The following is a 49,582-nucleotide window of genomic DNA, read 5'->3' on the forward strand; positions in this document are numbered from 1 at the left end:
CGGCGACGAAGCTTTTTCAGCCTTGAAATCATTTTCCTTGGAGCCCACGACCTTGATTTCGTTCAGGGTTTGCTGCGATGCCGGGGCGCTTTGGCCGGCCGGATCGGCCGCCTGGGCGGCGACGGGCAGCAGCATCACGGCCAGGGCGGCGCCGATGTGCTGGTTGAAACGGGTGGGGGCGTGTTTGCGGCTCTTGATTGCCATCTTGCTCTTTCGAAAAGGTCAGGGTAGTGGTTCCTGGCTGGCTCTGCGCCGCTGTGCTTGGGCACGCGGGCAAGTGGCTGGCGATGGAGACGGAATAGGCCGTATTGTAATAACTGGGCGCTATTTCGTAAATGAGAATCGTTATCAGTATCATTTACGCAACGGATTGCGCGTGTCACAAAAAAAACACTGTCATGGCTCATGAATGCTTGCTTTGCGGCCCGGCCGCTGCTATGCGCGCAAGCGTCCGGCAGCGGGAGTATGATGAGCAACCTTTACAAATTTCCGCCAAGCATGCTGCAGACTCCCGATGCCTTTGTCCCCCTGATCGATGCGCCCGAACCGGCCCCGGCCGCCGAGCAGACGCTCACCTTCGTCTTTCACCGCGGGCGTCTGTTGTTGCGCATGCCCGAGCTGGCCTTGCCCACTGCCGCCGAAGTGGCCGCGCTCGATATCGACTTGAGCCGCGCACAACCCGTGGGTTTGTGGCAAGACCGCTATTGCCAGACGGTCTGGGTCGACGAGGAGCTGCCCGTCGGCGCCGGCCTGGCCTGGCACGGCATGCGCTCGCTGTTCAATGCTGTCGACGACGCTTTCCTGGGCTTGGCCAGCCGCGCCGTGCAGCTGGCCGAGTGGGCGCGCACGCACCGCCATTGCGGCGTGTGCGCCACGCCCATGCAGCGCACCCGTGGCGAGCGCTGCTTCACCTGCGCCGCTTGCGGCATGCTCGCGTATCCGCGCATTTCGCCGGCCATGATGGTGCTTATCCGCAAGGGCGAGCAGGTGCTGCTGGCCATGCACAAGCACTCGCCGTCGCAGCGCTTCAGCCCGCTCGCCGGTTTCCTGGAAGCGGGCGAATCGATCGAGGAAGCCGTGCACCGCGAGGTGATGGAAGAGGTGGGCTTGCGCGTGCATAACCTGCAGTACTTCATGAGCCAGTCCTGGCCGTTTCCCCATTCGCTGATGATCGCGTTTACGGCCGATTACCTCGATGGCGAGATCCGCCTGGACGAGAACGAGATCGCCGAGGCGCGCTGGTTCGGCCCCGGCGATGCGTGGCCGGAAGCGAGTTCGAGCGTGTCGATTTCCGCGCTGCTGGTGGGCGCGCACCGTCCGCCAACGGTATAGGCAAAGAGGAGGCTGCTCGGGCAGCCTGCCGCATTTTCTATATACTGGCGGCAATTGAAAATTTTAGGGTGGTGTAGCATGTCTCAAGAAGAATTCTCCGAAAACGACTGGCGCCGGCTGATCAGCAGCTTTGGTGAAGATCCGCAGCGTCCTGGCTTGCTGGAAACGCCGGCGCGCGTGGCCAAGGCGTGGAAGCACTGGACGTCCGGCTATGGTCAGGACCCGGTGGACTTGCTGAAAGCGTTTGAAGATGGCGCGGAACAGTACAACGAGCTGATCGTCGTGCGCGGCATCCCCGTCTACAGCCATTGCGAACACCATCTGGCGCCATTCTTCGGCAAGGCCACCATCGGGTACGTGCCCAACGGCAAGATCGTCGGCCTGTCGAAATTGACGCGCCTTGTCGATTGCTTCTCCAAGCGCCTGCAAGTGCAGGAACGCATGACGATGCAGATCGCCAATGCCTTGATGGAAGTGTTGGAACCGAAATCGGTGGGCGTGGTCGTACGCTGCCGCCACCTGTGCATGGAAAGCCGCGGCATCCGCACGCCGGGCGAAGAAACCATCACCTCGGCCATGCTGGGCGAGATGCAGCCGAACCTGGCGCTGCGCACGGAATTTCTGGCCCTGGCGCGCGAAGTCTGATTTTTGGCGACGATGCAGGACGAAGGCGGCGCAATGCCGCCTTTTTTTATATTCTTCCCGATTCCCGTTCCGCCAGGTAGCGCGCCGGCGGCTTGCCCACGGCCTTGCGGAACATGGTGACGAAACCGCTGGTGTTTTCATAGCCGAGTTCCAGCGCCACCGCTTTCACGCTGTGCCCTTGCGCCAGCCGTTGCAAGGCCAGGATGACGTGCAATTGCCGGCGCCAGCGTCCCACGCTCATGCCCAGTTCCTCCAGTGACTGGCGGGTCATGCTGCGCTCGCTCATGCCGATGCGGCTGGCCCACTCGGCCAGGGTGCTTTTATCGGCGGGCTGCGCCAGCAGCAGCGCGGCCAGGCGGCGCAAACGCGCATCGCGCGGCATCGGCAAATGCAAGTCTTCCACGGGCGCGGCCGCCAATTCATCGAGCAGGGTAAGCACCAGGCGTTCCTGCGCGCCCTGCAGCGCGGCCAGGGTGGGAAAACCGGCCGCCTTGGCGATCAGTTCGCGCAGCAACGGCGACACGGCCACGGTGCAGCAAACGGAGGGCAAGGCGGGCGCCATGGCTGGCTCGACAAACAGGCAATAGCACTCCGCCTCGCCCACGCCCTGCGCCGAATGCATCAGGCCGCCAGGTATCCACACGGCGCACTGGGGCGGCACGATCCACACGCCGCTTTCCACCTCGCAATGCATCACGCCCCGCGTGGCATACAGCAACTGCCCCTTGCGATGCTGGTGCGGCGCCTGCTCCGCGTCCTCGGGCACGCTGGCCAGGCCCACGGCCAACAGCGGGCGCAACACGCCATCGACGTCGAAATCCATGAGGGAGGCGCTGGCGTCAAGGCCCAGCTCGGTGGTGAGCATGCTGGGCTGCAATGGATGGGGCATGGATGCGCTTTGGCTGGATTGAATAATATTGTGGCTATTTTATGCAATGACGTCCGGCGGCGCCATCGGTATCGTGTACTGATCCGCAGCCCCGCTTCAACGGCAACCGCCGCCGCCAGTGTTCTGATGAAGGTAAGGAGGAACGGCAACCCCCTAAGGAGTCATCACCATGCAGCTTGATCTATCCACTTTTCCCCTCGTCTGGATGCGCCGCGAGGCAGCGCCTGTCCAGCCCGATATTCTGTTTGCCCAGTTTGACGCGCTGCTGGCGCGCCGCCAGGCGTTTGTCATTCTCAGCGAGGAAGGCTTTGACGAGGAGGGGCATGAACACCCGCAGGAAGAGCGCAAGCGGGCTGCGCTCTGGATGAAGCGGAACAAGGCGGCCATCCGCGCGTATATCCAGGGCATGGTGCTGGTCGAACCGAGCGCCGCCAAGCGTCTGGCCGGCAAGGCCTTTGCCGTGATGTTCGGCAAGTTCTGGGGCTATCCGCTGCATTTCGGCACCAGCCGCGACGACGCGCTCGACATCGCCCAGCATTTGCTCAAGGCGTGGCTGCCGCCCCAAAAATGATCTGACAAGGCTACACAACGCCTGACAAAACCGTCGCGAGCGGAAGGGAGAGGTAGCCGAGAAGCGGAACTGTACTTTAGTACAGTGAGCATCGCAGGCTGCCTATACCGACGCGCAGCAGGTTTGGTCAGGTGTTCCTAATAGCGATAGTCGTTGATAAAGTGTTTTGTAAAGTTGTACTTGCTGCCGCCGTCGAGCAAGTCGACCAGGCGTTTCGGCGCCGAGGCCGACATGAAGGCGTCGGCCGCGCCGCCCGTGCTGCGGAACTTCATGCCGGGGCTGAGGATCTGGTTGGCGCCGATTTTCAGGTGCTGGAAGCTTTTCGTTTTCTCATTATTGAGAATGAAATGCAATTCCTGCTTGAAGGTCAGGAAGGGGATCTTCAGCCACCAGCCTTCGTCCGTGCCATAGCTGGCGACGCTGGCAAAATGCGTGTTCTTGTCCGTCAAGGTGGGTTTGCCCAGGCGGTCGTTGATGCGTTTCATGGCTTCATTCTTGGTCATGCTGTGCTTTCGTGATTCATCTTGTATCCGGCGTGCATTTTGACACAGGCACGCCACCCCCGCTGCCTTGCCGCCCCTATCTGCATGCTTTTTTACTGCAATGCAGCATCAATTCTCATTAATTGTCGCAACGCATTAACAACACCAAGCAAAAATCATTGCCTCCCGGCATTGTAAATATCGGTCGTTCGAGCGTATGCTGGAGTCGTCTGAACGGTGCCGCCAGAGCACCGTCGCCGCCGCATTCCTGGCCTGCCGGGCTGGAAGCGGGCCACGCCCCATCGCCGCACAATAGAGAGTTGGAGACACAGCATGAAGAAATTGACGTTCCAGCAGAAGTTATGGATTCCCCTGATTTGCAGCCTGTTGTGCATCACCGTTATTTTTGTCTATAACGCCCTGGAAGTGCGCAAGATCCGCATCGAAGAACGTAGCGCCGACCTGAGCAATGCCGCCGACCTGGGCCTGGGCGCCGTCAAGATGTTCGGCGACCTGGCCGCCAGCGGCGCCTTGACGAAGGAAGAGGCGCAGAAGCAGGCCACGGCCGTCATCAAGAGCATGCGTTTCGGCGAGACCGGTTATTTGTCCATCATCAACCTCGACGCCGTCGTTGTGATGAATCCCGCCGCGCCGCAAACGGATGGCAAGAACATGTCGGATTTCAAGGATGCCAACGGCACTTATCTGTACCGCGACATCGTTACCGTCGGCAAGAGCGATGCGGGCAAGGGCTTCGTCCACTATTATTTCCCACGTCCCGGCCAGAAGACCCCCGAACCGAAAATGAGCCGCGTGGTGGCCTACAAGCCATGGGCCTGGACCCTGGTGGTGGGCGTGTACATGGACGATATCGACGCGGCCTTCCGCCAGTCGCTGCTGACCTCGCTGGGCGTGCTGGTGCTCGTGTGCGCGCTGCTGGCCGCCGTCGTCGTCGTGATCAACCGCAGCTTGCGCCATGCGCTGGGCGGCGATCCCGAGTATGCGGCCGACGTGGCTGAAAAGATCGCGAATAACGATTTGAGCGGCGTCGTGCGTACGCATGCCAACGACCGCCACAGCGTGCTGTACGCGATGAAAACCATGCAGGCCAACCTGGTCGATGCGATCAGCGAAATCCGCCACAGCGCCGAAACGATCGCCACGGCATCGAGCGAGATTGCCAGCGGCAATATGGACTTGTCGGCGCGCACGGAAATGCAAGCCAGCTCGCTGGAAGAAACGGCCGCCTCGATGGAGGAATTGACCTCGACCGTGACGCAAAACGCGGGCAATGCCGTGCAGGCAAATGAACTGGCGCAGTCCGCTTCCGCCGTGGCCCGCCAGGGCGGCGCCGTGGTGGCGCAAGTGATCGGCACCATGGATACGATCAATGCTTCGTCGCGCAAGATCGTCGACATCATCGGCGTCATCGATGGCATCGCGTTCCAGACGAATATCCTGGCCTTGAACGCGGCCGTGGAAGCGGCGCGCGCTGGCGAACAGGGACGCGGATTCGCCGTCGTGGCCAGCGAAGTGCGTAACCTGGCCCAACGATCCGCGGGCGCAGCGAAGGAAATCAAGGAACTGATCGGCGCTTCCGTCGACAGCATCGCGGCCGGCAGCACGCTCGTCGCACAGGCGGGCACGACCATGGATCAGGTGGTGGCCAGCGTTTCGCGCGTGACCGACATCATGGCCGACATCACGGCCGCGTCGCACGAGCAAAGCACGGGTATCGGCCATGTCAACCAGGCGATCACGGAAATGGATAGCGTGACGCAGCAAAATGCGGCACTGGTGGAAGAGGCTGCTGCGGCGGCGTCGAGCATGCAGGACCAGGCGGCCGTGCTGGCGCAACTGGTGGCGCGCTTCAAATTGTCGGCGCAGGAATCGGGCACGTCGCCGCGCCTGGCGGCCACTTCGGCTGGCGCACCGCGCGCCGCGGCGAAAAAGCCGCTGCGCAGCCTGGCGGCGCGTTAGGGTTCTACTGGGCTGGCGCCGCCGCTTGCGGCGCCGGTTCGAATTCCAGCTTGTCATCGACGACCACGAATTGCCCGATCGGCTGGCCCAGGTCGGCTTTCGGGTCGTTTTCCATTTCCGTCAGGTCATTGCAGGTATTCGTTTCAGCTTGCCACAACTGCTTGCCCATGCGGATATTCCACAGGCCATCGCCGGCTGCAAACAGCTCGACGGTGATGTCGGCCGGCGCATCCGTCGACAGGGTATGCAGGCGCTGGCATTGCGGCAGATTGGTCGCCATCAGCTGCACTTCCACGGTATCCTGCCAAAAATAACGTTGCTGGCGGCGCACGGTCAGGGAATGGTCTTGCCCATCGAACATGTAGATGGCGAAGTCCTGGACACAGCCTGACAGCAGGACGGACAGCATGACGATCAGGAGTTTGCGCATGGTCGGCTTTCTTGGTTTGTGCTCTGGATTGTGCTTGGAAATGTCGGAATGCCTGCGTGACAGCGCTAGCGGGTGCTTACCCTGCCTGCGCGCCATCTTGTTTTTCGCTGACGTGGCATTATATCCATGCACACCAGTTGCGGCGCGACAATATCCACGCGCGCGCCGCCCGCCCTCCCTATTCAGCTGGAAAGACCACGATGATCGACCTGTATTACTGGACCACGCCCAACGGGCACAAAGTGACGATGTTCCTGGAAGAAGCGGGCATCCCCTACAACATCATTCCCGTGCATATCGGCAAGGGCGACCAGTTCAAGCCCGAGTTTCTCGCCATCGCGCCGAACAACCGTATCCCCGCCATCGTCGACCAGGCGCCGGCTGATGGCGGTGCACCCTTGCCCCTGTTCGAGTCGGGAGCGATTCTGCAGTACCTGGCCGAGAAAAGCAGGCAATTCCTGCCGGCCGATGTGCGCGGGCGCGCCGAAGTCATGCAGTGGCTGTTCTGGCAAATGGGCGGCCTGGGCCCGATGGCCGGGCAAAACCACCATTTCGTGCAATACGCGCCCGAACCGATCGATTACGCCATCACGCGCTACGTCAACGAAACGAACCGCCTGTATGGCGTGCTGAACAAGCGCCTGGCCGACCGTCAATTCGTTGCCGGCGACACGTATTCCATCGCCGACATGGCGATCTATCCGTGGATCGTGCCGCACCAGCGCCAGCGCCAGAAGCTGGAAGATTTTCCGCATCTGGCGCGCTGGTTCGCGGCCATCGCCGCGCGCCCCGCCACCGTGCGTGCGTATGCACGCGCAGCCGAAATCAATGTGCAGCCGACCGTCAGCGGCGACGCGAAAAGCGTGCTGTTCGGGCAGACGGCGAAGACGGTAGCCTAATCAACGGTCAGTTGCCGCGATATGTTGAAAAGCCGAAAGGGCTGAGCAGCAGCGGAATGTGGTAATGCTGGTCAGTCTTTTCCACGTGAAACTGCACGGGGATTTCCGGGAAAAATGTTTCCTGTTTCAGCCGTGCATAGTGTTCGCCCGTTTTAAACACGATGCGGTAGTCGCCCGCCTGCATGGGCGTATTCGCCGGATACATTTCCGTGATGCGTCCCTGCGCATTCGTCACGCCGCTGGCCAGTTGTTTCCAGTCATTGTCATGCCCCTTGCCTTGCTTTTGCTCCAGGGTTACCGTCACGCCCGCCGTTGGCTGGCCGCTTTGCAGGTCGAGGATGTGCACGCTCAAGGGATTGGCGGCCAGGGCCAGGCTGGAGAGGCTGGCGAAGGCCAGGGCGGCGGTGATTTGTTTCAGTGTGGTCATTGTCGTGTCTTTCTTTACAGGGTAGGGGAATCGAGTTCAGGAATGGCGGCCAGGGCGGCCAGGGCGCAGGCGCGGTCTTGCTGTGCGCCGCCGCCGCCGGCCACGCCGATGGCGCCGACGATGTCTCCCTTGGCGCGCAAGGGCAGGCCGCCGCCCAGCAGCAGCAGTTCCGGCACGGTGGTCAAATTGGCCATGTCGGGATTGTCACGCGCGGCCACGGCCAGCGCCTGGGTATCGTTCTTCGTCGACAGGGCCGTGTAGGCCTTGCGCCGGCTCGCATCCGTGTTGTGCGGACCCACGCCATCGGCGCGCTGCACGGCCACGATATTGCCGCCTCGGTCGAGCACGGTGACGACGATATGCCGGCCTTGCGCCTGGCAGGCGGCCATGGCCGTATCAGCCAGTTTGCTGGCCGCCGCCAGCGAAATGTCATTGACCTTGCGCAACTGGGCTTGGGCCGGGCTGGCCAGCAGGCACAGCAGGGTAGTACCGAAAAGTAGGGCTTTCATGTGGCATCCAGAGAATCAAGTGACGCCAGTATGGCCAGTCTTGCCCTACGAGAAGATGATGGCCGCATGACATTTTTATCATCCGCGGCACCGTGCCTGCGGCGTAGAATGGTTTAACTTCCCACAAGAAAGCCCCCACCCATGCGCATCCTGGTAATCGAAGACGAACCGAAGACGGGTGACTATCTGTTGCGCGGCCTGGCCGAGTCTGGCTTCACGGTGAGCCTGGCGCGCAATGGCCGCGACGGCCTGCACATGGCCGGCACGGACACGCCGGACTTGATCGTGCTTGACGTCATGCTGCCCATCATGGATGGCTGGCAAGTGCTGCGTGCCCTGCGCCTGTTGCCCGGCGGCGCCGACGTGCCCGTGATCTTTCTCACGGCGCGCGACGAGGTGCAGGACCGCGTCAAGGGCCTGGAGCTGGGCGCCGACGATTACCTGGTGAAACCTTTCGCCTTTGCCGAACTGGTGGCGCGCATCCGCACGCTGTTGCGGCGCGGGCCGCCGCGCGAGGACGACGTGATTCGCATCGGCGACATGGAAATCGACGTAATGAAGCGCAAGGTCAGCCGCCAAGGCCAGCGCATCACCTTGACGGCGAAGGAGTTCGGCTTGCTGCATTTATTGGCGCGGCGCCAGGGCGAAGTCTTGTCGCGTTCCATCATCGCCTCGCAAGTGTGGGACATCAATTTCGAGAGCGACACCAACGTCATCGACGCCGCCATCCGCCGCCTGCGCAGCAAGCTCGACGACCCTTTCGAGCCCAAGCTGATCCACACCTTGCGCGGCATGGGCTATGTTTGCGAATTGCGCGCGCCGGCCGCGCCCGTTGTGCCTGACACGGGGGCACCTGCATGAAGCTGGCGCAGCTTCGCCGTTCGCTGACCCTGCGCGTCACGCTCGTGTTCGTGCTGATCGTGGCCCTTGTCTCGGCCGGGCTGGGCATGCATTTGTACCGCTCGTTCGTGGCGGAAATCGAGCGCCGCGATGACATTTTGTTGCTGGGTAAGTTGCGGCAGATCCAGCAGCTGCTGGGCAATGCCGGCACCCTCGATATCATCCGCGAGCGGCCCCAGTATTTCCGCGACACCATGAGCGGCCAGGAGAATTCACTCGTGCGCATCGTGCGTGCCGATGGCACGCGCTTGATCGATGTCAATCCGAACGGCGAGATGGTGGCGCATCCTGTGCCCGTGGCCGTCGATGCGCCCGTGACAAACAGCGACATTATCAGCTGGATCAGCCGCGACGGTTATCCGGCCAGGGTCGTGGCGGCCAGCGCGCGCATCGGCGACCCGGCGCAGATGGCCGATATTTCCGTGGCCCGCGTGTATGGCGACCGCACGGCCATGTTTGCCGCCTACCGCTGGCAGATCGTCGTGTCCGTTGCTGTCAGTGCGCTGGTGGCCGCCCTGCTGGCGAGCTTGATGCTGCTGCGCGGCCTGCGGCCGCTGCGCAATATCGCCGCCCACGCGGCCCTGGTGCGGCCCGGCAAGCTGGGACAGCAGCTCGAGGCGCGCGATGCGCCGACGGAATTGCTGCCGCTGATACACGCCCTGAACGCCATGCTGGCGCGGCTGCAGGAAGGCTATGCGCGGCTGTCGCAATTTTCCGCCGACCTGGCGCATGAATTCCGCACGCCCGTCACCAATCTGCTGGGACAAAGCCAGGTCATGCTGGCTCGCCCGCGCAGCGCGCACGAGTATGAACAGCTGGTGTCGTCGAATGTGGAAGAGCTGGAACGGCTGTCGCGCATGATCGACAGCATGCTGTTTCTGGCGCGCGCCCAGCAGGATGAAATGGTGCTCGTCAAGCAGGTCTTGCCGGTGCAGGACGAGTTTTTGCGGCTGGCCGATTTCTTTGAAGGCTTGGCCGAAGAGCGCGAGCTGGCGCTGGCTTGCCACGGCAGCGGCACGGTCACTGCCGAGCCGCAACTGCTGCGCCGCGCCTTGGGCAATTTGTTGTCGAACGCCATCCGCCACGCGGCGCCGGGCAGCACGATTTTGTTGCGTTCGCATGCGACGAATGAGGGCGTGGAATTGAGCGTGAGCAACCTCGGCCCCGCCATCCCCGCGCGCCATTTGCCGCACCTGTTCGAGCGCTTCTACCGCGCCGATCCGGCCCGCAGCGATTCGGCCGCCTCCACCGGCTTAGGCTTGGCCATCGTCACGGCCATCATGCAATTGCACGGCGGCAGCGCGACGGTCGCGTCGGATGCGGCCGCCACGACATTCACCTTAATGTTTCCGCTCGAGGACCGTAGGTCGGATTAGCGCGCAAGCGCGTAATCCGACATCATGCGCCAACCATATTGTCTGATTACGGTCCTGCGGACCTAATCCGACCTACGCCGTAAAGCATGGTCATGGGGCCGTCAACCCATCTCCACCAAAAACTCATGCATCCCCGTATGCGGCAATTGCGCGCACGCCGGTGCAAAGTGCGGCAACTGTCCCCACAGCAGCGGGTTGCCGACGACGTACACATAGTGCTGCGCGCGCGTCAGGGCCACGTTGAGCAGGTTCGGCGTGGCGGCAGCCCACTGGGCGGCGCCTACCGTGCTGTCGTCGGCGCCGAGGACCAGCATCACCACGCTTTGTTCCTTGCCCTGGAAGGTGTGCACTGTGCCCACCATCTGTCTGCTCCACTGGCGCAATTCACGGGCTGTCGGCGCCTTGCCATAGCCGAGGCGGCGGTCCCAGTCCATGTCGACGATGCGCGAGCGCAATTCGTTGCGCACGGCCTTGAACGGCGTGATCACATACATGTCTGGCAGCTTGCCGTCGCGGCGATACAGCTTCAGCAGCACTTCCAGCACGAAGTCGAGTTGCACGGGCACGACCTGCTTGTAGCTGACAGGACCGGCGGCGTCGATCCAGCGGCTCGGGCCTTTCGTGAGACCCCGCGCGCCGACCGGCGGCGTGCGTTCATCCAGCCCGTAGACCATCTTGTCTTCGTAGGCGATGCTGTTGGCCAGCGAAAACATCGGCTCCACGCAGCGGCGGTGCACGCGCAAGGGGCTGCCTATCCACAGCGGTTGCGTGCTATTGGCGCCGACAGTTGCGCCATAGCGGTTGGCCTTGTCGGCCAGTGTTTGCACGGAAACGGAGGTTGGCGCATAACTGCCATCCTGCGTGTGCGGCGACAGGGCCGACAAGGTTTGCACGAGGCGGCCCGGCACCGTGAACACGGGCTCGATCTGCAGCGGGTCGCCCACGACGACAGCACGTTTCGCGCGCCACAGGCTGCCCAGCGCCGCTTGCGGCACGGCCTGGCCCGCCTCGTCGATGAACAGCCAGCCCAGCGATTCGGGACCCATGCCCTGGAACTGGCGCGCGAACGAGGCAAACGTGGTCGACACGACGGGCACGACCATGAACAGGCTGTGCCAGACCATGGCGATGTGCGACTGGTCATAGGCGCGCTTGTTTTTCAGCAATTTGGAGACGGCCAGCAAGTTGCCGCCAAAGCCGGGACCGCCTTTCTTTGCCACTTCCGCCAGCCACGCTTCATGCAGGGCCAGGGCCTTGGCGAACAGGCGCGAGCGCAGGCGGGCCAAGGCCGGTTCATGCCACAGGCCGCCAATTTGCAGGGCGTCGCCGTCCAGCTCGTCCAGGGTCGCTGGCGCGATGATGGTGGGAAAGCGCATGCGCGCGCGGCGCAGCAGTTCCGTGCTGTCATCCCATTCGCGCTGGCGCGATTGCGCCGTGCGCAGGGCGATGTGCAGGCTGTTGCGAGCGCGTTCGCAGCGTGGCTCCAGTTCGCCTTTCAGCAGCAGCTTGATGGCGGAGACATCGCGCGCGGCCTGGCGTTGCGCTTCGGCATTGGCGACGACGGCATCCTTGTAGGTGCGCGCCGGTGCCGTGCGGAACAGGCGGGCAAAAAAGCCGGGCTGCGTCAGCGCCACCAAGCGTTCCTCTTCCAGCAATTCCTTCTTGCTGGCGAGCAGGGTGTTCTGCTGCGCCAGCGCGCCGGACAGGGCGCCATTCGCCGCATCCATTTCCTGCTCGGCAGCAATCAGCGCCTGCTGGCTGGCCTGCATGAAGTCTGCTTCCGTGCAAGTGCCCACGGCTTGCCACAGGGCCGCGTACTGGGCGTGCTCGGCCAGGGCTTTTTCCACCACGTGTTCCGTCTCGCGAAATTCGCGCGCCGCTTGGGCGAAGCTGACGCCCTGGTAGCTGGCCAGCCATTGGCGGATATTTTGCGCGTTTGGCGTCTTGCGCGGCGTATTTTTATCCCAGTCGTCGTCATAGAAATTGCTGACGAAGCGGCGGCGGTTCGCGCTGTTTCCCAGCGCGCAGGACATCAAGCCCCATGGCGCTTCCGCCTCACCCAGGGCGCGATTGGCGCCATTGCCATCGGCCACGACCCGGCGCGCCACGCTTTCAAAGTAGCGCGTGCGCGCCCATTCCTTGCCTAGCTGCTTCGGTTTTGGCAGGTCGCCGGAAATGTTTTCCACCGCTGCATTGTTCGACGAGGCGACGACCATTTCAAAGCCCGTCAGTTCCGGACGCAAGCGCGCGATGGTGATCGGGTCGCGCACGCCTTCAAAGGCCACGGCCACCTTGCCGATGAAGGCGTCGCCAGCGCGGTCCAGGCAAGACAGCACGCTGGCGCGGCGCACGATGTTGTCGGCGAATAATTCGCGCAACAAGGTGGTCTTGCCCGTGCCCGGCGGACCGTTGACGGAAAAGATGCCGCGTTCGCTCAAGCCCGTGCGCGCGCCGTGGATGGCGAACTGCTGCATCAAGCTCATGGCGTAGCTGGCGTCTTCCAGCCAGTGTCCCCGGTTCATATTGCCCGGATTGAGCATGGCGGCCAGCGCCTGGCGTCCGGCCGGACTGTACAGGTCGATGCGCTCATCCTGCGCCAGCGGCGTCAGGTAGGCTGCGACCGTCGCGGGCAGCTTGCCGCCACGCAAGGCGCGGATGATCTGTTCCAGGTCATCGAGGTAAAAACTGTTGAGGATATCGATCGACGGTTCCGCGACGTCGCCAAAGTCCAGCGTGCGGTTCTGGCTGTTCTCAAGCGCATCGGCCGGGTCGGCAGCGGCGCGTTTCTTGCGTGTGCGCAATTCCAGCACGGCGAGCGGCTGGCCAGCCAACGGGTGGAAGCCGGCCCAGTCGCGCAGCAAGTCGGCCAGGGCCGCGATTTCCATGCCGGACAGGGGAGACGAGACATTGCCGGCCTCGTCCGTCACTTGCTGTGGCGTGCGGCCGGCCGCGAAGTTGCGCAGGCTGTCCTGCAGCGCCAGCTGGCTGTCGCTGAAGGCGTCCAGGCTCAGGCCGGACCAGTCCGGCGTGCGGGCACGGCCCAGCGCCCACGGCAACGTTGACACGGAAACGGGATCGAACTGCGGCTCGCCCAGCGCATTGAGATTGATGCGGGCAAAGCACGAGCGTCCCAGCAGTTCCGTCTTTTCTGTTTCGGCAATGTTTTCCGGGCCGTTGGCCGGCGGGCAAGCCTTGTTGATTTCAGCCTTGTCGAAGACGCCCAGGAACAATGAGAAGCCATCGATCTCGCGGTCAGACGGTACTTGCCATTGCGTGGCGAACTGCAGCGGCAATTGCGCCAGCTGTTCGCGGTGCAGGAGACGCACGGTGGACTGGTCTTCAACGTCCGTGATTTGATTCAGGTCAAACGGGATAAAGAATTCGATCTTGTGCCAATACTCCAGGATAGCCAGGAGGCGCTGCTGTTCTGCCTGATTCATGATGACCAATATTTTGTAAAGCGAGCGAGGATTGTAAAGCGTATGCGCGCTGCACGTTTTGCACTTTTGTCTATTGCGCGGCCTTTGCCGCAAAAAAAGTGGTATTGGCAGACGAAAAAAAGCCAGGCAGCAACTTCCTGCCTGGCTTTCCCTCGGGGAGGGTGCTGTTGGGTGTTAAAGCTCGTGCATTAAAACTCTTCCCATTCGCTCTCGGCAGCCGCATTGCTGCGGCGTGCCGGCGCGGCCGCGACGGCCTTGCGCGCTGGCGCTGGCTTGGCTGCGGGGCGTGCGATGGCGGGCGCTGCCGGTGCTGTGCGCACAGGCGCCAGCTTGGGTGCGCTGGCGACATGGTTGCCGGTTTTAAAGAAGCCCACCACGTGGGCTAGTTCACCTGCCTGGTCCTGCATGCTTTGCGAGGCGGCTGCCGCTTCTTCCACCAACGCCGCGTTTTGCTGCGTCACTTCATCCATTTGGGCAATGGCCATGTTGATCTGTTCGATGCCGATGGTTTGCTCGTGCGTGGCGGAGGTAATCTCGCCCATGATATCGGTCACGCGCACGATACTGTCGACGATGTCGCCCATGGTCTGACCCGCTTCATTGACGAGGCGCGAACCCGTGTCCACGTTGGCGACGGACGCGGCGATCAGCTCCTTGATTTCCTTTGCTGCGCCAGCCGACCGTTGGGCCAGATTGCGCACTTCCGACGCCACGACGGCAAAACCGCGGCCCTGTTCGCCCGCGCGCGCCGCTTCCACGGCCGCGTTCAAGGCCAGGATATTCGTCTGGAAGGCGATGCCGTCGATGACGCCGATGATGTCGACGATTTTCTTCGACGAGGCGTTGATGGTGCCCATGGTGTCGACCACTTGCGAGACGATGCTGCCGCCGCGCACGGCCACTTCGGACGCGCTTTTTGCCAGCTGGTTCGCCTGGCGCGCATTGTCCGCGTTCTGCTTCACGGTCGAGGTCAGCTCTTCCATGGCCGACGCCGTTTCTTCCAGCGAGCTGGCTTGCTCTTCCGTGCGGGACGACAGGTCGAGGTTGCCGGCGGCAATTTCGCTCGATGCCGTGGAGATCGCATCCGTACCGTTGCGCACTTGCGCCACCACGCCCAGCAGGCTGGTGTTCATGGCTTTCAGGGCGCCCAGCAGGCGGCCCGTTTCATCGCTGGAATTGACGACGATGTGCGACGACAAGTCGCCCGAGGCCACGGTTTCGGCCACGCTGACGGCTGCATTGATGGGCTGGGTGATCGAGCGCGTGATGATCCAGGCAACAAAAGCGCCCAGCAGCACGGCTACGCTGCCCAGGGCAAGCATGGACGCGCGCGCGCTGCCGCTCAGCGTTTCGGCGTCCGTTGCCGCCTGCGCCGCCTGTTCACCTTCATACGCGACCAGGCTGTCGAGCGCGCCCAGCACGCGTTTCAGGCTCGGCGCCGCCTGCTGCGTCAGGAATGCAATGGCTTCTTCCGTCTGGCCCGCATTACGCAGTTCGATGACCTTGTTGTTCAGCGGCGCGCCCGCTTTCAAGGCAGCGTCCAGCTCGGCCATCAACGCCGTTTCCTTGTCCGTCGAGATTTTCTTTTGCAAGGTTTCCTTGGCGGCGCCGTATTTCTTGCGCGCTTCGCCAATTTTCGCCAGTTCCGCCTGCACCAGCGCTTCCGTCGGCGCCACCACAATGCTCGTGATCGCCAAGGTAATGTTGCGTACGTTGTCGCTCATGGTATTGGCGGCCGCCATTTTGACGTTCTTGTCGGCCACGATATCGTGCGTGCGTGCGCTCAGTTGCCCCATGGAATACAAGCCGACGAGCAAGACGGCGACCAGCAGGCCGAGAACGACAGCAAACCCGATCCCGAGCCGGGTGCCGATTTTGAATTGTGAGAGTGACATGATTGCTTTCGTGTTGCGGAAGTGAGGGAAAACATCGGACATACCGGGGCTACGGGTTTATACGTAGCGGCGGCCAGCCTGTAATTGTTCCTCAAAATTCCGCACTGCAATACAAAAACTTGTATCAAGTCCGTGAAAAGCTGAAAAACTGGTAGCAACTTAACTAAGTTGTCGTGTGGAAACAACGAGCGCGGCGCCGGATGCGGGCTCAGCTTTCCGGAAATACGTGGGTGGCGAGGAAATCGATGAAGGCGCGCAGTTTTGGCGTCAGGTGGCGGCTGCTGGGCCACAGGATGCGGAAGGCACCGTCGTGCTGGCGGTGGCCCTCTAGCAAGCTCTGCAAGCGGCCCTCGGCCAGCGCGGCGCGCACGGCAAAGTTGGGCAGAGCGGCGATGCCCAGGCCGCTTTCGGCAAAGTGCAGCAAGGTGTCGACATTGTTGCAGTGGAGCAGGGACGGCAAGCCGGTCGCGTGCAGGGCAGGCCATTCGGGCAGGGGCCAGGCCTCGACCTTGCCGCTGCTGGGAAATTTGTACAGCAGGCAAGTGTGCTGCGCCAGATCGGCGGGAAGCACTGGCGTGCCGTGCTGCACCAGGTAGGCGGGCGCGGCCACCAGCTGCAGCTGGAACTGGCCCAGCTGGCGGCTCATCAAACGGCTGTCGGCGCTCTCTCCCGCGCGCACGACGGCGTCATAGCCTTCCTCGATCACGTCGACCCGGCGGTCGCTGAAGTCGAGGTCGAGTTCCACCAGCGGATAGGCGCGCGCGAACGCGGCCAGCACGGGGTTGAGCAGGCTGCCCACCTGCGGCAAGCTGACGCGCAGCCGGCCTTGCGGCGCGCTCTTGCTGTTCGATAACTCCAGCTCGGCCGCTTCGATCTCGCCCAGGATGCGCCGGCAGCGTTCCAGGAACACGGTGCCTTCGCTGGTGAGCGCGATGCTGCGAGTGCTGCGGTGAAACAGGCGCACGCCGAGGCGCTCTTCCAGCCGCGCGATGCTCTTGCCCACAGCCGAGGCGGAAATGCCGAGCACGCGGCCCGCCGCCACAAAACTGCGCGTTTCGGCCGCCTGCACGAAGGCCGTGAATCCCGCCAGGTTATCCATTTTTTACCTTTGATTGCGGATGCCAACGTCCGCACAGACAGAAACTATAGCCTGTTTTTCTTTTGTCGCACCTGCCTTACCTTGGCAGCCTGATCATTTGAAAGGCTACGCCATGATGTACAACTTCTCTCCCGCAGCCCTGTCCGCCCGCATCGATCCCTTGCTGGACGCCGTTTTGCAGCAGCAGCGCCTGGCGGGTGCCGTCGTGCTGGTACGCCAGCGCGGCAAGGACGTGTACCGCCGCGCGGCCGGCTACCTGGACCGCGAGGCGGGCACGCCCATGGTTGAGGACGCCCTGTTCCGCCTGGCGTCCGTCAGCAAACCCATCGTCTCGACGGCCGCGCTGGTGCTGGTGGGGCAGGGCCGGCTGGGCCTGGACGACCTGGTGACGCGCTGGCTGCCGTATTTTGCGCCGCGTCAGCCGGACGGTACGGTGGCGGCCATCACCGTGCGCCACTTGCTTACGCATACGGCCGGGCTCGACTATGGCTTCTTCCAGTCGCCGGGCGGCGCGTATGCGCAGGCCGGGGTGTCCGACGGCATGGATGCGTCCCGCATTTCCCTGGAGGACAACCTGCGCCGCCTGGCTGCGGTGCCGCTCGCGTATGCGCCCGGCGAGCGCTGGGCATACTCGATCGCCACCGACGTGCTGGGCGCCGTCATCGAACAGGCGGCCGGCATGCCGCTGGCGCACGCCGTGGAATACCTGGTGACCGTGCCGCTGGCCATGCGCGACACGGGTTTTGTGGCTGCCGACCCGGCGCGCCTGGCCGTCGCGTATGCGGACCGCGCAGCGGAAGAATCCCGGCCGCGCCGCTTGCGCGATGAGGGCGAAGACCATCTGCCGTTTCTCGATGGTATGGCCGGTTTTACCCTGTCACCGGCGCGCGCCCGCGATGCGCAAGCGTATCCATCGGGCGGCGCCGGCATGGTCGGTTCGGCCTCCGACTTCATGCGCCTGCTGGAAACCCTGCGCCAGGACGGCGCGCCGCTGTTGCCACCAGAGCTGGCACGCCAGATGGGCACGAGCCAGACCGGCGACTTCGACTTACCGTTCTGGCCGGGCCGCGGCTTTGGCCTCGGCTTTACCGTGTTGACGGACCCGCTTGCCGCCGCCACGCCGGAGTCCGTGGGCAGCTGGCGCATGGGTGGCACGTATGGCCATTCGTGGTTTGTCGACCCGGCGCAAGAGCTGTCTGTGGTGGCGTTCACGAATACGGCACTGGAAGGCATGGCGGGGCTGTTCGTGACGGAACTGTGCCAGGCAGTGTATGGCGCGAAGGAACTGGAATGACGCGCCCGCACCCGATCGTCTTCCTCGCGCTGGGCCTGTTCGGCGTGTATTGCATCGAGTTTGGCGTCGTCGGCATCTTGCCGATGATCATGCAGCGCTACGCGGTGACGGCCGCGCAGGCGGGCTCATTGGTGAGCCTGTTCGCCCTCGTGATCGCCGTGGGCGGCCCCTTTCTCGTGCTGCTGGCCACGCGCTGGCGCCGCAAGCACGTGTTGATCGTTTCCCTGCTCGTGTTCGCGCTGGCCAGCGTGGTGTCGGCGTATGCCCCCCGCTTCGAGCTGCTGCTGGCGCTGCGCATCGTGCCGGCCCTGTTCCACCCCGTGTATTTCTCGCTGGCGATGGTGGCCGCCGCCGCGCTGTATCCGCCACAGGATGCGGCGCGGGCCGGCGCGCATGCATTTACGGGCACCAGCATGGGCATGGTGCTGGGCATTCCGCTGACGACGTGGATTGCCGCACAGTATGGCTACGAGGCATCGTTCCTTGCCTGCGCCCTCGTCAACGCGCTGGCCGCGCTTGGTTTATATGTGTTCTTACCGGACACGCCGCAGGAAGCGCCGATGGCCTACGGGCGCCAGCTGGCCGTGCTGCGCAAACCCGCCCTGTGGTTCACCATTGCCGCTGCCGTGCTCGTCTTTGCGGCCATGTTTGCCGTGTATGCGTACGCGGCCGCGTATCTGCAGCAGGAAGCGGGCTTGTCGGCACGCCAGACGGGGCTGGCGCTGGTGGTGTTTGGTATCGGTGGCGTGGCCGGCAATCTGTTTGCCGGGCGCCAGCTGGGCACACACGTGCTGCGCACGGTGTTGTTGCAGCCCGTGCTGCTGGGCCTGGCGTACTGCTTGCTGTACCGCTATGCGGGCAGCGGTATCGGCTGGGCGCCCATGGCGGTGCTGTTGCTGTTCTGGGGCGCGGCGCACACGAGCGGGCTGATCGTCACGCAAGTGTGGCTCAGCAGCGAAGCGCGCGAGGCGCCCGCGTTTGCCATCGGCGTGTACATCGCCGCCATCAACCTGGGCGTGACGGTGGGCGCGCTGGCCGGCGGCATGGCCATTGCGCACTACGGCATGCAGGGGGCGCTGGCGTGCGGCGCGCTGCTGGGTATGCTGGCGCTGGCGGCGATTGCCGGGAAAGCGTGGCTGTACCGCCCGTCGTCAGTCGGCAATATGGTTGGGAATGCGAAACAGTAAATCCGTATCGCCAATGTCCACGCCCGCTTGCGACAGCAGGGTGCTGGCCTGGCCCCGGTGATGGGTCTGGTGGTTAAAGAAATGCATGAGCAGGCTGAAAAACTCGCGCCGGTTCGGCCCCTTGCTGTTGCGGTAGTCGAGCAGGTGGTCCAGGTCTTCTTCGCGGATGGAGGCGGCCCAGTCGACGATGAGCTGATCCAGCCATTGCCGGTGCGCGTGCATGGCGGCAAAATCCTCGGCCGCGAATAGCGGGTGCGTGAGCGAAGCGGGGGGCGTGATGGCGCGGATGGGGTCGAGCAGGGGGAAGCCGGCCGGATGTTTCGCATAGCGCTGCAGCCACAGGGTGTCGCCCACCATCACGTGGTTCAAGGTGGCCAGCAGGGAGCCGAAAAAGGCGCCCCGCTCGCGCTCCAGCTCGCCGGGCGGCAGGCTGGCTGCCGCCGCATAGACCTTGGCATTCATCCACTGGTTGTAATCGGCCATCAGGCAAATGTGGGCGCAACGGCTCATGCTGGACTCCTTCAGTGGATGAATGCTGATGTTAAACGGATTTCAAAAATGCGCGTATGCCGGCGAGCAGCATTTCAATGGCCATCGCCGTCAGGATCAAGCCCATCAGGCGCTCGAATGCTGTCATGACCCTTGGACCAAGCGCACGCTGCAAGCGTTCGGCGCACAGGAAGACGGCCAGCCAGACGACGGCCACGGCCGTCAGCCCCGCCACGTGGGCGATGACTTCGTTCATTTCATGCGAGGAAAACAGCAGCACGGTCGCCAGCGCGGACGGGCCGGCCAGCGCGGGGATGGCCAGCGGCACGATGAACGGTTCGCCGCCCATCTCGTGGTCGCTATTGCCCGCGTTTGGCTGAGGAAACACCATGCGCATGGCGATCAGGAACAAAATCACGCCGCCGCCGATGCGCAGGGCCACTTCCGACAATTGCAAGGCGTTCAGGAAATGGCGGCCGAAGAACATAAACAGCAGCAAGATGCCGAAGGCGATCATGCACTCGCGTACCACGACTTTCCAGCGCCGCTCGATGGGCACCCGTTTCAGGGCATTGACGAACAGGGAAACGTTGCCGAACGGGTCAGTGACGAGCAAGAGCAGGATAAATGTCTGGAAAAAATTCTGTGTCATGGTGGTGTGGAGATGAGGTCAACACCGTTGCCAGGATGGGCGCGGTGCGATAAGGCTTGCGATGATAACAAGCGCGGCGGCGATCGCCCATGATTATTGATGCATAGCAGCATTTTTTTTACGCAGCGATGACTTTGGCCTGGTAAAACGCGGTTGGCGTGGTGCCGAAATGTTTCTTGAACATGGCGGTAAACGCGCTTTGGCTCGTGTAGCCGTTGTCCATGGCCACGTCGATGACCTTGATGCCTTGCGCCAATTGTTCCAGCGCCCGCAGCAATCGCGCCTGCTGGCGCCACTGGCCAAAGCGCATGCCCGTCTGTTTCTGGAATAATCGGTGCAGACTGCGCTCGGTGATGCACAGTTCCTGTGCCCAGTGCGCCACCGTCTGCTGTTCGCCCGGCTGTTCCATCAGCCGCGCGCAGATGCCGCGCAGGCGCGCATCGGTAGGTAATGGCAGATACAGGGGCAGTACCGGCAAGCTGTCGAGTTCGTGCAACAGCAATTGCAGCAGATGCCAGTCGCGGCTGCCTTCCGAGAAATCGGGCGCGATGTCGACGGCCGCCACGATCAGTTGCCGCAGCAGGGGACTGATGTCGAGCACGCAACTATGGCCAGGCAGCAATGGCGAATTGGCGCAGTTGACGAACACCGTGCGCATTTTCACGGCGCCGCTCATGCGCACCTTGTGCGCGATGCCGGGCTGCAGCCACACGCCGCGCGTGGGCGGCACTACCCAGCGTCCGCCTTCCGCTTCGATGGTCATCACTCCCTCGATGGCGTACAGCAATTGCGCATGCGTGTGGCGGTGCGCGGAAATCACGTGGCCGTGCGCATAGTCGACGGCCAGCGCCATGGCGCGCGCCGTGACGGGCAGCAATTCCTGAAAGGCGGGAGAGGAACAATCCATCAAATAAGGTCAGTTTTGCGATAGGTTCGGACATCTTAGCGCGAGAAGGCGCGGCGTGCCTGCGGCATGATGAATACCCGCAATTATTTATGGAGCCTCGCATGCCTGTGCGCGCCTATCTGTATCCGTTTCTGGCCATGTTGCTGTGGGCCGGCAACGTCGTCGTGTCCAAGCTGGCTGCGTCCAGCATTGCCCCCACGGCCATCACTTTTTACCGCCTGGTGCTGGTCTTGCTGGTGATGACGCCGTTTATCGCCCGCCCCCTGTGGCGCAACCGCGCCGCCATTCGCCGCCACTGGTGGCAACTGGCCCTGTGCGGCCTGATGTCGATGGCCCTGTTCCAGAGTTTGTCCTACCGGGCCGCGGAAAGCACCACGGCGACGAATATGGCCATCGTCACGGCGCTGGCGCCCTTGATGACGGCCCTGCTCAGCGTGCTGCTGCTGGGCGAGCGCCTGACGGTCGGCATGGCGGCCGGCGGCGTGCTGTCGTTTGGCGGCCTGCTGTACCTGGTGGGGCGCGGCGACGTGCTGGCCTTGCTGCATCAGGGCGTACACGCGGGCGACGCGCTGATGCTGCTCGCTTCCCTGAGCTTCGCCCTGTACGGCGTGCTGCTGCGCCGCTGGCGTCTGTCTGTTCCCGCATGGCAAGCTATTTATTGCCAGGCGCTGGCGGCCCTGGCGTGCATGCTGCCGTTCTTCCTCCTCTTGCCGCCCGGCAGCGCCAGGCTGGACGCCACCACCTTGCCCTTGATCGGCTATGCGGGCATCGGCTCGTCCATCGTGCTGTCCTATCTGTGGATCGAAGGCGTCAAACTGCTGGGGCCGAACCGCTGCAGCATTTACGTTAACCTGCTGCCCCTGTTGACAGCCCTGCTGGCCATCGTCTGGCTGCACGAAAGCATGCATGTGTACCACCTGGTCGGCGGCGGCATCTCGCTGCTGGGCGTGCTGCTGGCGCAGACGGTACAGCGGCCCCTGTTCGGCCGGCGTCCTCGCGTGTCCGGTCTTGCCTGAGCGGCCATGCATAATGGCGGTTTTCAGGCAGTGGAGTGGGCATGCGGCAAGCATTTTGGATGAGCACGATGGCGGCGCTGCTGGCGCTGGGCAACTTGGCGCCAGCGCAGGCGGCGCGGTTCTACGAGGGTAAACCGATGGCCACCGCCAGCACCGTCGAGCGCGGCGCGAAAACCATGGATGAGGCGCAGGTGCGCACGGCGCTGGCCCATGTGCCGCAGATCGACTACAGCATAGCCTACGCACCCACGGGTGTGGCCGAGTTCGACGCCATTGAGCATGGCCATGGCAAGCTGGTCGGCTATTTCAATATCGATGGCGATTTATTGCCCGGCAAGCCGGCCGATGCGCCGGCGTTTGCCTATAAAAAAACCTTCGTGGAAAAGGATGGCCATTTCCTCACGGTCACGTATCTGCTGAGCAAGGGCTGGAAAGGGAACCGCGCACCCAGCTATCACATCAAGTGGATCACATGGGAAACGCAGCCGCAGCGCTTTGCCGCCAGCCAGGATGGGCTATTCATCGAGTACGACGTGAATTGCTGCGTGGGCAGCGTGTATGCCCGTGGCCAGTATGCACGGGGCAAGCGCACGGGGCAGTGGCACTACGAGGAGCCGAACACCATCCGCTCGTTTGGCGCCTTTGTCGATGACAAGGCCGAAGGGCCGTGGACGTATGAAAGCGGCGATGAAACGACGACGGGCATGATGCAGCGTGGCCAGCGCACGGGCCGCTGGGGAGTGAGCCCGGGCGTGGACGAATGGCGCGAGGTGGACATGCACAGTTTCACCGGTTATGACACGTTTGTGAAAGACCGCTTGAACGGCCCCAGCGAACGCCGCATCAAAGGCGTGGTGCAATGGCAGGGCAACTATGTAAACGGCAAGAAGCAGGGCCAGTGGGTGGAACCTGGCGGTGGCGGCATGTATGTCGATGACGTGAAACAGGTGCCGTAAAAGGCGACGCCGGACGGTGGCTGGCAAATGCTGAGCATGCTCGATTGCAGAAATCGTCTCTTAACATAACTGCATTCCCACGCGACCGCGCACGATTGCGGAATGCCAGTTCTGCGCAAAAAACATCATCTATTTGTTACAAAGCGTGAAAATCCATGCTGGATGTTGCTACTAGTAATCTTTCCCTGTATCTTGCAATCAGGAAATAAAAGTACGGAAAACCTCAACCCTGTTGATCTGTCTTTCACTCCTGACGATATGCGCGGGCCGCCTTCCCCCCTGCTGCCGCACACGCCGTATCGCTCTGTCCTGAACAATTCACGTGACCCGCCCATCTGGCGCTTGCTGTATTCCAATCGGTAAGCAGCGGCATGGTTGCGCCCCTACCAAGGAAAATTGCATGCTGTCGAATATAACAATAAAAATGCGCCTGATTGCCACCATGAGTGTGCTGGGCTTGCTGATCGCCGTGCTGGGCGTCATGAATATCATCAGCCTGAAATCGGCCAACAACAGCCTCAACGAGGTCTACAGCAATCAGCTGGCATCGACGCAAGCGATCGGCGAATCGCAGATTCTGCTGGGCCGCGCCCGGTTCACGATGGACCGCGTGATGGTGCATCCTGATGCGGCCGACGCCAAGGATATCCTTGCCCGTGCCGAACAATTCATGGAGGCATCCAACAAGTCCTGGAAGGTGTACCTGGCTTTGCCGCAAAGTGCGGATGAAAAGCGCTTGTCCGACGACATGGACAAGAAGCGCAGCGATTACATGAGCAATGGCTTGCTGGTCATGAGCAAGGCTTTGCGTGAAGGCAATGTCGCGCAAGCGGACGGTTTGATGATGACGGGACTGACGCCGTTGTACCGCACCCTGGACCAGGCCGCTGAAACATTGACGCAATACCAGGCCACTTCGGCCGCCGCGATGTATGCGACCAGCCAGTCCAGTTACCGTACTCAGGTGGCCATGGCCATCGGCGGCATGATAGTCGGCGCCTTGCTGACCATTATTTCCAGCATCCTGCTGCTGCGCGCCATCTTCGGACCGCTGGACCAGGCCCTGCGCCATTTCGGCGCCATTTCCGACGGCAACCTGGCCAATGACATCGTCATTACGCGCAACGACGAAATGGGCGCCTTGCTGACGGGTTTGCAGAAAATGCAGGAACGCCTGTCGACCACCGTGCGCGGCGTGCGCGACGGCAGCGGCGCCATCGCCACGGCCAGCAATGAAATCGCTTCGGGCAATCTGGATCTGTCCAGCCGCACGGAGCAGCAAGCGTCGAGCCTGGAAGAAACGGCCTCGTCGCTGGAAGAGCTGACCTCGACCGTCAAGCAGAATTCCGACAATGCGCGCCAGGCGAACCAGCTGGCCGTGTCGGCATCGGACGTGGCGGTGAAAGGTGGCGCATTGGTGGCGCAAGTGGTCGACACCATGGGCACCATCAGCGAATCGTCGAAAAAGATTGCCGACATCATCGGCGTGATCGATGGCATCGCCTTCCAGACCAACATCCTGGCGCTGAATGCAGCCGTGGAAGCGGCGCGTGCAGGCGAACAGGGCCGTGGTTTCGCCGTCGTCGCCACGGAAGTGCGCAACCTGGCGCACCGCTCGGCCAGCGCCGCCAAGGACATCAAGCTGCTGATCGAAGCATCGGTACAGAACGTGGGCGCCGGTAGCGAACTGGTCAGCCAGACGGGCACGACGATGGACGAGATCGTGTCCAGCATCCGCCGCGTGACGGACATCATGGGCGAAATCAGCGCCGCCGGCCGCGAGCAGGAACTGGGCATCGGCCAGATCAATCAAGCCGTGGCGGAAATGGATACCGTGACGCAACAAAATGCGGCCCTGGTGGAAGAAGCGGCAGCAGCGTCGGAAGCCATGCAGGAACAGGCGGCGGCACTGGCCGAAATGGTCAGCATCTTCAAGCTCGATGCCAACCATAGCGGTCCTGCCGCCAAGCCTGCCTTGCGCAAGCCTGTCGTTGCCGCCGCCAGCACGGCCTTGAAACGCCCGGCGCTGCGCCTGGCGCCAACCCGCGCCGCCGCTGCACCTGTCGCGGCCGCAAAACCGCGTCCGGCCAAGCCTGCCGCGGACAACAGCGGCGAGTGGGAAGAGTTCTAACAACACCTAAAAACCTACTGCGCGTCGCAATTTGCGGTCTGCGATGCTCACTGTGCTCTAGCACAGTTGCGCGTCGCGGCCACAACTTGCTGCCGCTCGCTACGGTTTTTAGGCGTTGTTGATTCTAGATTATTGTTGTTCCAGAGCTACCTTGCTGCCCTGTTCCTGCAAGCGCGCCGCCTCGGCCAAGGCCTGGGCGCGCGCTTCTTCCGCCGCCTGCTCCGCTTTCTCCAGCGCATCATGGCGCGCCTGCAAGGCTGCCCGGGCGCGCACGAAGACAATCTTGATGGCCGCCATCACGGGCACGGACAAAAAGATGCCGACCACGCCACCGAGCTGATCGCCGGCCAGCAAGCCGACGATCACCATCAGCGGGCTCACTTCCACGCCTTCGCTCATCAAGTACGGATTGACCACGTAATCCTGGAACAAACGGTAGGCGGCGATAAAGCCGATCAGCCAGAACACGTGCTCGAAGCCGCTGAAACCGGCTACGACCACGGCGATGACGGCGGCCGCCAGAGGACCGGCAAACGGGATGAATTCCAGCAAGGCGGCAGCGCCGGCCAGCAGCAGGCTGTACGGCACGCCCATCAGGGAAAAGGCAATGCTGTACGACACAAACGTGGCGATCGACAACAGCAGCAGGGCGCGCACATAGCGCGACAGCAAGATGTCGAGGTCGTCGATGATGGCGCCCCAGAGTTTCTTGTTCGGGCGATTCAGCAGTGACAGCAAGCCGTCGCGCATGTCCGGTCCTTCCTTGATCAGCAAAAAGCTCAGCACGGGCACCAGCACCAGATAGATCAGGTTGCTGGCCGCATGCATGACGGTCAAGCCCAGCTCTTTCGCCAGCGGCATGGCTTGTCCCGTACCGCTGCTCAGCTGCGTCTGCATGAACGACAGCAGGCGCGCGCGCAGCGGCTCCATGAATTCCGGCAACGGGATGCGCTCGGCAAAGTTATTACCCTTGAGCAGGGTCGGCAATTGATCGCTGAGCTTGATCGCCTCTTCCTCGATACGCGCGCCGAAGATGGAGCCCAGCACCGCCACCAGCAAGATCACGACGAGGAAGACGATGCCGATATTGGCCGTGCGCGGCAAGCGTTTCGGGCCATGGCGTTCCAGCAGCCCGATCAGCGGATACACGAGGTAGCTGAAGAACACTGCGAACACCACCACGATCAGTGTCGACGACACCTTGTACGTGATGAATAACAAAAAAGCGACGAGAAAAGCCGTCCACACCATCTTGGCAACGCGCAAGTTAAAACCGAACATATGAATTCCTTAGGGGCAGGATGCGACGCAAGCGTGACAGGCTTGAAGGGCAGGGTGGGCAAGGCAGGGATCGGGCCGCGCCGCACGGCCGGAAATCATACCGCAAAATGCCAAAATGCCATGCTCTTGTGCGTAATGGCAATGCTTTCCCGGTTCGCCTTCCTTATTTTGTCCGCCAGCTGGCCACGGTGATGAGGACGCCATCGTCCTTGTTTGGCTCGCGCAAGGTCACGGTGTAGCGGCCTTCCGTATCGTTGCCCGTAAACACCACCTTGTCGTCATGGCCCTTCACTTGCGCCCCCTTGGCCAGTTTGGCGTAGGTGTTGAGCACCCAGTGGAAATCGGCATAGCTGCGCAGGGTGATGTCGGCATCGGGCATGGGCTCGTCACCCGCCTCGGCCGCTTCCGTGGGCGTGCGCATGGGCAAACCGGCCAGGCCCGCCGGTGTGACGATCTTGCCGCCGCTGGAACTGCTGTTGAGTTCTGCATTCGGCAGCAGCAGGTGCAGCAGGCTGGCGGGAAAGCCGGGCGGCACGTCGCGCGCCTCCCAGCCGGGTTGATCGGGGCGGGTGGTGATGTATTCCACCGCGGCAATGCTTTGCCGCTGTGCCGGCGCGGCCTGCGCCAGCATGGGCGGCAACTGCCGCGCCCACACGAGCAGCGGCGCGGCCATCTCGTCCTCCGCACCTGGCGGCACGAACACCGTCAGTACGGCGTGCGTGGAGGGCAGGCAGGCGGGTGCGGCGTCGCCGATGGCGGCTTGGCAATGGCCATTGACCAGACCCAGCGCCAGCAGCTTGCGTTGCGGATCGAACAGCATGGCGGCGCGCCAGGCACCGTGTGTGCTGGCATCGATGGAGGCCAGCACCGAGCGCCCGTCGGGCAGCATGGTGCGCGTGATGTCGTCGAGTGAATGCATGCTGTCGAGCACCTGGCGCGCGATCAGGGTGTCGCCCTGCGTATAGCTGCCGTGCGCATAGCCGAGCAGCTTGAAGACGTCGGCGCGGATCTCCGGATGCGCACTCAGGCGCAGTGGCGGCGACGGCACGGGCACGGTGGCGGCCACGAAGGCGGCATCTTCGGCAGAAACGTCTTGTGCCATGGTGGAAAGCGGCAGGCACAGTGCGGCGCACAGCGACAGCATGCGAAAAGTGATTTTTCCTGGGGTGTTCAATGGCCATCCTTGTCGAGACGCCATGCCGGACCGGTTGCCGGCATGCGCGGGCCGCGATCTTAGCATTTCAGGAATAAATCTCTTTCTGCCAAGCTTGGCTATTGAATCACTGTTCCGCTTGCCATGGCCCAGATCACCATCTCCTGCAGTATTCCCGTTGACGATGAGGTCGTGACCGAGTTCTTGCACAAGTACGTACTCCACTCGCGTGTCGGCGCGGCCAGGAAGTTGCGCATGGGAGAGAAGGGCTGTTTCTATACCTGTTCCTTGTATGGCGATGACCACGCCAAGGTGAGCGGTTTGATCCGCCGCATGCTGGCGTTTTTCGAGAGCAAGGAGATTCCCTTGACCATCCTCAAGATCGGCGCCCAGGACAGCTGGTACGAGGTGGACCCCGAGCAGCGCGATCCCTGGAAAATTTCCCCACAAGCCTTGCTGGCGCTGCTCGATGCCGGGCCCAACGACAATACTCAGGCGGCGTTGAGCACGTAACGGTTCTTGCCGTTCTTCTTGGCCAGGTACAAGGATTCGTCGGCGCGCCGGTAGCTGTGCGACAAGTCGACTTCCTTGAGCAGTTCCGCGACGCCGATGCTGACGGACACCTTGCGTTCCGGCACGAAAGCCGCCTCGACGCTGTCAACGAGTTGCGCGGCAAAGGCGCAGGCCGCGCTCTTTTCGCCCAGATAAATGACGGCAAACTCTTCGCCGCCGAGGCGCCCGCACAGGTGTTCGCCAGACAGCCTGGCGATCACGTCGGCGATCTTTTTCAGCACTTCATCGCCCACGTCATGGCCGTACACGTCGTTGATCTGCTTGAAGTCGTCGATATCGATCATCAGGAAATACGCGGGCGTGCGCGCCGTGCGCTGCAAAGTGCGCGCGCCCTGCGTAAACATGCGGCGATTATTGAGTCCGGTCAAGCCATCCTTGTACGCCATCGTCGCCAGTTCGCGCTGGGAACGATAGTTATGGATGCGCAAGACGAGAAAATAGATGTTCAGCGCCAGGCCGATGATGACGCTGATGGTGACGGCCAGCACGGGCCAGTGCTGGTCAGCCTGGCCCGCATGCACGGGAAACTGCCCCAGCCCCAGAATGGCCCACACGCATAGCGATACGCCCAGGTAATACGCGATGCCGCTGAAAATGGGCGCCGTCGTCAGGGTGATCATCACGCCCAACGGCAACACCCAGAAAGCGGGATCTTCCGTGCCCAGCATCAGCACGCGAAAACTGAACGCGATGAACAGCACGCTGATGGTGCCGCTGGCGATAATCGCCTGCAAGGACTTCGCATACACGGTCAGCAGCAGCCCGACCAGCATGCCCGTCACGCCCAGCACCGCCTGCGCATGATCGAGCGAGGCGCGCGGCAAGGTCAGGCTGAACGTGACCAGCCAGCAAGCCAGGCCAAACGTCAGGATCGCTATCGAAATGAAATGCAGTTCCTTGAAAAAGCGCTGCTGCTGCTCCCGTTCTCCTGAAAAGAACAGGTAATAGAAGGCAGGAGACAGACTGCGCGAAGTGAACATTCCATTTGTCCAGGCAGACACCACGCCTTGCGGCAGGGACGCCTCCCGGCAACGGCAGGCGGTATGGCGCGCACAAAATAGTTGCGCTCAGGAACTAGTGTACTGGTTTCTTGGGGGAAATGGTGACTGGGGCGAGGAAAATGGAAGCCACTGTCCTGGCGCCGCCACAGTGGCATGCGGTGGCGCAGGTTGTCACAGCTCGCGCGCCAGCACCTGGCCGATCAAGTCCTTGCCAAAGCTGTGATGCGCCTCTTCCTCTACCAGCTGGAAGCCTGCCTTGTCGTAGATGCGGCGCGCATCGGTGAGGATGCTATTGGTCCACAACACGATTTTCGTATAGCCGACCTGACGGCTGAAGCGCAGGCATTCATCGACCAGGCGGCTGCCGATGCCCAGACCGCGCGCGCTGGGATCGACGTACAGCAGGCGCAGTTTGGCAGTCGTGTCGTCCTGGCGCACGATGAAGATGGAACCGATCACCTTGCCGTCCTTTTCGGCTATCCAGCAGCGCTCACGGACCGGGTTGAATTCGCGCACGAATTTGGCGAGAATCTCGGCAACGAGCGCCTCGTACTCGTTGTTCCAGCCATATTCCTGCGCATACAGCACGGCTTGCCGGTGGATGATCCAGCCCATGTCGCCCGGCTGCGGATTGCGCAGGATATAACTGGGCGATGTTTCCCCCAGCAAACCCTGGATTTGCCCCATGGCAGCGACCAGCTCCTGCTGCGCCGTTGGCGGCAAGCGTTCCAGCATGGCCGCCACTTCGCGTCGCGAGGCATCGACCAGGGGCGCGAGGGTGCGCTGTCCCTCTGCGGTCAGCTGTAATTGCGCCGCGCGCGCATCCTTGGGCGAGCGCGTCTTGGCGATCAGCCCCTGCTTTTCGAATCCGGCAATAACCCGGCTCAGGTAGCCCGCGTTCAAGTCCAACTCGCGGCACAGGTCCGCGCTGGTCAATTGCTCCCGGTACGCCAGTTCATACAGGATGCGCACTTCCGTCAGCGAAAACGCGCTGTCCAGCAAGTGTTCATGCAGCACGCCAATCTGGCGCGTATAGAAACGGTTAAAACGACGCACGATCTCCGTGCGTTCGACGAGTTGATCCGCCTGCATGTGACACCTCCCATTTGCTTGCTTATGGCAGATTATTGATTGCTTTTGACAATCATGTCAATATGCGACGGTCTCTGGCGCGCATAAAAAAAGCGGCCCTGGAGAGGGCCGCCTTGGCTGCAACGGAAAGCAGGGGCGCTGGCTTACACGTCAATATTCCCCGCGCGCAGGGCGTTGTTTTCAATGAAGGCGCGGCGTGGTTCCACGTCGTCGCCCATCAGGGTGGTGAAGATCTGGTCCGCCGCAATCGCGTCTTCGATCTGCACTTTCAGCAAGCGGCGCACGGTCGGGTCCATCGTCGTTTCCCACAGCTGGTCCGGATTCATTTCGCCCAGACCTTTGTAACGCTGTTTCGAGACGGTGCGTTCGGCTTCGTCACGCAGCCATTGCATGGCCTGGTGGAAGTCGACCACGGCGATTTCCTTCATGCGCTCGCCTTCGCCGCGGCGGACAAACGCGCCTTCGCCGATCAGGCCTTCGAAGGTGGCGGCGCCGCTGCTCAGCACGGCGTAGTCCGGGCCTTGCACGAAGTCGGCGTCGATGGCGGTGACTTTGACGTTGCCGTGGTACATGCGCTCGATGTGCAGCTTGTGTTTTTCCGACAAATCGTCGGAACGCACGTGCACGCGCACGGCGCTGTCGTTGATGGCCGTCTGCAGGGCCAGGGCGGAGGTTTCCGCCAGGTCCAGGGTCGACAGGTCCAGCTGCACGCCCGTCATGATGGCCGTCAGGGCGGCGCGGTCGATGACGCGCGTCAGACGGGTCATGATGGTATTCGACAGGTTGAACTTGCGCACCAGTTCCGTCAGCGTGTCGCCGGAAATGCCTTCCGCGCCTTCGCGCGGCACCAGCACGGCCGTGTTCAGCGCCACGGTCATCATGTAGCTCGCTTCCTCGGCGTCATCTTTCAGATAGCGCTCGTCGCGGCCGGCCTTCACTTTGTACAGCGGCGGTTGCGCGATGTAGATGTGGCCGCGCTCGACCAGTTGCGGCATCTGGCGGTAAAACAGGGTCAGCAGCAGGGTACGGATGTGGGCGCCGTCGACGTCCGCATCGGTCATGATGATGATGCGGTGGTAGCGCAGTTTCTCGACGTTGAATTCGTCCGGTCCGATCGAGGTGCCGAGCGTGGCGATCAGGGTAGTGATCTGCTCCGACGACAGCATTTTTTCGAAACGGGCTTTTTCCACGTTCAAGACTTTACCGCGCAGCGGCAGAATCGCCTGGAACTTGCGGTCGCGCCCCTGTTTTGCCGAGCCACCTGCCGAGTCACCCTCGACGATGTACAGTTCGCACAGGGCGGGGTCTTTTTCCTGGCAGTCGGCCAGCTTGGCCGACAGGCCCAGGCCGTCCATGATGCCTTTGCGGCGCGTCAAGTCGCGGGCCTTGCGTGCCGCTTCACGGGCGCGTGCCGCTTCGACGATCTTGCCGCAAATGATCTTGGCGTCGTTTGGTTTTTCTTGCAGGTAATCAGCCAGGGTCTTGGCGACGATTTCTTCCACCGGGCCGCGCACTTCGCTCGATACCAGCTTGTCTTTCGTCTGCGACGAGAATTTCGGTTCCGGCACTTTCACGGACAAGACGCAGGTCAAGCCTTCGCGCATGTCGTCGCCGTTAATTTCCACTTTCGCCTTTTTGGCGAACTCGTGTTCATCGATGTATTTGTTGATCACGCGTGTCATTGCCGCGCGCAAGCCCGTCAAGTGGGTGCCGCCGTCGCGTTGCGGGATGTTGTTCGTGAAGCACAGCACCTGTTCATTGTAGGCATCGTTCCACTGCATCGACACGTCGACCGAGATGTTCGTGTTCTGGTCCGACATGCGCTCGCCCGTGGCCTGGAAAATGGTCGGGTGCAAGACCGACTTGGCCTTGTTGATGTATTCGACGAAGCCGCGCGTGCCGCCTTCGAAGGCGAACACTTCTTCCTTGCCCGTGCGCTGGTCGGACAACTTGATGTTGACGCCATTGTTCAGGAAGGACAGTTCGCGGATGCGCTTGGCCAGGATTTCGTAGTGGAATTCCACGTGCGTGAAAATCTCTTCGTCGGCCCAGAAATGCACGTCGGTGCCGCGCTTGTCCGTTTCGCCGATGACACGGATCGGCGAGGTGGCGATGTCGCCGACCATGACGATCTGGCGGTCTTGCGGCACGCCGCGCACAAATTCCATGTGATGCACTTTGCCATCGCGGCGGATGGTCAGTTTCAGCAGTTTCGACAGGCCATTCACGCAGGACACGCCCACGCCGTGCAAACCGCCCGAGACTTTATACGAGTTCTGGTCGAACTTACCGCCCGCGTGCAATTCGGTCATGACGATTTCCGCCGCCGAACGCTTCGGATCGTGCTTGTCGTCCATTTTCAGGCCGGTCGGCACGCCGCGGCCATTGTCGGTGATCGAGATCGAATTGTCGCTATGGATGGTGACGTGGATTTCGGTGCAGTGGCCGGCCAGCGATTCATCGATGGAGTTGTCCAGCACTTCGAATACCAGATGGTGCAAGCCGGTGCCGTCCGAGGTGTCGCCAATGTACATGCCCGGGCGTTTGCGTACGGCTTCCAGGCCTTCCAGGATCTGGATGGAGGAGGCGCCGTATTCTTCCGTTTTGGCCTGGATCGGGGTGTCTTGTGGATTCTCGGACATGGACTGCTTTCTCAAATAACGATTGCTGATTGATTCGGGGCTGCTGGCTGATGACCGTCTGTCGGGTTAGCCGGAACGGCGTAACCCGACAGACGGCGATTCAGCATGTCGGATTACGCTGCGCTCATCCGACCTACATCACTGCTGTGGTCTTTAGATGCGCATCGGCATGACGACATACTTGAAGTCGGCATTGTCCGGGATGGAGATCAGGGCGGACGAGTTCGAATCACCGAGCGCGATGTTGACGTATTCGCATTTCAGGTTGTTCAGCACGTCCAGCAGATACGTCACGTTGAAGCCGATGTCGACGGAGTCGCCGCCGTAGTCGATTTCCAGCTCTTCGACGGCTTCTTCCTGGTCCGCATTGGTCGAGCTGATCTTCATGCTGCCCGGGGTGATGATGCAGCGCACGCCCTTGAACTTGTCGCTGGTCATGATGGCGGCACGTTGCAGCGAGCGCAGCAGTTCATCGCGGCCGATGGTGAAGTCGTTTTTGTAGCCTTTTGGAATCACGCGCGTGTAGTCGGGGAACTTGCCTTCGACCAGCTTCGAGATCAGTTCGATGTCGGCAAAGGTCAGTTTCACCTGGTTGGCGGCGATGTCCAGCTGCACCGGCTCATCGTTCTCTTCCAGCAGACGCTGCAGTTCGATGATGGTCTTGCGCGGGATAATGACTTCCTGGCGCGCAAACGTCTGCTCGGTGGCGACCTGGCAAAACGCCAGACGGTGGCCGTCGGTGGCCACGGCGATGACATTGTTGCCATCCAAAACCAGCAACAAGCCGTTCAGGTAGTAGCGGATGTCTTGCTGCGCCATCGAGAAATGCACCATGTTGAACAGGTGCTTCAGCGTTTTTTGCGGCAGGGTGACGGACGCGTTGTAGCTTTCCGCCTGTTGCACGGTCGGGAACTCTTCCGCCGCCAGGGTTTGCAGGGCGAAGCGCGACTTGCCCGTTTGCACGGTCAGGCGCTTGTTCAGCAGGGTCATCGTGACGTCGCCCGATTCGGGCAGGGCGCGCAGGATGTCGAGCAGTTTGCGCGCGGCCACGGTGGTGCCGGTGACGTCCGCGCCGGAACCGATTTCCGCGTGCGTGGTGATCTGCACTTCGGTGTCGGTCGACAGGAAGGAGACATTTTCACCGTCTTTGCGGATGAGGATATTGGCCAGAATCGGCATAGTGTGCCGACGCTCGACAATACCGCTCACGATCTGCAGTGGCCGGAGAAGGGTATCTCGGGTGGTTTTGACCAATTGCATATTTATCCTCAATGTATAGGTTGAACAGTACGACGTTTAACGTATTAATTTAACAATTGTTACCATAGGGGGCCCCGACAGACCGGCTGCGGTGCCCTCCCAGATGATAAGGGTAAAGCACGTTTTGAGCCAGTCTTGCTCAAGCGGCGCTTAGCCTTTTAATGTTTGCTCCAGCACATGCAATTCATGGTTGCATTCCGGATTCTTGGTGCGGTCCAACGCGATCTTGCGCACGGCATGCAGCACCGTGGTGTGGTCGCGGCCGCCGAACAGCTCGCCGATCTCCGGCAGGCTCTTCTGTGTCAATTCCTTGGCCAGGTACATGGCGATCTGGCGCGGCCGGGCGATATTCGCGGGGCGGCGCTTCGAATACATGTCGGCAACCTTGATATTGAAGAAGTCAGCCACCGTTTTCTGGATGTTTTCCACGGAAATCTGGCGGTTCTGCACCGACAGCAAGTCCTTCAGGGCTTCCTTGACGATATCGATGGTGATGTCTTTGCCATGGAAGCGCGAGTACGCGAGGATCTTGCGCAGCGCGCCTTCCAGCTCGCGCACGTTCGAGCGCAAGTGCTTGGCGACAAAGAAGGCCACGTCGTCGGAGAAGGTCACGCCTTCCTGCTTGGCTTTTTTCAACAGAATCGCCACGCGCATTTCCAGCTCCGGCGGTTCGATGGCCACTGTCAGGCCCGAATCGAAGCGCGAGATCAGGCGGTCGTCCATGCCCGTGATTTCCTTCGGGTACGTATCCGAGGTGATGATGATCTGTTTCTTTGCTGCAATTAACGCCTCGAACGCATAGAAGAACTCTTCCTGCGTGCGGCTTTTGCCGCCAAAGAACTGGATATCATCGATCAGCAGCATGTCGAGCGAGTGATAGTAGTGCTTGAAATCGTCGAAACCCTTGCGCTGGTAAGCGGTCACTACGTCGCGAACGTACTGTTCCGCGTGGATGTAGCGAATTTTTGCGCCCGGATTGTCGGCCATCACCTGGTTGCCGATGGCGTGGATCAAGTGGGTTTTACCCAGGCCGACGCCGCCGTAGAAGAACAGCGGGTTATAGGACACGCCCGGATTGTTCGCCACCTGGATGGCGGCGGCGCGCGCCAACTGGTTGGCCTTACCGGTCACAAAACTGTCGAAGGTCAGGTCGGTGTTGATGCGGCTCTGCTCGCGGCGCGGCGCGGCGCCGATGCTCAGTTCCGGCACGCTGGGCTGCGGCTCCGCGGCGCGCGCGCTGGGCGCGCCGCCATTCGGATCGCTGGCCGGGGTGCTGGCGGCAACGGGCTTCTTCGGCAAGGCCAGGCGCGGGTCGAGCACGAACTGCACTTCCGTCGGCGCTTCGAAGTACTGAATGGCCAGGGCAGTGATGCGGCTGGCGAACTGGGTCTTGACCCAATCGAGCTTGAAGCGATTGGGCGCAGCAATGCGCAGCTTGCCCTCTTCGTAATCGAGAGGGATAAGCGGTTTGATCCACGCACTGAATTGTTGCGGTGTCAGCTCCAGTTCCAACTGCGCGGAACAGGCCTGCCAGAAATTATCCATGTATGTCTATGTGAAAAGGTGTGGGAGGGCGTATCGATTCTGCCCTGCGTTCACCGTGTTGCAAGGCCGGCGTCGCGCGAGGGCTCGCCACACGTAACGCGCTATTCTACTCCCGACTGACAAAGTTATCCACAGGCACGACGCTTATTTTTCTATGGCGGGGTGGGGCGCCGTGTGCATAAGAGGCGACTTATCCCCCGGTTATCCCGTCACAAGCAGTGCTGGCGCGGCCTGTGGCGGGGCCTTGCAAGCAGATGGGGGCCGGCGCGCAAATTTCCAGGCGATCACGGCAATCCTTGACAAGAGGGGGGCATATGCTGAATAATTCAGGGTTCCCCGCCCGTATTCCGTGTTTATTCATTTGGAACGACAATATGGACTAAGCGTGGATTAAGCGGGCGATGAGATTGGCCAGCTTGTGCCTTGGCATAAGTGCGCGATTGTCATTGGCACCAAAAACTGACGGGACGTCAGACCCGATTTTGCATTTTTTTTGTTTTTAGCGAGACCAACATGAAACGTACTTACCAACCTTCCGTCGTTCGCCGCAAGCGTACGCACGGCTTCCGCGCTCGTATGGCTACCCGTGGTGGCCGTGATGTGCTCAACGCACGTCGCGCAAAGGGCCGCAAACGTCTGGCCGTCTAGGCTTGTCGTTGACAGCTGATCGCGTGGCTAGCTGTACTCCAGTCGGCAATCAACGCGAAGGTTCACACGACTTCGCGCGCGTTCGGCGTATCGTTAAAACGGATGAATTTTCATCCGTTTTTCGTTTGCGCCCTTCGCAAAAAACAGCGCATTTTGTGCTGTACACCCGACACAATCAATTGCCGCATGCGCGGCTGGGCGTCGTTGTGGCGAAGCGTTTCGCGCCGCGCGCAGCGACCCGCAACACGATCAAGCGCGTCACGCGCGAGCTGTTTCGCAACAGCGCGATGCCGCCGGTCGACTGCGTGGTGCGTTTGTCGCGCGCCGTCAACAGCAAGGATGGCCCGGCCACCACGACCAAGCTCAAAGCCGAGCTGCGTGAAGAGTTGAGCCGCCTGTTCGCGGCGCAAATCGCCGCCCAGGCCCGTTCTGTTGCTGCGCCACCACCATCCGCGCCATGAAAACCCTGCTGCTGTTCCTGCTGCGCGCTTATCAGTTGCTGATCAGCCCCATGCTGGGACAGAATTGCCGTTTCTATCCGAGCTGTTCGCATTACGCGATGGAAGCGCTGCGCGTGCACGGTACGGCCAAGGGCAGCCTGCTGGCTGCCAAGCGCCTGTGCCGTTGCCACCCCTGGAATGAAGGGGGCGTCGACCCGGTGCCGCCGGCCGATGGCAAACAATCTTCAACGACCGCTTGCGGTTGCAACCACTCCTGACAAATACCCTAATGGATATCAATAAACGTACCATCCTGTGGATCGTGTTTTCCGTCTCGCTGGTAATTCTCTGGAACGAATGGATGATCTCGAACGGCAAGCCGTCGATGTTCTCCGCGAACACGGAACAAACCGCCAAGGCGCCTGTCACCCCGGCCAAGACGGACGCCCTGGCTGCCGCGGCTGCCGGCGCGACCGCCGTGCCTGGCGAAGCGACCGATCCCGCCGCGTTCAAGCGCGAAGTGATTACCATCACCACCGACGTCATCAAGGTCGACATCGACACCCTGGGCGGCCAGGTCAAGCGTCTGGAATTGCTGAAGTTCAAGGGCGCGGGCAATCCGGGCTGGTTCGGCGGCTGCTTCGGCCTGTTCAAATGGTGCCAGCCTGACGAAGGCAAGCAAAACGAAGTGCTGTTCGACGAAGGCGCGAACCACACCTACCTGGCGCAGTCGGGCCTGGTCGGCGGTCCGTTCCCTACCCACGCGAGCGGTTTTACCGTGCAGCCTGGCGTGCGCACCCTCGGTGACGGCAAGCAAGTGCAACTGGTGATGGAAGCGGTCGAAGGCGGCGTCAAGCTGACCAAGACGTTTACGTTCAAACGCGGCGACTACGTCATCGACGTGCGCCACGATGTGGCCAACGTGGGCGCGGCCCCTGTCACGCCGCAGCTGTACCTGCAACTGACGCATGACGGCAACAAGCCGGTCGGCGATTCGTTCTTCAACAGCAGCTTCACGGGCCCGACCCTGTACACGCCGCAAGACAAGTACCAGAAGCTGACGTTCGAGAAAATCGAAAAAGCGGCCGTGGAAGACGAGAAGAAGGGCAACGACAACGCCATGAAGGGCCTGCATCCGGCCACGGCGAATGGCGGCTGGTTTGCGATTTCGCAGCACTTCTTCGTGTCGGCCTTCGTTCCGCCTGAGAACGCCAAGCGCGACATCTTCACGAAAAAGCTCGGCACCAACTTGTACGCGATCGGCAACGTGCTGCCATTGCCTACCCTGGCGCCAGGCGCCTCGGCCAGCATGGACAGCAAGCTGTATTCGGGTCCGCAAATCGCGCACCTGCTGGAATCGGTATCGCCTGGCCTGGAACTGGTCAAGGATTACGGCTGGCTGACCATCATCGCCAAGCCGATCTTCTGGGTCATGGAACACATCCACAGCGTGCTGGGCAACTGGGGCTGGACCATCATCGCCTTCACGATCCTGATCAAGCTGGCCTTCTTCCCGCTGTCGGCCGCCGGCTACCGCAGCATGGCCAAGATGAAACTGGTCACGCCGAAGATGCAAGCGATTCGCGAGCGCTACAAAGGCGATCCGCAAAAGATGAACCAGGCCACGATGGAGCTGTACAAGACGGAAAAGATCAATCCGCTGGGCGGCTGCCTGCCGATCCTGATCCAGATGCCCGTCTTTATCGCCCTGTACTGGGTGCTGAACGCATCCGTGGAAATCCGCGGCGCGCCATGGATCGGCTGGATCACCGACCTGGCCCAGCATGACCCATGGTGCATCCTGCCAGTGCTGTACGCGATCTCGATGTACATCACGACCAAGCTGAACCCGGCTCCGGCCGATCCGATGCAAGCGAAGATGATGCTGTTCATGCCACTGGCATTCTCGGTGATGTTCTTCTTCTTCCCGTCGGGCTTGGTACTCTACTGGGTCGTCAACAACGTCTTGTCGATCGGCCAGCAATGGGTGATCACCAAAAAATACGCGCCTGCCGCCAAGTAATTCCGGCTAGCGAACAGAAAGCCCGCCTCGCGCGGGCTTTTTTTTCATCTACAATATCCCCCATGAAACTCGACTCTTCCCCTATCGCCGCCATCGCCACCGCTCCCGGTCGCGGCGGCATCGGCGTGGTACGCGCCTCCGGCAAAAACCTCGCTCCTTTAATGACGGCCCTGTTCGGCGCGCAGCAACTCAAACCGCGCCATGCCACCTATCTGCCATTCACGGAAAGCGATGGCAGCATCATCGACCAGGGCATCGCCATCCACTTCAAGGGTCCGCATTCGTACACGGGCGAAGATGTGCTGGAATTGCAGGGCCACGGCGGCCCCATCGTGCTGCAGCTGCTGCTGGCGCGCGTGCTGGAAGCGGGCAAGGACAGCGGCTTGCGCCTGGCCGAACCGGGCGAATTCACGCGCCGCGCTTTTCTCAATGACAAGCTGGACCTGGCGCAAGCGGAAGCCGTGGCCGACCTGATCGACGCGTCCACGGAAGCGGCGGCCAAGTCCGCCTCGCAATCGCTGTCGGGCGCGTTCTCGAACACCATCCACGCGCTGGTGGAACAGGTGACGGGGCTGCGCATGCTGGTCGAAGCGACCCTGGACTTCCCGGAAGAGGAAATCGACTTCCTGGAAAAATCGAATGCGCGCGGCCAATTGAAAGCCGTGATCGAAGCGTTGAACAAAGTGTTTGCGCAGGCGGCGCAGGGCGCGCTGCTGCGCGAAGGCTTGAACGTGGTGCTGGCCGGCCAGCCGAACGTGGGTAAATCGTCGCTGCTGAATGCGCTGGCGGGCGCCGACGTGGCCATCGTCACGCCGATCGCCGGCACCACGCGCGACAAGGTCAGCGAAACCATCCAGATCGAAGGCATTCCGCTCAACATCATCGACACGGCCGGCATCCGCAGCGCGGGCGACACCGTCGACGCCGTCGAGCGCATCGGCATCGAACGCACCTGGGGCGAGATCGGCAAGGCGGACGTGATTCTGCACTTGCTGGACGCCGACCATGGCCCGACACTGGCCGATGAAACCATCGTCGCCGCCTTCCCCGAAGGCGTGCCCGTGGTGCGCGTGTGGAACAAGATTGATCTCTCTGGCCACAAGCCCGGCGTCGACAGCATGCCGGACGCCACCCACGTGTATCTGTCGGCGCACGAGCACATCGGCATCGACCTCTTGCGCGCCGAGCTGCTGCGCATCGCCGGCTGGCAGCAGACGGGTGAATCGCTGTACCTGGCGCGCGAACGCCATTTGATCGCCTTGAAATCGGCCGGCAAGCATCTGGATATCGCCGCCGCGCACGCGGCGCAGGACGACCAGTCGCTCGACCTGTTCGCCGAAGAGCTGCGCTTGGCGCAGGTGCAACTGTCGAGCATCACGGGCGAGTTTTCGCCTGACGATCTGCTGGGCGTGATCTTCAGCCGTTTCTGTATCGGCAAATAAGGAGGTTCGATGAAGCTTGTGCTCGCTTTTGTGTTCGCCTGCCTGCCGCTGCTGGCTGGCGCGCAGGAAAAACTGCCGAAGGATGTGGCGAAGTTCGTTGAGCATGCGCAAACGTGCGAGCATTTTGCCGGCGAATGGGATGATAACGACAAGGCGCGCCAGCGCGAGATCATCGCAGCCGTGGACGATGCCTGCGGCCAGGCGCAGCGGCAATGGAAGCGGCTGTCCGCCAAGTACGCGGGACAGCCGAAGCTGCAGAAAATCATCAATGAACAGGCCAATGACGCCGTGCGCAGCTACCGGAAGCCAGGCTAGCATCTGCCCCGTTGAGAATTATCATGAAGTCCAAACTGCGCTGACGTAATCTTGCTGAGCGGCCTTGAAGTGCCGCTAGGAAAGGAAGCGCCATGGACAGCGAACAGCCGGAAGTCGTGGAAAGCGGGGGGGGGGTGGCGCCGCCATTGCCTTCCCTGCCGCAATTGATCGCAGCGCTGCCGCCGAAAGGCGCATGCTGGTACTGCGACAAGCCGCTCGATGCCGTGCGTCGTTTCTGCTGCAAAAGTTGTTGCGTGGCGTATGCGGAAGAGGCGCAATACAACAACTGAGCGGCAGCGGGCTGAGCGCTAGCGGCGCCGCAGCAGGGCCGCCAGGGCGCCGTCGAAATCGAACTCGTGCGCGGCGGCCGCCACTTCCTGGTAGACGTTCACGCCCAGGCTGGCCGCGAGCAGGCTGGCCGAATTTTCCAGGATGTCGATGGCCGCGCCGTCGCCTTCGCGCAGATGGCTGGCCAGGCGCGCCAGCAGCAGCTGGATGGCGGGCGCGGCCGGGTCGGGCGCCACGTCCTGCGCCGCCGTGTGGTTTGCTTCCGGCGTGCCCAGCATGCTGCTGACCGCGCCGAGCAATTGATCCTGCGCCAGTTCCAGTTGCAGCATCTGCTGGGCCAGGTCGGGCGCCTGTGCGCGCAGTGCCGATTCGAGGGTGGCCGACAGGCCATGCACGTGGCGCGCACCGATCATGCCGGCGGCGCCTTTCAGGGTATGCGCCTTCAGGCGCGCGGAAGCGTAGTTGCCCGCGTCGAATTCGGCGCGGATCTGGCACGGCGTGGTGCCGTGGTCGTGCAGGAAGCGGCGCAGGATTTTCAGGTACAGGATGCGGTCGCCCATGATGCGGCCCAGTCCATTCTCGACATCGAGAATACGGACCATGTCGGATGCCGCAACGGCGGCATCATCATCGCAAGTGGCGTGTGGTTTCAGCATGCTGTGCAGAGCGCCCCAAAACTTGTCAATGTCAGTAAAGCTGGAACCGCTATTTTACATCCAGTCATCCTCGACGCTGCGCCCGCTTGGCATGCTTAGCGCGTCGTGAATGACCAGCTGTGCGTGACGTCCGCGCCATTGACTTTGCCGATGAAACTCACGTCATAGCTGGCGTTCGCATTCAAGGGCGCCAGCGGGATGATGGACGCGGCCGAGACCGGCGTATGCACATCGTTGCTGCTGGTGAGCAGGCGCGCCGCCAGGTCCGTGGCGGTGCCGCGCTGGCGCACGCTGAATGCCGTCACGCTGACGGGCGTGCCGTAGTTGGCATGCACGCTGATCGGGTAGCCGACCACATCCTGGTTCGGCACGGGATCGGGCGATTCGTTATCGCTGGAAAAACTGACGGCCACTTTCTGCTGCCCGCTGAACGGATAGGTAACGATCTGTCCCGCCGCCAGCCCGGGGCCATAGCTGCGGTTGCCGGCCAGGTCGGTGGTGAAATAGGCATAGCCGGCGCCGCTGACGGCCGCGCCCGCGCCACCTTCCTTGAACAGCGGTTCGAAAATGACGAAGCGGTGATAGATGGCCGTGACCAGTTCTTCGGCCAGGTAAAAGCCGGAGGTGTTGCTCGCGCCAGCGATGACTTCGCCCTGCAGCGACGTGACGACGTAGCCGGCCTTGGCCAGGCGGTCGCCCAGTTTCACGCCCGTAAAGCCGGGCTTGCCCTGCACCTGTTCGTGCGCCACCGTATTGTTGAGATTGAGATAGCTGGAATGGCCCAGGGCCGCGCTGTCGATCTGGCTGTTGCGCGCCAGTGGCGACAGGCCGATCTGGCTGCGCCGGTAGTTGAACCAGTTAAAGCCATCGGTGGCAATATTGTTGCTGAGGACGGGAGCGCCCGGCTCCTGTGTCAGCTGCCCGGCCGGGGTCGAGGTGCTCAGCGACGTATTGCCGCCGCTGTCGCCGCCGCCGCAGGCGCTCAGCAGTGCTGCACTCAGCAGGGTAGGTATCCAGTATTTCCAACGCAGTGACGAGGCAATCAAGTTGGCTCCTGTAGAGGTAGACGGACGGCGGTGGGGCCAGCGTGCTGTCCTGTAAAACGATTCTAAGGTATTTTGATACCTTGTAGCGCATTCATGAAAAGATATGTGGCGCGCTCGTGCGCGGACGGTGCCGCAGCTGCGCAGGGTAGAATGAGCGTAGCGCAGCGTTTGCCGCTGCATTGCCTTACTTCCGATTTTTTTTGATTGCCCATACATTTGAACACCTTGCCCAAGTCGCGCCTGCAGCGCGCCAAATACGCCTTGCCCAGCATGGTGACTTTGCTTTCGATAGCCTGCGGTTTTGCCAGCATCGTCATTTCCGTCGACAATGCCGCCGTGGGCGACGCGGATGCCTACCGCCTGGCGGCGGCGCTGCTGGTGCTGGCCGGCGTGTTCGATGCGCTCGACGGCTATGTCGCGCGCCTGACGAACACCAGTTCGCAGTTCGGCGTGCAGCTTGACTCCATCGCCGACGTGATGAATTTCGGCTGCGCCCCGGCCGTCCTGTTGTATTGCTACGGCTTCGTGCAGATGGGCGTGCACGATCCGCTGCTGCTGCGCTTTGGCGGCATGGCCAGCTTCTTTTTTGTTGCCTGCGGCGCGATGCGCCTGGCGCGCTTCAATGTGAACGTGGGGCGCACGGATCCCCTGTATTTCGTCGGTATGCCGATCACTGCCGGGGCCGCTTGCGTGGCGGCCGTGGTGGTGGCCTGGCCGGCGCCCATCGATTCCATGCTGCACAGCTACCTGCTGATGCTGCTGCTCGTGGGCGTGGGCAGCCTGATGGTGTCGACCTTGCGCTTCCCCAGCTCCAAGCAAAAGAAAAGCCTGGCCGCGCTGCTGGTGCTGATCGTCGCCATCGCCCTGCTCGTGTGGTTGAAAACGAGTTTCTTTGCACTGTTCTTCGCCGTCTACATCGCCGCCACCCTGGCGTTGAACCTGGCGTGGTACCTGGGCTGGCGCGGTATTGCGCTGCCGCAGGTATTCAATGACCCCGACGAGATCGATTAATCTCAGGCCACCTCGTGCCCGCGCGCGGCGCGCAGGATGGCGAACCAGTCGCTGCGGCTGAGCGTAAATTGCGTGCCTTCCACGGCCACGGCCACGGCTTCGATGCGGCCCGTGCCCGTCAGCGGCAGGGGGCGGCATGGCAGTTGCATGATCCAGGCAAACACGACGCTGGCAAACGGACGCTGCAGCTGGTCTGCGATCTGCTTGATGACATTGCGCAAGTTCTCCACATTCGCATCGCCCCCTTGGAACAGCCGGCCGCCCGCCAGCGGCGACCAGATCATCGGCGCCACCCCCACGTCCTGCAAGCCGTCGAAGGTTTCATCAAACAGGGGCGCCACGTGCAGCGGCGAAAATTCCACTTGGTTCGTCACCAATGGAAAGCGCCGGTGCAGGCAATCGAACTGGTGGCGGCTGAAATTCGACACGCCAAAGTGCAGGACCTTGCCCGCTTGCTTGAGCTGGGTAAACGCGCCGGCGATCTCGTCGAAATCCATCAGCGGGTCGGGACGGTGGATCAGCAGCAAGTCCAGGCGGTCCGTCTGCAACTGGCGCAAGGTGTGTTCCACGGAACTGGTGATGTGCGCCGCGCTCGTGTCGTAATGCTGGATGGCATGGCCAGGACGGTGCGGCGACAGCAGCTTGATGCCGCATTTGCTGACCAGCTCCATCTTGTCGCGCAAGCCCGGCTGCAGGGCCAGCGCTTCGCCAAATAAACCTTCGGCACTGTAATCGCCATAGATATCGGCATGGTCGAAGCTCGATACGCCCAGCGCCAGGCATTGCTCGATGAAGGCCAGGCGTTGCTGCGCCGACATATTCCACTCGCCGATGCGCCACATGCCGGCGACGATGCGCGACAGTTCGGGACCATTGCTGCTCAAACGGCTGCGCGGCGCTTGCAGGCTGGCGGGAAATACATGGCTCATGGGCTGGCTTTCTGGTGGTGGCGAAGAAGGTGACGCCACGATTATATCCAGTGCTACAGCATGCTGCGGATAAAGCGGCAGCAACGCTCCTGCAGGGCATCGTCGAGCTGGCCGCCGAGTTGCATCTGATACACGAGCGCCGACTGCAGCATGAAGGCAAACAGGCGTAGGTCGAGGTCGGCGCGCACGCCGATGTCGACCAGGCGCTGCACCACCAGGGTGATCCACGGCGCGACGATCTGCTCGCGAAAACGCAGCTGCGCCGCCGCATCATTGTGGATCAGCACCAGTAAGTCGCACGTGAAGCGGCCATCGGCGTTCAGGTTGTCGAAGATGCGCGCGCAGATCGCCTCGATTTCCTGACCGTCCGGCATGTCGAGCGCGCGCTGCAGCTTTTCCGCCGTGCGCTTGACGAGCGCGTCGAGCAGCATGTCCTCGCGGCGCGGCCAGCGCCGGTAGATCGTCTGGCGCCCCACGCTGGCAGCGTCGGCCACCATCTGTATCGTCACGGCGTCGAGCCCATGCTGGCGCACCAGCATGACGATGGCTTCCAATACCGCATCTTCCACGCCCGCCTTGCGCGGGCGGCCACGCATTGCTGCCTCTTTTTTAATCACGTCTGGCCTGTCTCTGAATGTTTCTTTTAATTATGGTACGATGCGCACCGTAAATGCAAAGCAACTGCTTGTCAATCATGTTGGTCAATTAACCGGCAGGTTGATGCACCGCGCCGCGATACTCAAGTCATCTCTACGTGAAATCTGCAATCTCAGCGGCGCGTGCCCGTATTTTCTTTCTGACTTCCACATCCATCACTGTGGCGGCTCGTGCCGCCTGAGGAAAACCTATGAAAATCATCGGGATTTCGCCCCATCGGCGCAACTTCCTGCGCAAGGCCGTTGGCGCCGCGCCTGCCGTGGCCTTGCTGGCCGGCGCCGGCGGCGGCCTGGCCATGGCCGTCTCCAAGGACCAGCCTGCTTACAAACCGCGCTTTTTCAACGCCACCGAATGGGCCACCTTGAGTGCGCTGGTCGACCGCCTGATCCCTGCCGACGCCGAAGGGCCGGGCGCGCTGGAATCGGGCGCGCATGAATTCATCGACGCGCAGATGAACACGCCTTACGCGTATGGCGCGTTGTGGTACATGCAGGGACCGTTCGTGCCATCGATCGAACAGTTCGGCTACCAGTTCCACATGGCGCCGCGCGAGCTGTACCAGAGCGCCTTGGCCGGCGTCAACGCGGCCGTGCAGAAACAGTCCGGCAAGCCTTTCGTGCAGTTGAACGCGGCCGAGCGCGATGCCGTCATCACGCAATTGCAAAAAGGGACCTTGGACATTGGCGCAGTGCCGTCGAAAGTCTTCTTCAACCAGATGCTGCAAAACACGCGCGAAGGCTATTTTTGCGACCCCGTGCACGGTGGCAACAAGGACATGCTGGCCTGGAAGATGGTGGGATTCCCCGGCGCGCGCGCCGACTACATGGATTGGGTGGAACAGTATGGCAAGAAATACCCGCTGCCGCCCGTGTCGATTGCCTAAAACTTTTTGTACCCGATCAAAGAAAAAGAAAAACCATCATGAGTGATATCAAACCAGATGTAAAAATGAAGCCTGTCGATGCCGTGATTGTCGGCTTCGGCTGGACCGGCGCCATCATGGCCAAGGAATTGACGGAGGCGGGCCTGAACGTGGTCGCGCTGGAGCGCGGCGAGTACCGCGACACCTATCCGGACGGCGCCTATCCGAAGACCCTCGACGAGCTGACCTATATCCAGCGCAGCAAGCTGTTCCAGGATATGTCGAAGAGCACGTTCACCTTCCGCCACAGCATCACGGGCGTGGCCGTGCCGTACCGCCAGATCGGCGCCTTTAAGCCCGGCACGGGCGTGGGCGGCGCGGGCTTGCACTGGTCGGGCATGCACTGGCGCGTCTTGCCGGAAGAGCTGCAAATCCGCAGCCACTACGAGCGCCGCTACGGCAAGAAATTCATCCCCGAAGGCATGACGATCCAGGACTTTGGCGTGACGTACGCCGAGCTGGAGCCGCACTTCGATTTCGTCGAGAAAGTCTTCGGCACCTCGGGCCAGGCCTATAAAGTCAACGGCATCGTCGTCGGCGACGGCAATGTGTTCGAGGGCGACCGCTCCGACAATTACGCGCTGGCGCCGCAAAAAGTGCCGTACACGGCCGAACTGTTCCGCCGCGCCGCCAAGGCCGTTGGCTACCACCCGTTCGTCAACGCCTCGTCGAACGCGTCCGGCCCGTACACGAATCCGTACGGCTGCCAGATGGGCCCTTGCAACTTCTGCGGTTTCTGCTCGGGCTACGCCTGCTACAACTATTCCAAGGCTTCGCCCAACGTCAACATCATGCCGGCCTTGCGCATGGTGGCGAACTTTGAATTGCGCGCCAATTGCAACGTCGTGCGCATCAATCTCGACGGCAGCAAAGGTGGCAAAGCGCGTGCTACCGGCGTGACCTACATCAATGCGGACGGCAAGGCCGTCGAGCAACCGGCCGATCTGGTCATCGCGAGCGCCTTTGCCTACAACAATGCGCATTTGTTCCTGCTGTCGGGCATCGGCAAGCCGTATGACCCCGTCAGCAATGAAGGCGTGGTGGGACGCAATATCGCCTACCAGATGATGTCGACCATCCAGACCTTCTTCAAGGAAGACACGAACACGAATCCGTTCATCGGCGCCGGGGGCACCGGTGTCGCGCTCGATGACTGGAATGGCGACAACTTCGACCATGGCCCGCTGGGCTTTGTCGGCGGCTCGCCCGCCTGGTGCAACCCGGCCGGCTCCAAGCCCATCTCGGGCATTGCCACACCGGACGGCACGCCCGCCTGGGGTTCGGCCTGGAAAAAGGCCGTCAAGAAGAGCTATCTGAACACGGTTTCGTTCGATTGCCACGGCGCCAACATGACTTACCGCGACTGCTATGTCGACCTCGACCCCACCTACACGGACAAGTATGGCCAGCAATTGCTGCGCTTTACCTTCGACTGGAAGGAAAACGACATCAAGATGAGCCGTTTCGTCACGGACAAGATGATGAAGGTGGCCGAAGCCATGAATCCGGAATCGATCAAGGTGTCCGTCAAGAGCGTGGGTGACCACCTCGACTTGCGCAACTACCAGACCACGCACTGGGCGGGCGGCACGGCCATGGGCGCGGACCGCAAGACCAGCGTCGTCAACCGCTACCTGCAGAGCTGGGACGTGCACAACGTGTTTGCCGTCGGTTCCAGCGTGTTCCCGGTCGGCATTGGCTATAACCCGACGGGTCTCGCCTGCGCGCTGACCTACTGGTCGGCCAAGGCCATCCGCGAGCAATACCTGAAAGATCCCCGTCCCCTGGTCGCCTGATGAAGAACAAGAAGATGAACAACACATTCACCCAAACAGTGGGCGCGCTGCTGCTGGCGCTCGCTTCCGGCGCCGCTTGGTCGGCCACCGCCACCGTCCCGAACGCCCAGCTGATACGCCAGGGCGAATACCTGGCCCGCGCCGGCGACTGCATCGCCTGCCATACGGCCGGCACGAAAGGCCAGCCGTTCGCCGGCGGCCTGGGCATGGAAACGCCGATCGGCAAGGTGTATTCCACCAATATCACGCCCGATAAAAAGGCCGGCATCGGCGACTGGAGCTTTGCCGATTTCGACAAGCTGATGCGCACCGGCGTGACCAAGCACGGCTACACCGTGTATCCGGCCATGCCGTACCCGTCGTACTCGCGCCTGAGCGAGGCGGACATGCAAGCGCTGTACGCCTATTTCATGCATGGCGTGAAGGCGGATCCGACGCCGAACAAGGCTGCCGACATTCCGTGGCCGTTGTCGATGCGTTTCCCCTTGACCATCTGGCGCTGGGCCTTTGCCCCCACGCCGCAGCCGTATAAAACGCCGGTCACGGGCGATGCGCAATTGCTGCGCGGCGCCTACCTGGTGCAGGGCCTGGGCCACTGCGGCGCCTGCCATACGGCGCGCGGCGTGAGCATGCAGGAAAAATCGCTGACGGACGAGGGCAACACGACCTTCCTGGCCGGCGGCGGCGTGATCGACGGCTGGTCCGTGCCATCGTTGCGCAATGAACATGGCGGCGGACTGGCGCGCTGGAGCGCGGCGGAGATCGCCGAATTCCTCAAAACGGGCCGCAACAGCCATACGGCGTCGTTCGGCGCCATGAACGACGTGGTGGCCCATTCCATGCAGCACATGACGGATGGCGACCTGGCGGCGATGGCAAAATACCTGAAATCGTTGCCGCCATCGAATCCGGCCACACCAGCATTTGTCGCCGATGACAAGCTGGGCAAGCAATTGTTCAGCGGCATCGTCAACTCCAAGGGCGCGCAGCTGTACCTGGACCGTTGCGCCGGCTGTCACCGTTCCGACGGCAAGGGCTACGACAAGGCTTTCCCTGCGCTGGCCGGCAATGCCGTGCTGCAGACGAACGACCCCACGTCGGCCATCAACATCGTGCTGTCGGGCGGCGCCGTGCCGGCCACGCGCACGGCGCCGTCGGCGCTGACGATGGCGCCGTATGCGGACATCTTCAATGACGAGCAGACTGCCCAGGTGGTGACGTTCATCCAGACGAGCTGGGGCAACCGCGGCACGCCGGTGACGGCGGCGCAGGTGGCCAAGGTGCGCAAGGTGTCCGTACCGGTGGAAGCGTCGCAGACGGAGGCGACGTTTGCGGCAGGCCGCCACGGCACCTTCC

At 62.1% G+C, this 49,582-nt stretch carries 47 protein-coding genes (1 of these 47 only partly in view); 24 read left to right on the top strand and 23 right to left on the bottom strand.

Annotated elements, in window-relative coordinates; translation table 11 throughout:
- Positions 1-204 carry the beginning of a catecholate siderophore receptor Fiu gene (locus VM94_RS09365; RefSeq protein ID WP_046683241.1) on the bottom strand. Its footprint begins 2,127 nt before the window's first position, so 204 of the gene's 2,331 nt are visible here — the first part of the coding sequence; the start codon lies at positions 202-204; the stop codon falls past the left edge of the window.
- Positions 205-498: 294 nt separating this feature from the next.
- Here VM94_RS09365 and nudC point away from each other — a divergent pair, with 294 nt between their 5' ends.
- Positions 499-1,332 (top strand): NAD(+) diphosphatase, encoded by an 834-nt coding sequence (gene nudC, locus VM94_RS09370; RefSeq protein WP_082127649.1) that lies wholly within the window; start codon positions 499-501, stop codon positions 1,330-1,332.
- Between the two features lie 78 nt (positions 1,333-1,410).
- The gene (gene folE / locus VM94_RS09375) at positions 1,411-1,977 is read left to right on the top strand and encodes a GTP cyclohydrolase I FolE (protein ID WP_035822985.1); all 567 of its coding nucleotides are present in this window, start codon (positions 1,411-1,413) and stop codon (positions 1,975-1,977) included.
- Positions 1,978-2,023: 46 nt separating this feature from the next.
- Here the strand turns inward: folE and VM94_RS09380 are convergent, their stop codons facing one another.
- Entirely contained in the window at positions 2,024-2,800 is a 777-nt protein-coding gene (locus VM94_RS09380; protein ID WP_138829059.1) for an AraC family transcriptional regulator, read from the bottom strand.
- 235 nt (positions 2,801-3,035) lie between these two features.
- Here VM94_RS09380 and VM94_RS09385 point away from each other — a divergent pair, with 235 nt between their 5' ends.
- Positions 3,036-3,437, top strand: coding sequence for a hypothetical protein (locus VM94_RS09385; protein ID WP_046683243.1), 402 nt, complete (start codon positions 3,036-3,038; stop codon positions 3,435-3,437).
- A 137-nt stretch (positions 3,438-3,574) separates the two neighbouring features.
- Here VM94_RS09385 and VM94_RS09390 read toward each other — a convergent pair whose 3' ends face one another.
- On the bottom strand, positions 3,575-3,940 hold the full coding sequence (locus VM94_RS09390; protein WP_046683244.1) for a hypothetical protein: 366 nt from the start codon (positions 3,938-3,940) through the stop codon (positions 3,575-3,577).
- 312 nt (positions 3,941-4,252) lie between these two features.
- On the opposite strand from VM94_RS09390, the gene VM94_RS09395 reads away from it, so the two are divergent.
- Entirely contained in the window at positions 4,253-5,899 is a 1,647-nt protein-coding gene (locus VM94_RS09395; RefSeq protein ID WP_046683245.1) for a methyl-accepting chemotaxis protein, read from the top strand.
- A gap of 4 nt (positions 5,900-5,903) precedes the next feature.
- On the opposite strand, the gene VM94_RS09400 is transcribed toward VM94_RS09395, so the two are convergent.
- Entirely contained in the window at positions 5,904-6,329 is a 426-nt protein-coding gene (locus VM94_RS09400; RefSeq protein ID WP_046683246.1) for a hypothetical protein, read from the bottom strand.
- A 200-nt stretch (positions 6,330-6,529) separates the two neighbouring features.
- On the opposite strand from VM94_RS09400, the gene VM94_RS09405 reads away from it, so the two are divergent.
- A complete protein-coding gene (locus VM94_RS09405; RefSeq protein ID WP_046683247.1) occupies positions 6,530-7,228 on the top strand; it encodes a glutathione binding-like protein in 699 nt (232 codons plus the stop codon).
- Positions 7,229-7,235: 7 nt separating this feature from the next.
- On the opposite strand, the gene uraH is transcribed toward VM94_RS09405, so the two are convergent.
- Positions 7,236-7,655: a hydroxyisourate hydrolase gene (uraH, locus tag VM94_RS09410; RefSeq protein WP_046683248.1), complete on the bottom strand. Its 420-nt coding sequence runs from the start codon at positions 7,653-7,655 to the stop codon at positions 7,236-7,238.
- A 14-nt stretch (positions 7,656-7,669) separates the two neighbouring features.
- The gene (locus tag VM94_RS09415) at positions 7,670-8,164 is read right to left on the bottom strand and encodes a GlcG/HbpS family heme-binding protein (RefSeq protein ID WP_046683249.1); all 495 of its coding nucleotides are present in this window, start codon (positions 8,162-8,164) and stop codon (positions 7,670-7,672) included.
- A 141-nt stretch (positions 8,165-8,305) separates the two neighbouring features.
- Here VM94_RS09415 and VM94_RS09420 point away from each other — a divergent pair, with 141 nt between their 5' ends.
- Positions 8,306-9,025 carry a heavy metal response regulator transcription factor gene (locus VM94_RS09420; protein ID WP_046683250.1) on the top strand — a complete coding sequence of 240 codons (720 nt, stop codon included), beginning with the start codon at positions 8,306-8,308 and terminating at the stop codon, positions 9,023-9,025.
- Entirely contained in the window at positions 9,022-10,440 is a 1,419-nt protein-coding gene (locus VM94_RS09425) for a heavy metal sensor histidine kinase (RefSeq protein ID WP_046683251.1), read from the top strand. Before VM94_RS09420 ends, VM94_RS09425 begins: the two co-directional genes overlap by 4 nt.
- A 101-nt stretch (positions 10,441-10,541) precedes the next feature.
- Here the strand turns inward: VM94_RS09425 and VM94_RS09430 are convergent, their stop codons facing one another.
- The 3 genes from VM94_RS09430 to VM94_RS09440 all read right to left on the bottom strand — a co-directional run bounded on the left by VM94_RS09430 (position 10,542) and on the right by VM94_RS09440 (position 16,874).
- Positions 10,542-13,880: a DEAD/DEAH box helicase gene (locus tag VM94_RS09430; protein ID WP_046683304.1), complete on the bottom strand. Its 3,339-nt coding sequence runs from the start codon at positions 13,878-13,880 to the stop codon at positions 10,542-10,544.
- A gap of 188 nt (positions 13,881-14,068) precedes the next feature.
- Positions 14,069-15,775 (bottom strand): methyl-accepting chemotaxis protein, encoded by a 1,707-nt coding sequence (locus tag VM94_RS09435; RefSeq protein WP_046683252.1) that lies wholly within the window; start codon positions 15,773-15,775, stop codon positions 14,069-14,071.
- Between the two features lie 208 nt (positions 15,776-15,983).
- Positions 15,984-16,874, bottom strand: coding sequence for a LysR family transcriptional regulator (locus VM94_RS09440; RefSeq protein WP_046683253.1), 891 nt, complete (start codon positions 16,872-16,874; stop codon positions 15,984-15,986).
- A 112-nt stretch (positions 16,875-16,986) separates the two neighbouring features.
- Between VM94_RS09440 and VM94_RS09445 the strand changes: the two genes are divergently transcribed.
- On the top strand, positions 16,987-18,168 hold the full coding sequence (locus VM94_RS09445; protein ID WP_200899210.1) for a serine hydrolase domain-containing protein: 1,182 nt from the start codon (positions 16,987-16,989) through the stop codon (positions 18,166-18,168).
- Positions 18,165-19,355 carry an MFS transporter gene (locus VM94_RS09450; RefSeq protein ID WP_046683254.1) on the top strand — a complete coding sequence of 397 codons (1,191 nt, stop codon included), beginning with the start codon at positions 18,165-18,167 and terminating at the stop codon, positions 19,353-19,355. The genes VM94_RS09445 and VM94_RS09450 overlap by 4 nt, the downstream gene beginning before the upstream one ends.
- Here VM94_RS09450 and VM94_RS09455 read toward each other — a convergent pair.
- The 3 genes from VM94_RS09455 to VM94_RS09465 form a co-directional block, all read right to left on the bottom strand.
- The gene (locus VM94_RS09455) at positions 19,320-19,865 is read right to left on the bottom strand and encodes a DinB family protein (RefSeq protein ID WP_046683255.1); all 546 of its coding nucleotides are present in this window, start codon (positions 19,863-19,865) and stop codon (positions 19,320-19,322) included. The genes VM94_RS09450 and VM94_RS09455 overlap by 36 nt on opposite strands.
- Before the next feature lie 31 nt (positions 19,866-19,896).
- On the bottom strand, positions 19,897-20,496 hold the full coding sequence (locus VM94_RS09460) for a MarC family protein (protein WP_034754361.1): 600 nt from the start codon (positions 20,494-20,496) through the stop codon (positions 19,897-19,899).
- Positions 20,497-20,614: 118 nt separating this feature from the next.
- On the bottom strand, positions 20,615-21,403 hold the full coding sequence (locus VM94_RS09465) for an AraC family transcriptional regulator (protein ID WP_046683256.1): 789 nt from the start codon (positions 21,401-21,403) through the stop codon (positions 20,615-20,617).
- Positions 21,404-21,504: 101 nt separating this feature from the next.
- Between VM94_RS09465 and VM94_RS09470 the strand changes: the two genes are divergently transcribed.
- From VM94_RS09470 to VM94_RS09480, 3 genes are all read left to right on the top strand, one after another.
- On the top strand, positions 21,505-22,419 hold the full coding sequence (locus VM94_RS09470) for a DMT family transporter (RefSeq protein WP_046683257.1): 915 nt from the start codon (positions 21,505-21,507) through the stop codon (positions 22,417-22,419).
- 41 nt (positions 22,420-22,460) lie between these two features.
- Positions 22,461-23,375 carry a toxin-antitoxin system YwqK family antitoxin gene (locus VM94_RS09475; protein ID WP_138828962.1) on the top strand — a complete coding sequence of 305 codons (915 nt, stop codon included), beginning with the start codon at positions 22,461-22,463 and terminating at the stop codon, positions 23,373-23,375.
- 400 nt (positions 23,376-23,775) lie between these two features.
- Complete coding sequence (locus VM94_RS09480; RefSeq protein WP_046683258.1) at positions 23,776-25,506, top strand: methyl-accepting chemotaxis protein; 1,731 nt, start codon at positions 23,776-23,778, stop codon at positions 25,504-25,506.
- 129 nt (positions 25,507-25,635) lie between these two features.
- Here VM94_RS09480 and VM94_RS09485 read toward each other — a convergent pair whose 3' ends face one another.
- Positions 25,636-26,787, bottom strand: coding sequence for an AI-2E family transporter (locus VM94_RS09485; RefSeq protein ID WP_046683259.1), 1,152 nt, complete (start codon positions 26,785-26,787; stop codon positions 25,636-25,638).
- Between the two features lie 163 nt (positions 26,788-26,950).
- Entirely contained in the window at positions 26,951-27,961 is a 1,011-nt protein-coding gene (locus VM94_RS09490) for a hypothetical protein (RefSeq protein WP_138828963.1), read from the bottom strand.
- A gap of 234 nt (positions 27,962-28,195) precedes the next feature.
- Here VM94_RS09490 and VM94_RS09495 point away from each other — a divergent pair, with 234 nt between their 5' ends.
- Positions 28,196-28,453 (top strand): hypothetical protein, encoded by a 258-nt coding sequence (locus tag VM94_RS09495; protein ID WP_138828964.1) that lies wholly within the window; start codon positions 28,196-28,198, stop codon positions 28,451-28,453.
- Here VM94_RS09495 and VM94_RS09500 read toward each other — a convergent pair.
- From VM94_RS09500 to dnaA, 5 genes are all read right to left on the bottom strand, one after another.
- Positions 28,432-29,493, bottom strand: a complete 1,062-nt coding sequence (locus VM94_RS09500) for a GGDEF domain-containing protein (protein WP_046683262.1) — start codon at positions 29,491-29,493, stop codon at positions 28,432-28,434. The genes VM94_RS09495 and VM94_RS09500 overlap by 22 nt on opposite strands.
- A 192-nt stretch (positions 29,494-29,685) precedes the next feature.
- A complete protein-coding gene (locus tag VM94_RS09505; RefSeq protein WP_046683263.1) occupies positions 29,686-30,606 on the bottom strand; it encodes a bifunctional helix-turn-helix transcriptional regulator/GNAT family N-acetyltransferase in 921 nt (306 codons plus the stop codon).
- A 143-nt stretch (positions 30,607-30,749) separates the two neighbouring features.
- The gene (gyrB, locus tag VM94_RS09510; RefSeq protein ID WP_046683264.1) at positions 30,750-33,248 is read right to left on the bottom strand and encodes a DNA topoisomerase (ATP-hydrolyzing) subunit B; all 2,499 of its coding nucleotides are present in this window, start codon (positions 33,246-33,248) and stop codon (positions 30,750-30,752) included.
- Between the two features lie 153 nt (positions 33,249-33,401).
- Entirely contained in the window at positions 33,402-34,508 is a 1,107-nt protein-coding gene (gene dnaN / locus VM94_RS09515) for a DNA polymerase III subunit beta (protein WP_034754341.1), read from the bottom strand.
- Between the two features lie 150 nt (positions 34,509-34,658).
- On the bottom strand, positions 34,659-36,053 hold the full coding sequence (gene dnaA / locus VM94_RS09520; protein ID WP_034754339.1) for a chromosomal replication initiator protein DnaA: 1,395 nt from the start codon (positions 36,051-36,053) through the stop codon (positions 34,659-34,661).
- A 513-nt stretch (positions 36,054-36,566) separates the two neighbouring features.
- Between dnaA and rpmH the strand changes: the two genes are divergently transcribed.
- From rpmH to VM94_RS09550, 7 genes are all read left to right on the top strand, one after another.
- On the top strand, positions 36,567-36,701 hold the full coding sequence (gene rpmH / locus VM94_RS27750) for a 50S ribosomal protein L34 (protein WP_010401996.1): 135 nt from the start codon (positions 36,567-36,569) through the stop codon (positions 36,699-36,701).
- 8 nt (positions 36,702-36,709) lie between these two features.
- Positions 36,710-37,162, top strand: a complete 453-nt coding sequence (gene rnpA / locus VM94_RS09525) for a ribonuclease P protein component (RefSeq protein WP_072457608.1) — start codon at positions 36,710-36,712, stop codon at positions 37,160-37,162.
- Positions 37,159-37,419: a membrane protein insertion efficiency factor YidD gene (gene yidD / locus VM94_RS09530; RefSeq protein ID WP_034754335.1), complete on the top strand. Its 261-nt coding sequence runs from the start codon at positions 37,159-37,161 to the stop codon at positions 37,417-37,419. The genes rnpA and yidD overlap by 4 nt, the downstream gene beginning before the upstream one ends.
- An 11-nt stretch (positions 37,420-37,430) precedes the next feature.
- Positions 37,431-39,164 carry a membrane protein insertase YidC gene (yidC, locus tag VM94_RS09535; protein ID WP_046683265.1) on the top strand — a complete coding sequence of 578 codons (1,734 nt, stop codon included), beginning with the start codon at positions 37,431-37,433 and terminating at the stop codon, positions 39,162-39,164.
- A 62-nt stretch (positions 39,165-39,226) separates the two neighbouring features.
- Complete coding sequence (gene mnmE, locus VM94_RS09540; protein ID WP_046683266.1) at positions 39,227-40,606, top strand: tRNA uridine-5-carboxymethylaminomethyl(34) synthesis GTPase MnmE; 1,380 nt, start codon at positions 39,227-39,229, stop codon at positions 40,604-40,606.
- A 9-nt stretch (positions 40,607-40,615) separates the two neighbouring features.
- A complete protein-coding gene (locus VM94_RS09545; RefSeq protein ID WP_046683267.1) occupies positions 40,616-40,921 on the top strand; it encodes a hypothetical protein in 306 nt (101 codons plus the stop codon).
- A gap of 92 nt (positions 40,922-41,013) precedes the next feature.
- Positions 41,014-41,211: a hypothetical protein gene (locus tag VM94_RS09550; RefSeq protein WP_046683268.1), complete on the top strand. Its 198-nt coding sequence runs from the start codon at positions 41,014-41,016 to the stop codon at positions 41,209-41,211.
- A gap of 18 nt (positions 41,212-41,229) precedes the next feature.
- Here the strand turns inward: VM94_RS09550 and VM94_RS09555 are convergent, their stop codons facing one another.
- Together VM94_RS09555 and VM94_RS09560 are read right to left on the bottom strand one after the other, a co-directional pair.
- A complete protein-coding gene (locus VM94_RS09555) occupies positions 41,230-41,865 on the bottom strand; it encodes an Hpt domain-containing protein (RefSeq protein ID WP_046683269.1) in 636 nt (211 codons plus the stop codon).
- Between the two features lie 95 nt (positions 41,866-41,960).
- Positions 41,961-42,911, bottom strand: coding sequence for a CAP domain-containing protein (locus VM94_RS09560; protein WP_313902985.1), 951 nt, complete (start codon positions 42,909-42,911; stop codon positions 41,961-41,963).
- Between the two features lie 270 nt (positions 42,912-43,181).
- Between VM94_RS09560 and pssA the strand changes: the two genes are divergently transcribed.
- Positions 43,182-43,922, top strand: coding sequence for a CDP-diacylglycerol--serine O-phosphatidyltransferase (pssA, locus tag VM94_RS09565; RefSeq protein WP_235432888.1), 741 nt, complete (start codon positions 43,182-43,184; stop codon positions 43,920-43,922).
- A 2-nt stretch (positions 43,923-43,924) separates the two neighbouring features.
- On the opposite strand, the gene VM94_RS09570 is transcribed toward pssA, so the two are convergent.
- Positions 43,925-44,851: an aldo/keto reductase gene (locus VM94_RS09570; protein ID WP_046683270.1), complete on the bottom strand. Its 927-nt coding sequence runs from the start codon at positions 44,849-44,851 to the stop codon at positions 43,925-43,927.
- 53 nt (positions 44,852-44,904) lie between these two features.
- A complete protein-coding gene (locus VM94_RS27210; protein WP_052755685.1) occupies positions 44,905-45,447 on the bottom strand; it encodes a TetR/AcrR family transcriptional regulator in 543 nt (180 codons plus the stop codon).
- 251 nt (positions 45,448-45,698) lie between these two features.
- Here VM94_RS27210 and VM94_RS09580 point away from each other — a divergent pair, with 251 nt between their 5' ends.
- The 3 genes from VM94_RS09580 to VM94_RS09590 form a co-directional block, all read left to right on the top strand.
- Positions 45,699-46,391: a gluconate 2-dehydrogenase subunit 3 family protein gene (locus VM94_RS09580; protein WP_046683271.1), complete on the top strand. Its 693-nt coding sequence runs from the start codon at positions 45,699-45,701 to the stop codon at positions 46,389-46,391.
- A gap of 38 nt (positions 46,392-46,429) precedes the next feature.
- Positions 46,430-48,226, top strand: a complete 1,797-nt coding sequence (locus VM94_RS09585) for a GMC family oxidoreductase (protein ID WP_046683272.1) — start codon at positions 46,430-46,432, stop codon at positions 48,224-48,226.
- 14 nt (positions 48,227-48,240) lie between these two features.
- A partial coding sequence (locus VM94_RS09590) for a cytochrome c (protein ID WP_082127646.1) occupies positions 48,241-49,582 on the top strand: 1,342 nt, incomplete at its 3' end.

This window comes from Janthinobacterium sp. KBS0711 (assembly GCF_000988085.1).
GTDB lineage: Bacteria > Pseudomonadota > Gammaproteobacteria > Burkholderiales > Burkholderiaceae_D > Janthinobacterium > Janthinobacterium lividum_E.

What these genes read in the sequence shown, in the direction of transcription:
- VM94_RS09545 (WP_046683267.1), top strand. Translation starts at nt 40,616, where the DNA reads ATGAAGCTTGTGCTCGCTTTTGTGTTCGCCTGCCTGCCGCTGCTGGCT.
- gyrB (WP_046683264.1), bottom strand. Translation starts at nt 33,248, where the DNA reads ATGTCCGAGAATCCACAAGACACCCCGATCCAGGCCAAAACGGAAGAA.
- rpmH (WP_010401996.1), top strand. Translation starts at nt 36,567, where the DNA reads ATGAAACGTACTTACCAACCTTCCGTCGTTCGCCGCAAGCGTACGCAC.
- VM94_RS09550 (WP_046683268.1), top strand. Translation starts at nt 41,014, where the DNA reads ATGGACAGCGAACAGCCGGAAGTCGTGGAAAGCGGGGGGGGGGTGGCG.
- VM94_RS09475 (WP_138828962.1), top strand. Translation starts at nt 22,461, where the DNA reads ATGCGGCAAGCATTTTGGATGAGCACGATGGCGGCGCTGCTGGCGCTG.
- VM94_RS09455 (WP_046683255.1), bottom strand. Translation starts at nt 19,865, where the DNA reads ATGAGCCGTTGCGCCCACATTTGCCTGATGGCCGATTACAACCAGTGG.
- VM94_RS09500 (WP_046683262.1), bottom strand. Translation starts at nt 29,493, where the DNA reads ATGTTCACTTCGCGCAGTCTGTCTCCTGCCTTCTATTACCTGTTCTTT.
- VM94_RS09425 (WP_046683251.1), top strand. Translation starts at nt 9,022, where the DNA reads ATGAAGCTGGCGCAGCTTCGCCGTTCGCTGACCCTGCGCGTCACGCTC.
- uraH (WP_046683248.1), bottom strand. Translation starts at nt 7,655, where the DNA reads ATGACCACACTGAAACAAATCACCGCCGCCCTGGCCTTCGCCAGCCTC.
- VM94_RS09555 (WP_046683269.1), bottom strand. Translation starts at nt 41,865, where the DNA reads ATGCTGAAACCACACGCCACTTGCGATGATGATGCCGCCGTTGCGGCA.
- yidC (WP_046683265.1), top strand. Translation starts at nt 37,431, where the DNA reads ATGGATATCAATAAACGTACCATCCTGTGGATCGTGTTTTCCGTCTCG.
- VM94_RS09420 (WP_046683250.1), top strand. Translation starts at nt 8,306, where the DNA reads ATGCGCATCCTGGTAATCGAAGACGAACCGAAGACGGGTGACTATCTG.
- VM94_RS27210 (WP_052755685.1), bottom strand. Translation starts at nt 45,447, where the DNA reads ATGCGTGGCCGCCCGCGCAAGGCGGGCGTGGAAGATGCGGTATTGGAA.
- VM94_RS09445 (WP_200899210.1), top strand. Translation starts at nt 16,987, where the DNA reads ATGATGTACAACTTCTCTCCCGCAGCCCTGTCCGCCCGCATCGATCCC.
- VM94_RS09380 (WP_138829059.1), bottom strand. Translation starts at nt 2,800, where the DNA reads ATGGATTTCGACGTCGATGGCGTGTTGCGCCCGCTGTTGGCCGTGGGC.
- VM94_RS09415 (WP_046683249.1), bottom strand. Translation starts at nt 8,164, where the DNA reads ATGAAAGCCCTACTTTTCGGTACTACCCTGCTGTGCCTGCTGGCCAGC.
- VM94_RS09400 (WP_046683246.1), bottom strand. Translation starts at nt 6,329, where the DNA reads ATGCGCAAACTCCTGATCGTCATGCTGTCCGTCCTGCTGTCAGGCTGT.
- VM94_RS09430 (WP_046683304.1), bottom strand. Translation starts at nt 13,880, where the DNA reads ATGAATCAGGCAGAACAGCAGCGCCTCCTGGCTATCCTGGAGTATTGG.
- dnaN (WP_034754341.1), bottom strand. Translation starts at nt 34,508, where the DNA reads ATGCAATTGGTCAAAACCACCCGAGATACCCTTCTCCGGCCACTGCAG.
- VM94_RS09405 (WP_046683247.1), top strand. Translation starts at nt 6,530, where the DNA reads ATGATCGACCTGTATTACTGGACCACGCCCAACGGGCACAAAGTGACG.
- mnmE (WP_046683266.1), top strand. Translation starts at nt 39,227, where the DNA reads ATGAAACTCGACTCTTCCCCTATCGCCGCCATCGCCACCGCTCCCGGT.
- VM94_RS09390 (WP_046683244.1), bottom strand. Translation starts at nt 3,940, where the DNA reads ATGACCAAGAATGAAGCCATGAAACGCATCAACGACCGCCTGGGCAAA.
- VM94_RS09465 (WP_046683256.1), bottom strand. Translation starts at nt 21,403, where the DNA reads ATGGATTGTTCCTCTCCCGCCTTTCAGGAATTGCTGCCCGTCACGGCG.
- folE (WP_035822985.1), top strand. Translation starts at nt 1,411, where the DNA reads ATGTCTCAAGAAGAATTCTCCGAAAACGACTGGCGCCGGCTGATCAGC.
- nudC (WP_082127649.1), top strand. Translation starts at nt 499, where the DNA reads ATGCTGCAGACTCCCGATGCCTTTGTCCCCCTGATCGATGCGCCCGAA.
- VM94_RS09485 (WP_046683259.1), bottom strand. Translation starts at nt 26,787, where the DNA reads ATGTTCGGTTTTAACTTGCGCGTTGCCAAGATGGTGTGGACGGCTTTT.
- dnaA (WP_034754339.1), bottom strand. Translation starts at nt 36,053, where the DNA reads ATGGATAATTTCTGGCAGGCCTGTTCCGCGCAGTTGGAACTGGAGCTG.
- VM94_RS09435 (WP_046683252.1), bottom strand. Translation starts at nt 15,775, where the DNA reads ATGTCACTCTCACAATTCAAAATCGGCACCCGGCTCGGGATCGGGTTT.
- yidD (WP_034754335.1), top strand. Translation starts at nt 37,159, where the DNA reads ATGAAAACCCTGCTGCTGTTCCTGCTGCGCGCTTATCAGTTGCTGATC.
- VM94_RS09460 (WP_034754361.1), bottom strand. Translation starts at nt 20,496, where the DNA reads ATGACACAGAATTTTTTCCAGACATTTATCCTGCTCTTGCTCGTCACT.
- VM94_RS09570 (WP_046683270.1), bottom strand. Translation starts at nt 44,851, where the DNA reads ATGAGCCATGTATTTCCCGCCAGCCTGCAAGCGCCGCGCAGCCGTTTG.
- VM94_RS09395 (WP_046683245.1), top strand. Translation starts at nt 4,253, where the DNA reads ATGAAGAAATTGACGTTCCAGCAGAAGTTATGGATTCCCCTGATTTGC.
- VM94_RS09580 (WP_046683271.1), top strand. Translation starts at nt 45,699, where the DNA reads ATGAAAATCATCGGGATTTCGCCCCATCGGCGCAACTTCCTGCGCAAG.
- VM94_RS09440 (WP_046683253.1), bottom strand. Translation starts at nt 16,874, where the DNA reads ATGGATAACCTGGCGGGATTCACGGCCTTCGTGCAGGCGGCCGAAACG.
- VM94_RS09480 (WP_046683258.1), top strand. Translation starts at nt 23,776, where the DNA reads ATGCTGTCGAATATAACAATAAAAATGCGCCTGATTGCCACCATGAGT.
- VM94_RS09450 (WP_046683254.1), top strand. Translation starts at nt 18,165, where the DNA reads ATGACGCGCCCGCACCCGATCGTCTTCCTCGCGCTGGGCCTGTTCGGC.
- VM94_RS09470 (WP_046683257.1), top strand. Translation starts at nt 21,505, where the DNA reads ATGCCTGTGCGCGCCTATCTGTATCCGTTTCTGGCCATGTTGCTGTGG.
- VM94_RS09505 (WP_046683263.1), bottom strand. Translation starts at nt 30,606, where the DNA reads ATGCAGGCGGATCAACTCGTCGAACGCACGGAGATCGTGCGTCGTTTT.
- pssA (WP_235432888.1), top strand. Translation starts at nt 43,182, where the DNA reads ATGGTGACTTTGCTTTCGATAGCCTGCGGTTTTGCCAGCATCGTCATT.
- VM94_RS09495 (WP_138828964.1), top strand. Translation starts at nt 28,196, where the DNA reads ATGGGAGAGAAGGGCTGTTTCTATACCTGTTCCTTGTATGGCGATGAC.
- VM94_RS09585 (WP_046683272.1), top strand. Translation starts at nt 46,430, where the DNA reads ATGAGTGATATCAAACCAGATGTAAAAATGAAGCCTGTCGATGCCGTG.
- VM94_RS09385 (WP_046683243.1), top strand. Translation starts at nt 3,036, where the DNA reads ATGCAGCTTGATCTATCCACTTTTCCCCTCGTCTGGATGCGCCGCGAG.